43 protein-coding genes are annotated in these 57671 nt (G+C 45.2%); 18 read left to right on the forward strand and 25 right to left on the reverse strand.

The window, feature by feature from the left end:
• From JGK36_RS07540 to JGK36_RS07555, 4 genes are all read right to left on the reverse strand, one after another.
• A partial coding sequence (locus JGK36_RS07540; RefSeq protein ID WP_366516540.1) for a hypothetical protein occupies window positions 1-213 on the reverse strand: 213 nt, incomplete at its 3' end.
• A 374-nt stretch (window positions 214-587) separates the two neighbouring features.
• Complete coding sequence (locus tag JGK36_RS07545; protein ID WP_293190508.1) at window positions 588-1304, reverse strand: heme oxygenase (biliverdin-producing); 717 nt, start codon at window positions 1302-1304, stop codon at window positions 588-590.
• A 269-nt stretch (window positions 1305-1573) separates the two neighbouring features.
• Window positions 1574-4819 (reverse strand): DNA topoisomerase (ATP-hydrolyzing) subunit B, encoded by a 3246-nt coding sequence (gene gyrB, locus JGK36_RS07550; protein ID WP_293184901.1) that lies wholly within the window; start codon window positions 4817-4819, stop codon window positions 1574-1576.
• A gap of 236 nt (window positions 4820-5055) precedes the next feature.
• Complete coding sequence (locus JGK36_RS07555; protein WP_293184900.1) at window positions 5056-6291, reverse strand: ATP-binding protein; 1236 nt, start codon at window positions 6289-6291, stop codon at window positions 5056-5058.
• Between the two features lie 287 nt (window positions 6292-6578).
• On the opposite strand from JGK36_RS07555, the gene miaA reads away from it, so the two are divergent.
• Window positions 6579-7490, forward strand: coding sequence for a tRNA (adenosine(37)-N6)-dimethylallyltransferase MiaA (gene miaA / locus JGK36_RS07560; protein ID WP_293196644.1), 912 nt, complete (start codon window positions 6579-6581; stop codon window positions 7488-7490).
• Between the two features lie 122 nt (window positions 7491-7612).
• Here miaA and JGK36_RS07565 read toward each other — a convergent pair whose 3' ends face one another.
• Entirely contained in the window at window positions 7613-13795 is a 6183-nt protein-coding gene (locus tag JGK36_RS07565; protein ID WP_293196645.1) for an AAA family ATPase, read from the reverse strand.
• Window positions 13796-14074: 279 nt separating this feature from the next.
• Entirely contained in the window at window positions 14075-15058 is a 984-nt protein-coding gene (msrP, locus tag JGK36_RS07570; protein ID WP_293196646.1) for a protein-methionine-sulfoxide reductase catalytic subunit MsrP, read from the reverse strand.
• An 839-nt stretch (window positions 15059-15897) separates the two neighbouring features.
• Between msrP and JGK36_RS07575 the strand changes: the two genes are divergently transcribed.
• The gene (locus JGK36_RS07575; protein ID WP_293184894.1) at window positions 15898-17937 is read left to right on the forward strand and encodes a protein kinase; all 2040 of its coding nucleotides are present in this window, start codon (window positions 15898-15900) and stop codon (window positions 17935-17937) included.
• A gap of 124 nt (window positions 17938-18061) precedes the next feature.
• On the opposite strand, the gene JGK36_RS07580 is transcribed toward JGK36_RS07575, so the two are convergent.
• The gene (locus JGK36_RS07580) at window positions 18062-19045 is read right to left on the reverse strand and encodes an NADPH:quinone reductase (protein WP_293196647.1); all 984 of its coding nucleotides are present in this window, start codon (window positions 19043-19045) and stop codon (window positions 18062-18064) included.
• Between the two features lie 179 nt (window positions 19046-19224).
• Entirely contained in the window at window positions 19225-19965 is a 741-nt protein-coding gene (locus JGK36_RS07585; RefSeq protein WP_293196648.1) for an SDR family oxidoreductase, read from the reverse strand.
• A 278-nt stretch (window positions 19966-20243) separates the two neighbouring features.
• On the opposite strand from JGK36_RS07585, the gene JGK36_RS07590 reads away from it, so the two are divergent.
• Both JGK36_RS07590 and JGK36_RS07595 read left to right on the forward strand, forming a co-directional pair.
• A complete protein-coding gene (locus tag JGK36_RS07590; protein WP_293184891.1) occupies window positions 20244-20792 on the forward strand; it encodes a tetratricopeptide repeat protein in 549 nt (182 codons plus the stop codon).
• A 163-nt stretch (window positions 20793-20955) separates the two neighbouring features.
• Window positions 20956-21249, forward strand: a complete 294-nt coding sequence (locus tag JGK36_RS07595; protein ID WP_293190503.1) for a DUF3288 family protein — start codon at window positions 20956-20958, stop codon at window positions 21247-21249.
• Window positions 21250-21488: 239 nt separating this feature from the next.
• On the opposite strand, the gene secA is transcribed toward JGK36_RS07595, so the two are convergent.
• Both secA and JGK36_RS07605 read right to left on the reverse strand, forming a co-directional pair.
• Entirely contained in the window at window positions 21489-24305 is a 2817-nt protein-coding gene (gene secA, locus JGK36_RS07600; protein ID WP_293184889.1) for a preprotein translocase subunit SecA, read from the reverse strand.
• A gap of 256 nt (window positions 24306-24561) precedes the next feature.
• Complete coding sequence (locus JGK36_RS07605; protein ID WP_293196649.1) at window positions 24562-25092, reverse strand: LuxR C-terminal-related transcriptional regulator; 531 nt, start codon at window positions 25090-25092, stop codon at window positions 24562-24564.
• A gap of 435 nt (window positions 25093-25527) precedes the next feature.
• Here JGK36_RS07605 and JGK36_RS07610 point away from each other — a divergent pair, with 435 nt between their 5' ends.
• The 7 genes from JGK36_RS07610 (at window position 25528) to JGK36_RS07640 (ending at window position 29432) form a co-directional block, all read left to right on the forward strand.
• Complete coding sequence (locus tag JGK36_RS07610) at window positions 25528-25959, forward strand: hypothetical protein (RefSeq protein ID WP_293183354.1); 432 nt, start codon at window positions 25528-25530, stop codon at window positions 25957-25959.
• A gap of 21 nt (window positions 25960-25980) precedes the next feature.
• The gene (locus tag JGK36_RS07615) at window positions 25981-26322 is read left to right on the forward strand and encodes a hypothetical protein (protein ID WP_293183352.1); all 342 of its coding nucleotides are present in this window, start codon (window positions 25981-25983) and stop codon (window positions 26320-26322) included.
• A gap of 18 nt (window positions 26323-26340) precedes the next feature.
• Window positions 26341-26919, forward strand: a complete 579-nt coding sequence (locus JGK36_RS07620; RefSeq protein ID WP_293183350.1) for a hypothetical protein — start codon at window positions 26341-26343, stop codon at window positions 26917-26919.
• Between the two features lie 56 nt (window positions 26920-26975).
• Window positions 26976-27383: a hypothetical protein gene (locus JGK36_RS07625; RefSeq protein WP_293183348.1), complete on the forward strand. Its 408-nt coding sequence runs from the start codon at window positions 26976-26978 to the stop codon at window positions 27381-27383.
• Window positions 27384-27417: 34 nt separating this feature from the next.
• Entirely contained in the window at window positions 27418-28464 is a 1047-nt protein-coding gene (locus JGK36_RS07630; RefSeq protein ID WP_293183346.1) for an ATP-binding protein, read from the forward strand.
• 23 nt (window positions 28465-28487) lie between these two features.
• The gene (locus tag JGK36_RS07635) at window positions 28488-28721 is read left to right on the forward strand and encodes a hypothetical protein (protein ID WP_293183344.1); all 234 of its coding nucleotides are present in this window, start codon (window positions 28488-28490) and stop codon (window positions 28719-28721) included.
• Window positions 28722-28856: 135 nt separating this feature from the next.
• A complete protein-coding gene (locus JGK36_RS07640; RefSeq protein ID WP_293183342.1) occupies window positions 28857-29432 on the forward strand; it encodes a hypothetical protein in 576 nt (191 codons plus the stop codon).
• Window positions 29433-29523: 91 nt separating this feature from the next.
• Here the strand turns inward: JGK36_RS07640 and JGK36_RS07645 are convergent, their stop codons facing one another.
• Window positions 29524-29838, reverse strand: a complete 315-nt coding sequence (locus tag JGK36_RS07645; protein ID WP_293183340.1) for a hypothetical protein — start codon at window positions 29836-29838, stop codon at window positions 29524-29526.
• Window positions 29835-30128 carry a type II toxin-antitoxin system RelE/ParE family toxin gene (locus JGK36_RS07650; protein WP_293183338.1) on the reverse strand — a complete coding sequence of 98 codons (294 nt, stop codon included), beginning with the start codon at window positions 30126-30128 and terminating at the stop codon, window positions 29835-29837. The genes JGK36_RS07645 and JGK36_RS07650 overlap by 4 nt, the downstream gene beginning before the upstream one ends.
• A 74-nt stretch (window positions 30129-30202) precedes the next feature.
• Here JGK36_RS07650 and JGK36_RS07655 point away from each other — a divergent pair, with 74 nt between their 5' ends.
• On the forward strand, window positions 30203-30589 hold the full coding sequence (locus JGK36_RS07655) for a hypothetical protein (protein ID WP_293183336.1): 387 nt from the start codon (window positions 30203-30205) through the stop codon (window positions 30587-30589).
• Between the two features lie 239 nt (window positions 30590-30828).
• Here JGK36_RS07655 and JGK36_RS07660 read toward each other — a convergent pair whose 3' ends face one another.
• Window positions 30829-31767: a ribonuclease Z gene (locus JGK36_RS07660; protein WP_293183334.1), complete on the reverse strand. Its 939-nt coding sequence runs from the start codon at window positions 31765-31767 to the stop codon at window positions 30829-30831.
• Window positions 31768-32164: 397 nt separating this feature from the next.
• Between JGK36_RS07660 and JGK36_RS07665 the strand changes: the two genes are divergently transcribed.
• Window positions 32165-33340 (forward strand): SpoIID/LytB domain-containing protein, encoded by a 1176-nt coding sequence (locus JGK36_RS07665; RefSeq protein ID WP_293196650.1) that lies wholly within the window; start codon window positions 32165-32167, stop codon window positions 33338-33340.
• A gap of 172 nt (window positions 33341-33512) precedes the next feature.
• Window positions 33513-33779, forward strand: coding sequence for a hypothetical protein (locus JGK36_RS07670; protein WP_293183330.1), 267 nt, complete (start codon window positions 33513-33515; stop codon window positions 33777-33779).
• Window positions 33780-34098: 319 nt separating this feature from the next.
• On the opposite strand, the gene JGK36_RS07675 is transcribed toward JGK36_RS07670, so the two are convergent.
• The 4 genes from JGK36_RS07675 to JGK36_RS07690 form a co-directional block, all read right to left on the reverse strand.
• Window positions 34099-35415, reverse strand: a complete 1317-nt coding sequence (locus tag JGK36_RS07675; RefSeq protein ID WP_293183328.1) for a hypothetical protein — start codon at window positions 35413-35415, stop codon at window positions 34099-34101.
• A 124-nt stretch (window positions 35416-35539) separates the two neighbouring features.
• Window positions 35540-35701: a hypothetical protein gene (locus JGK36_RS07680; RefSeq protein ID WP_293183326.1), complete on the reverse strand. Its 162-nt coding sequence runs from the start codon at window positions 35699-35701 to the stop codon at window positions 35540-35542.
• Between the two features lie 177 nt (window positions 35702-35878).
• On the reverse strand, window positions 35879-36568 hold the full coding sequence (locus JGK36_RS07685) for a class I SAM-dependent methyltransferase (RefSeq protein WP_293152513.1): 690 nt from the start codon (window positions 36566-36568) through the stop codon (window positions 35879-35881).
• Between the two features lie 311 nt (window positions 36569-36879).
• On the reverse strand, window positions 36880-37812 hold the full coding sequence (locus JGK36_RS07690) for a glycosyltransferase (protein WP_293183324.1): 933 nt from the start codon (window positions 37810-37812) through the stop codon (window positions 36880-36882).
• Between the two features lie 674 nt (window positions 37813-38486).
• Between JGK36_RS07690 and JGK36_RS07695 the strand changes: the two genes are divergently transcribed.
• Both JGK36_RS07695 and gatC read left to right on the forward strand, forming a co-directional pair.
• Window positions 38487-39008: a photosystem I assembly protein Ycf3 gene (locus tag JGK36_RS07695; RefSeq protein ID WP_293183322.1), complete on the forward strand. Its 522-nt coding sequence runs from the start codon at window positions 38487-38489 to the stop codon at window positions 39006-39008.
• A gap of 229 nt (window positions 39009-39237) precedes the next feature.
• Window positions 39238-39519 carry an Asp-tRNA(Asn)/Glu-tRNA(Gln) amidotransferase subunit GatC gene (gene gatC, locus JGK36_RS07700; protein WP_293128462.1) on the forward strand — a complete coding sequence of 94 codons (282 nt, stop codon included), beginning with the start codon at window positions 39238-39240 and terminating at the stop codon, window positions 39517-39519.
• A 178-nt stretch (window positions 39520-39697) separates the two neighbouring features.
• Here gatC and JGK36_RS07705 read toward each other — a convergent pair whose 3' ends face one another.
• From JGK36_RS07705 to JGK36_RS07735, 7 genes are all read right to left on the reverse strand, one after another.
• Entirely contained in the window at window positions 39698-40978 is a 1281-nt protein-coding gene (locus tag JGK36_RS07705) for a glycosyltransferase family 4 protein (RefSeq protein WP_293183320.1), read from the reverse strand.
• A gap of 128 nt (window positions 40979-41106) precedes the next feature.
• The gene (locus tag JGK36_RS07710; protein WP_293190496.1) at window positions 41107-41832 is read right to left on the reverse strand and encodes a bifunctional 2-polyprenyl-6-hydroxyphenol methylase/3-demethylubiquinol 3-O-methyltransferase UbiG; all 726 of its coding nucleotides are present in this window, start codon (window positions 41830-41832) and stop codon (window positions 41107-41109) included.
• A 278-nt stretch (window positions 41833-42110) separates the two neighbouring features.
• Complete coding sequence (locus JGK36_RS07715; RefSeq protein ID WP_293196654.1) at window positions 42111-47474, reverse strand: glycosyltransferase; 5364 nt, start codon at window positions 47472-47474, stop codon at window positions 42111-42113.
• A gap of 176 nt (window positions 47475-47650) precedes the next feature.
• Complete coding sequence (locus JGK36_RS07720; RefSeq protein ID WP_293196651.1) at window positions 47651-49171, reverse strand: class I SAM-dependent methyltransferase; 1521 nt, start codon at window positions 49169-49171, stop codon at window positions 47651-47653.
• 15 nt (window positions 49172-49186) lie between these two features.
• Window positions 49187-50599: an ABC transporter ATP-binding protein gene (locus JGK36_RS07725; RefSeq protein WP_293183314.1), complete on the reverse strand. Its 1413-nt coding sequence runs from the start codon at window positions 50597-50599 to the stop codon at window positions 49187-49189.
• 308 nt (window positions 50600-50907) lie between these two features.
• A complete protein-coding gene (locus JGK36_RS07730) occupies window positions 50908-51714 on the reverse strand; it encodes an ABC transporter permease (RefSeq protein ID WP_293190518.1) in 807 nt (268 codons plus the stop codon).
• Window positions 51715-52040: 326 nt separating this feature from the next.
• Window positions 52041-52580, reverse strand: a complete 540-nt coding sequence (locus JGK36_RS07735; RefSeq protein ID WP_293183312.1) for a hypothetical protein — start codon at window positions 52578-52580, stop codon at window positions 52041-52043.
• Window positions 52581-52651: 71 nt separating this feature from the next.
• Here JGK36_RS07735 and ruvB point away from each other — a divergent pair, with 71 nt between their 5' ends.
• Window positions 52652-53752 (forward strand): Holliday junction branch migration DNA helicase RuvB, encoded by a 1101-nt coding sequence (ruvB, locus tag JGK36_RS07740; protein ID WP_293196652.1) that lies wholly within the window; start codon window positions 52652-52654, stop codon window positions 53750-53752.
• A gap of 511 nt (window positions 53753-54263) precedes the next feature.
• On the opposite strand, the gene JGK36_RS07745 is transcribed toward ruvB, so the two are convergent.
• Complete coding sequence (locus tag JGK36_RS07745) at window positions 54264-55736, reverse strand: TAXI family TRAP transporter solute-binding subunit (RefSeq protein WP_293183308.1); 1473 nt, start codon at window positions 55734-55736, stop codon at window positions 54264-54266.
• 12 nt (window positions 55737-55748) lie between these two features.
• Between JGK36_RS07745 and recN the strand changes: the two genes are divergently transcribed.
• Window positions 55749-57506, forward strand: a complete 1758-nt coding sequence (gene recN, locus JGK36_RS07750; RefSeq protein ID WP_293196653.1) for a DNA repair protein RecN — start codon at window positions 55749-55751, stop codon at window positions 57504-57506.
• The last annotated feature ends 165 nt before the right edge of the window (window positions 57507-57671 follow it).

Raw genomic sequence — 57671 nt, forward strand, 5'->3', positions numbered from 1 at the left:
TCTATCTTGTAACGTTTTGGCATCTGCTCTCTCCCATGCAGTGTGGTCGATTGCTACTAATATATGTTCCGTTGGGGCTGCTTCTTTCTGTAATTGCTCCAGATAGAGCAGCATCAGTTTTTTTCGGTCTGGTCTACAGTCTTGTAAGGCTTCATAGACGCGCTTGCCATTGACGAAGAGAATAATGGATTTAGTGAAAATTCTGCTAAACACGACGCATTTTTTGTTGTCATCACTGCATCCATCAGCTCGAATGTCACATCTTTTGCTTTCACTAATAAATCGTATGCTGCTTGACGAAAGTCCTTTAATCGTTCACTGTTCATTTAAGGAGTGGATAGGTTTTCTTTTTCACCCTCATTCTCTCCTAGCGCGGTGGCTCTAGTTCTTCTTTTGCCACCGTTCTCATCTTTGGTTAGTCTAAACTACAGTAATTCCGATGCAACCGGAAATGATATGAGTCAAAAAGTCGATCGCCCGCCATGCAAAATCCCGGAGCTTTGGTGACTGTAAAAGCAGCCATCAAACCCCCAGGATTTAATGTTTTCCTCTTAAACGAGGCTCAAATTATTGCCAATGGGTATTGACTAATCAGCAGTAGCCAATTCGGTACTGGCTGCGCCGCGCTTCCGCGTCAGGGTATTGAACAGCATCTGACCGACAGCTTTAATCAAATTGCCTTCTAACTCCATAAACATCTTCATGTTCATGCCAAAAGCTGCATTAGCTTCGTCAACAATGCGCTCTGCTGTAGCTTCGTTAATCGGCAATTCATTCATTGCCTGACGGTAGTTAGCTTTGAACTCTTTTTCATCAGGAATATCCTGGAATTCGTAGAAAGCAGTGCCTTCTCCCTCGGTAAGATTCATGCCGCGCTGAGCAATTCCCTTGAGGATTTGTCCGCCGGACAAGTCGCCTAGGTAGCGAGTGTAAGACTGAGCTACTAACAGTTCTGGTGCGGTAGCCGAGATTTCATGAATCCGCTGCACGTAAGCTTTAGCTGCTGGTGACGGGGATATTTGTTCCCGCCAATTGGCGCCGTAGTAGTAGAATAAATCTTGCTCTAAACTTTGTTTGCGATTTAACTCAGAAAAGTAAATTTTTGAAACAACCGGATGCTGCTTTTGGCGTTCCATTTCCTCTTCCATTGCCGAGTAGACAAAGTACAGGTTTCCTACTAACTTCCGGTAAGAAGTTTTTTCTACAACGCCTTTTAAAAAGCATTTGACAAAACCAACGTTTTCTGCCATTGTGTGAGATTTTTTTGTTCCCTCACGCAATTTTGTTGCTAAATTGATGCTCATGCTATATTGTCCAACCTTCTATTTTTGTGGTAGCTGATGGATGCGCCAAAAATCTAAAATTTACCTAAGCATTTACCTTAAAGCAATTTGATGAGAGATTGTATTAATTTTTATAACAAAAGTTGCAGTTGGCCGGAAAGCAGTAGTCAGTTGACAGGAAAGCAGTTGACAGGAAAGCAGTTGACAGGAAAGCAGTAGTCATCAGCCACTAACTAATGACTAATGACTCATCCTCGCCAGCAACTGTCAACTGTCAACTGTCAACTAACTTAGATGTCCAAGTCGAGGAGGTTGAGTTTGGGGCCGTAGGTTTCGATGAATTCGCGGCGGGGGGCGACCCGATCGCCCATTAAGATGGTAAAGATGCGATCGGCTTCAGCAGCGTCTTCAATCTCCACCCGTTTTAGCGTCCGAGTTTCCGGGTTCATCGTGGTATCCCACAACTGCGTGGGCATCATTTCGCCCAAACCTTTGAACCGCTGGATAGTGTAGTTCGCATTGGCGGGGAATTCGTTGCGGACGAGATTGTTCATTTCGCGATCGCTGTAACAGTAGTAGTGATTGCGTCCCCGTTCCACTTTATACAGAGGAGGACAAGCAATATAGATGTAACCTTGTTCTACAAGTGCGCGCTGGTAGCGGTAGAAGAAAGTCAGCAACAGCGTGCGGATGTGGGCCCCATCTACGTCAGCGTCAGTCATGATCACTATGTGGTGATACCGCAATTGACCGGGGTCGAATTCTTCGCCTTTGATACCCAAACCCAGGGCTGTAATTAACGACTGAATTTCGTTATTTTTGTAGATTTTGGCGTCGTCGGTTTTCTCGATGTTGAGAATTTTACCGCGCAAAGGCAGAATTGCTTGGAATTGTCGATCGCGCCCTTGCTTCGCGCTGTTGTGTACAAAAACTCCCGCACCTAGTGCAAAGTTGTGGCTGTTAGGCACTTCGATGTCATAAACATCGTGCCGTTCCTCTACAGCTTCAATCTTCACAACACGGTGGTTGTAATTACGAACCGCTTGGCGAGCATATAATTCTTCACCATTAAAGTAGCGCTTACAAAAAGTCTCGTACTTCAACAAAGACTTATCATTCTTCAGGCGGCGATAAGAATTGTAATAATCTACATCAATCCAGCCCATTTTCATCTGAACAGTCTTCAATGCTTCCAGAGTTTTGCGGTAATAAGTTTCGTCCAAAGCTGCTTTGCGTTGGCGGCGAAACTCCGGTGTCCACTGTTCCTTAGTTTTCTCCCGTCGCCAGTCCAACAAATCCTGATTTTGCCACTGTTCTTTGGCCAATTGTGAATTAGCCTCCCGCGCTTCAGGATTGTTAGCAAAATGATTGCGAACCCGTTGAGACTGAGCTAAGCGGTTTTCTTCAGAACTCCAATACTCTTGTTGGGCTTGGTTGAGCAATTCATTATTTTGCTCGCGATAAGCTTCATTAGTGTCGTAAAACTCACGCCACTTGCTAGTCATGTAAGCTTTATACTCTTCATCTTCCCACTGAGCCTTTGCCTGTTCTGAGAGAATTTGCCTGGTTTCAGGCTGCTGCATCCGCTCTTTCATCATCGCCCGAAATTCATCAGTCATGTGAGCTTGACGGCTCTTTTCAATGACATCCGGCCTGTGCAATGTTTTCTCAAGGTTGGCGCGGTGTAAAGCCAAGTGTTCCTGAGCAGGTAGTCGCTGAATATTGGTCGGATTGTTGTTGAGTTTGTTGAAATCAACATGGTGGCGGTGATTGCCGTCAGATGCTTGATAAACCTCATGTTTCAGGTTGTAGAAATCCGATAACAAATGACTGTAAATCCACTTGTCACTGCTGGGATTCCAAACCATTTCGTAACCGTTAAGTCCCTGCCCGTTTTGGTTCTTTTTCGACAACTGGCGGTTGAGAGGCATTAAGGAATCGTCCGGTGTCAGCATGGCTGCTGCTTTGTAAGTGCCATCCCGCAACATGAACCGATGATCTGGAGTACAAGTAATTGTCTCCCCATTGTCTAATGTCAATTTGATAACCTCAGCATTTGCTTTAGTCATGCGAGCGTTGGTTATCCGCTCAAACCCGATGTTTCCACTCTCGCGAATGGTGTAGCAAAAGTGTTCTTTACCTTCTGCTTGTTCGTCAACTATCTCTTTGAAGGTTTTTGTTGTGCCATCAGCTAATAATATTTTCTCCGAAGAGAGAAAACAGCCGCCGGCTGAATCGCCCTCGACCAGGTATATCTCAGACAGGGCGGGGTCTCTGGAGCTACAGTCCGCTAATTTTCCGGGCAAAGGAGACGATTCTAGGACGGATTTTCGGCGGACTAAATCGCGGGCACGACGGGCGGCTTCTGCGGCTTTAAATGCCTGAATTGCTTTTTCCAAAATAGCGTCTGCTACTTGGGGCCGAAATTCCAAATATTCGGTTAATACTTCGCCTACGAGGGAATCAACAATTCCTCTGACTTCGGTATTTCCTAGCTTTGTTTTGGTTTGGCCTTCAAATTCTGGGTCTGGAACTTTGACCGAAATCACGGCTGTTAAACCTTCGCGGACGTTTTCGCCGGCGAGGTTGGGCTCGTGTTCTTTGATTTTGTTGCGCTTGCGGGCGATCGAGTTCATCGTCCGCGTCAAAACAGCCTTTAAGCCTTCTAAGTGTGTACCGCCGTCGATCGTCCGAATGTTGTTGGCAAAACCCAGAACGTTGTCGCTAAAAGCATCGACGCACCACTGCAAAGACACTTCTACATACACGTTGTTGCGTTCTCCTTGTACGTAGATCACCTCTTCGTGCAGTGGCTGCTTCTCGCGGTTCATGTACATGACATATTCCTTGATGCCACCTTCGTAACAATAGGTTTCGACGCGCGGTTCGCTACTTTTGAGCAATTCCAAGCGACGATCGCCAAAAGTAATTTTCGCACCCGCATTCAGATAAGCCAACTCTCGCAAACGTCCAGAAACCGTAGCGTAATCAAACTCAATCCCAGTGCTAAATATCTGAGTGTCTGGAAGGAAACTAACTGAAGTACCGGTGCGATTTCCTTTGCAGGGCTTGGCCACAAGTTCGCTGACGGGAAAGCCTCTTTCGTAGCGCTGCAAATGTTCTTTTTGGTCGCGCCAAACAGTAACCTCTACCCACTCGGAAAGCGCGTTAACCACGGAAATACCTACACCGTGCAAACCTCCAGAAACTTTGTAACCGCCACCGCCAAACTTACCGCCGGCGTGCAGTACAGTCATTACTGTTTCGATTCCCGATTTGCCAGTCTTGGCAACGATCCCGGTAGGAATACCGCGGCCGTCATCTGTGACAGTGACTGAACCGTCGGCGTTGAAGTCAACCTCGATGTGAGTGCAGTGGCCAGCCAGCGCCTCATCGATGGAATTGTCCACAACCTCGTAAACTAGATGGTGGAGTCCTCGCGGGCCGGTGGTACCGATGTACATCCCCGGTCGTTTGCGGACTGCTTCGAGACCTTCGAGAACTTGAATCTGGTCGGCGCTGTAGCTGCTGGTCATACAAAAATAGCTCCAATAATGAGGCCTAAAGCCCCAAAAGCTTCTAAAATGGGAAAACTCCTAAAATTATAGCACAAAACCGTTAAGGGCGATGCTAGGGCTTTCTGAAGGGAAATTTATCGGGGGGACGTACCCGGCATAGTAGTTTTACTTGGGGAGCTATTGACATTTGGTTGCGGGGCTGTTAGCCGGAAGGTTGAGAAGCGCGATCGCCCGCGGCAGTCTACTGCAAGTCATTAATATTTTTGTAATTCTTGCTTTCGGCGCAATGCCCGCGCTTTGAGTGTTTCTGCTTCTGCGTCGCGGGCCTCGATCGCCTGTTGCGCGATCGCCCCTGCAACTTCCCGGCGGGCGGTCAAATATTCCATCAACTCTTTTTCCACCAAAGATTTAACGATTTCTTGTACTTCCGGGTTGACCAGCCGAGTTTTTGTTGGGCCTTCAAACTCCGGATTCGGTAGTTTAACGGCAATGACTGCGGTGAAGCCACACTCTAAAACCTCATTCCCCATTAAAACTGGGTCTGTATTTTTGAGTTTGCCCTGTTGGCGGCCGATCGCACTCACCACCCGCCTCACTGCCAATTGAAAGGCGTTAAGATAAGTGCCGCCATCGATATTCCGGACGCAGTTGGCAAAACCTAACAGTCGGCTGTAAGAATTATCTTGATTCAGAAAGTGCCACTGACAGGCTATTTCTACTTGTACGCCATCTCGATCGCCCTGAATGTAAATGATATCTTCGTGCAGCGGTTCCACATTGGAGTTCAGGTAAGCGACATATTCCCGGATGCCACCAGGGAAGCAGTAGGTTTCGATGCAGGGAGAACTGCTGCCGAGTATTTGCAAGCGGTTGTCAGTCAAAATTATTTTCAAACCGGGATTGAGGTAAGCAAGCTGTCGCAGGTGAAGGGCAAAAGTGTCGCGATCGAACTGGATGCCATTCTTGAAAATCTCCGCATCTGGTTTGAAACAAATCGACGTACCCGTAGGGTTTTCGGGACTCGGTTTAGCTGTCAGCGACGTAACCGCGATGCCTTTCTCAAAACGCTGGCTGTAAATTTGCTCCTGGCGCCGAACAGTCACCTGCAACCATTCAGACAAAGCATTGACAACTGCTAGCCCAACTCCGTGGATACCTCCAGAAACCTTGTAGCCGTCGCTGCTTCTGCCAACAAAGCAGAGAACGGTCAAAACTGCTTCCAGGAATGATGTACCAGTTTTGGGATGAATCTTGGTGGGAATTCCCCGGCCGTTGTCTGTAACAGTAACGGAACCGTCAGCGTTGAGGTCAACTTCGATGCGAGTGCAGTAACCTGCCAGCGCTTCGTCGATCGCATTATCCACAATCTCGTAAACTAGATGGTGCAATCCTCGCGGGCTAGTGCTACCGATGTACATCCGCGGTCGTTTGCGGACTGCTTCGAGACCTTGGAGAACTTGAATTTGGTCGGCGCTGTAGGTGTTAGTCATGCCACAATAGCTCCAATAATGAGGCTGAAGACCCCAAAACTTAATAAAATGCAAAAACTCCTAAAATTATAGTACAAAACCGTTAAGGGCGATGCTAGGGCTTTCTAAATGGAAATTTATCGGGGGGACGGAGGGGAATAGTTTTGAGATTGCTTCGCGATTTCCCAGGCCCAGGGCGGTGAATGAGTGGAGCCAGAGAAGGGAAAGTAGGGATGAAGAGAATCTGGGAAAGGATTTGAGGGTTTTTCTTGGGAAATGCAATATGTTTTTTAAGTGTGCGACGGCTTATGTTTAGATTGATTACGATTTGCGGGGCGACGGCGACGGGGAAGTCTGGAGTGGCTGTGTCGGTGGCCGATCGACTGAAATCTTCGATCTTGAGCGCAGACTCCCGTCAAGTGTACCGCGAATTTGACATCGGAACGGCAAAACCGACAAAGAGCGATCGCGCTTCTGTACCGCATCACTTAATTGACATTTGCGAGCCGACAGAAACTCTAACACTCGCAGAATACCAGCAGCAAGCTCAAAAAATAATTGCTGATGTCGATTTTCCCGTTTCTCCTCCGCTGTTGTTGGTGGGAGGGACAGGCTTATATATCAAATCGATTGTCAAGGGTTTGAAAATTCCGAGGGTGGCGCCCATGCCCGAATTGCGATCGCAACTTGCGGATCTGGGGCAATCTCAATGTTATGCGATGTTGCAGCAGGTCGATCGTCCGGCCGCCGAGAAAATTCACCTCAACGATTCATTCAGAACCTTACGGGCACTGGAAGTATTTTATGTCACCGGGCGCTCTATTTCCCAACAGCAAGGCGAAAATCCTCCCAATTATCCGATTCTACAGATTGGGTTGGACTGCGAGATGGATGTTTTGGGCGATCGCATCCAACAGCGCACCGAACAAATGTTAGAACGCGGTTGGCTGGCTGAAGTAGAATATTTGTGCAAAAAATACGGCTGCGACTTACCATTGTTGAACACCCTGGGATATCAGGAAATCAAACGATATTTAGCTGGCGACATTACGCTTGAGGAAGCTAAAGAATTAACAATTTTGCACACGAGGCAATTTGCCAAGAGACAGCGGACATGGTTTAGAGCATATCCTGAAATTGAATGGTTTGATGTTAGCGTACCTGATTTACTGGAACGAGTTTGGCAAAGAATACAAAATTTTCTGGTCAAAGGTTCGTAGTGAGGACTTTAGTCCGCAGAAAAGAAAGGACTGAATTCCGAACGATCGAACCTAATAACAAAGGTTCGTAGTGAGGACTTTAGTCCGCAGAAAAGAAAGGACTGAATTCCGAACGATCAAACCTAATAAGTTTCAATTAAAGAAACTATTTGAATATAATCAAAATCATTTGCCAAAAAAGCTAAAGCCTCAGCCACAGATTCATCAAGCTTGCGGATTTGCTCTATGCAACTATCAACTTTAGCCATATCACTGAGGCTGGAAGCTGCCAATAAATCAGCCAACAATTCAGCAGGCAAATTCGCCAAAGCTGACCGACTCAAAGCAGCTTGGATATCCAGTTTCGTCAAATCCTTGTTGCTAGCAGGTTCCTCATAGATAAAATTCACCCCAATATGTTTTTGAAGCGCATCAAATATATCTGCTTCCCGGAACGGTTTGCGGATAAAATCATCGCATCCTGCCGAAGAAACAACCGCTCTTTCTTCTTCTAAAACACTAGCAGTTACAGCAATAATTGCAGTAGCTTGACCTTTAAGAGTACCTTTGATTTGTTTTGTAGCTTCGTACCCGTCCATCACGGGCATTCTCATATCCATTAAAATTAAATGCGGTTCCCAATCATTCCAAATCTCAACAGCTTCTTGGCCGTTACAAGCTTCTTTTAGTTCAAAACCGAGGGGAGAAAGCAGTTTGAGTAGCAGCAAATTATTGCTGGGTTTGTCATCAACAATCAAAATGCGATACCTAGGTTGATTCGGTGCGAGGCAAATCACTTGTAGCGCCGTCTTTTTGCCTTCTATTTCCCTGGGATCGATCGCACTAATTTTAGTATCGAATACAAAAGTTGTTCCCACTCCCAATTCTGAATAGACACTCATCTTGCCACCCATTAACTCTACAAAATTGCGGCTGATTGGCAGTCCCAAACCAGTTCCTTCTTGGGAGTTTTTACCAGTTTGGGTTTGCACAAAAGCTTCAAAAAGACTATCTAATTCATCGGCGGCGACACCTGGCCCAGTGTCGGAGATTGCAAAAATCAGGAAGTACGAAGATCCAGAATCTAAATCGTTAGGATTTTGTAGTGGGCTAATTTTACTACATTTTTCAAGACTCTGATTTGCTGGAATATTTGAATTTTCGCTATTCTCCACAATATTAACAGTTTTAGCGGGCTTTAGACTGCTTGCTTCTGGTTTGAGATTAACTTTTACTGCAACTCCTCCTTCTTGAGTAAATTTGAGAGCGTTACCGATCAAATTTATTAAAACTTGTCGCAATTTGACTTCATCTGTGCGCACGTATCTGGGAACATCAGGGCTGTATTCTACTACTAATTGCAATTGTTTGTCGTCAGATTTGATATGGAACATATCTTCGAGATCGTCCATAAATTGATACAAATCAAAATTTTTATAGTTGAGAATAGTCCGACCAGCTTCAATCTTTGATAAATCTAAAACCTGGTTGATTAAAGTTAGTAAATGGTCGCCGCTGCGAGTAATAATTGCGACATTATCTTGATGCTCTTTGGGTAGATTTTGGCTGCGGAGCATGATTTGAGAAAAGCCGAGGATGGCGTTGAGGGGAGAGCGCAATTCGTGGCTCATGTTGGCTAAAAAACTGCTCTTCGCTTCGTTGGCTACTTCGGCTTTTTTCTTGGCAAGAGCGAGCTCCGATGTGCGTTCTTCTACTTTTGTTTCTAAGGTGCGGTTGGAATCTGCTAGATTAGTATAAAGTCTGGCATTTTCAATGGAGATGGCTGCCGAAGCCGATAAGACTTTCAGCAGTTCTAATCTGTCTGATGTAAATGCTCCAGCAATCAGGTTGTTTTCTAAGTAAATTATGCCGATAAGTTGACCTTGGTTCAGGAGTGGCGCGCACAATATTGATTTGTTTTGATGCTGTTTGATATAGGGGTCGCTGTTAAAATTTTTGCTGGCAAATGCTTGGCTTAAAACTACTGTTTCTCCTGTACGGGCGACATAATTAACAATCGATACTGGTAGGTTATTCTCTATATGAATTGACTGCAATACTGCAATATTTTCGGAATCGATCGCACCCGCAGCTTCGATTAGCAATTCCCCGGAATTGTTATTGGCAGAATCTGAGGGGGAATGGAAAATTAAATAGCCTCGTTGTGCTCCGGCATTTTCAATCAGTATTTTCATCAAAGAAGCCAGCAACTTATCCAAGAGTATTTCACCAGAAATGGCTTGGCTGGCTTTCACTACCGCAGCCAAATCTAAAGCTGAACTTCCTAAGCCAGGGGTGTTTAATTGGCTGGCTATAGTTACTGTACTGGCATCATGAAATTGAGTTTTTGATGTGAATTTTATTAATAATTCTGGGTGAGTTGCTTCTAACTTTTCTTGTTTGCGTTTGGCGCCCCAAATTACATAATTGTAGTGCGCTTTTTTTAGGTAAATTTCGGCAAATTCTGCTTTACCTTTGCTCAGCCAGAAATTGGCTGCTAATTCTGCGGCTAATGCTTCATTTTGGATAAAATAGCCGTCTCTGGCTGAAGTAATCGATCGATCGTACAAATCGATCGCCTCCATCTCCTTACCCACAATCCGCGCCATCTCCCCAGCTACCAATAAGTATTTATGCTCAAAGGTCTCCGGACAGCTATCAGCCCAGATTTTCATCTGTTTTTGGTTGGCTTTGAGCTTTCTCAGATATTTTTGGCGATCGCCCTTGGAAGCTTGCGGGTAAAGCGCAGTTAAAATTAGAGAATAATAAAAATTATGTTCGGCTACAATAATTGTGCCGATCGCCAAACTCAATTTTTTCTCAGCTTCCACAGCATAGCTGAAAGCTGCTGCATACTCTCCGTACAAATACAAAACCTGGCATTTCAAAATTTGATAGCCGCAGATTGCCAAAAAACTGCCGCGATCGGCACACCGCTCTAAATATTGTCCTTCGCTAATTTCGCCATTAGAAAATACCTCACAATTAGAAGTTTCTCCCAGTAAATTAAACAAAGCTATCTGACAGCCTAGTAAGTAATCAGTAGCAATTTGATTGTTAGTTTTAAAGTTAAATAGCAAAAAGTTCCACACTTCTACACGCAGAGATTCGAGATTTTTGCCCTGGGGGATAGAATACATCAATTTGTAAAGCTGAATGTAACCTGCAAATTGCAATTCGCCGGATTCTAAGCCAGCTTGATAGCCATTATGGCTAATCGAATCCGACAGTTTCAGAGGCTGTATCCAGTGATTTAAATGAGCGACAAGCATTTCCGATGCCTTGCATTTTTGCGTCAAATCGTGAAAGCGATCGCTCAAATTGAGAGCTAACATCCCAAACTCGTATCCCGAGCGATAATCAGCCATCGCAGCCGACAAAACCAAGCCGTAGCAAGCATAGCTGTAAGATGATTCCGGCACCGGGCCGTATTTCAGAGAAAGATTGACAGATTTTGTAACAACTAATTGGTAAAGTATCGGATTGGAAAATAAACTCGCGGGAATAATTTTATCCAGAAGTTTCATCGCGGTTCTTTTTTCCGAAATCTTCATTTCCGGTACGTGCAGCAAAGCACCAATTGCCCGATCGCCCAATTGCGCTGTTGCTTCAGCAAATTCGGCTTTGCAAGCTTGCTGCAACTGCTTTTGGGGCAACTCAACCCCCAACAAACGCAAGCCCTGGCGCCCAAATTTAATAGCTTCCTCGTATTCCCCCAACATGGTATGCAGCGTAATTAGGCGATCGAAAAATTCCGCTTTTTCCACCGCCAATTGCAACTGCGATAGTGCCGAATGAATCAAAAATTGCGATTGCTCGAAATTGCCAATCAGATAATTCAATTCCGCAGCTTCCAGGTACAACTCTCGCGTCAAATTATATTCAGTTTCCCAGCTATCCGCAGCCAAAAGTTCGATCCCAAAACAGACATACTTGACAGCAGCCGCATAAGCTGTAGCAGCTTTGGCTTTTTTCCCAGCCAAAAGATTGAGTTTGGCAATTTTATCTCTTTCCGTGCGATCGATCGCCAAGGGCAGCTCCCCTGCTGTCGCCATTTCTATCGCCCCTATCGCCTTTCCTGCCGCCAGATTTAACTGATCGACAATTTCAAAAAGCTCCTCCGACAAATCTTCACCATCGCTATTATCCAATAACAAGCGACCGATTTGCAAATGAACCGCTTTTTTCTGCCCTTCGTCAATCAAAGCATAAGCAGCTTGTTGGACGCGATCGTGCAAAAACTTGTACTCTTCAAACAACAGTTCAATATCCAACTCAGACACCGGAAAAATCAAACCAGCTTCCAGTGCGGGCTTCAAATCTGAGAACACCAAATCCGGAGATCTTTCACAAATTTTTGATAAAGTAGTTAAGTCAAAAGATGCCCCAGCACAAGCTGCGAAACGCAAAATATTTTGAGTTATTTCCGGCAATATTTTTATTTTTTTTACCATCAAATCAACCACATTATCAGTGATATCCCTTGCTTCAATTTGAGCAATATCCCACTGCCAAAATCCTCCACAACCTCTATTTTTTAGAGCCTTTGGTTCCCGAATCGATAGCTCGGAAGATTCCAGAAAACTAAAATTAATCAATTTCTCAGAATGCAGCATTTTGAGAAATTGATTGACAAAAAACGGATTTCCATTAGTTTTGCATAACACCAAGTCAGCCAAAGATTGCACAGACATAGCATCGCTATGCACAGTGTCAGCTATTAAATTACTAACATCTTGGATGGTTAAATTAGCTAAATAAATAAAATCAATTGTAGCGCCTTCTTTTTGCATTTCATCCACAGTAATCATTAAGGGATGATGGGCGCTAACTTCATTGTCTCGATAGGCTCCAATCAGCAATAAATATTGTGTATCACTATCCACTACCATCAATTGAATTAAATTGAGAGTAGCTGCATCTACCCACTGTAAATCGTCAAGAAAAATTACCAGTGGATGTTCCGCCGAACAAAACACGCGAATAAATTTTTCAAACACAAAATAGAAACGAATTTGCGCTTCATTTGGTCTCAACTCTGCTACCTGGGGCTGTTTGCCGATAATTAATTCTATTTCGGGAATTACCTCAATAATTACTTGACCGTTTGCACCCAATGCAATTAAAAGTTTAGTGCGCCACTCATCGAGTTTTGCGGAACTTTCGGTTAGCAGTTGTCGCGCCAATCCCGAGAAAGCGCTAATAATCCCTGAATAGGGAATATCGCGCTGAAATTGGTCAAATTTGCCGGAAATAAAATAGCCGCGTTTTTCAGTAATTGGTTTGTAAATTTCTTGTACCAGCGATGATTTCCCCATGCCCGAATAACCGGCAACTAGCATCATTTCGCTTCCAGAAAAACTATGTTGTGGGTTCGCAACTCGCTCGAATGCTGCTAGCAAAGCCTGGACTGGCGCCGCCCGCCCGTATAGTTTTTGAGGGATTTGAAATCGATCGGAAATATCTTCTTTAGCTAAAGCAAACTCTAAAATAGTTCCTGTTGTCTGTAATTGACGCAGACATTCTTCTAAGTCTGCTTGAATTCCCCAAACACTTTGGTAACGGTTTTCAGCAGTTTTTTCTAAAAGTTTCATGACTATTGCTGACACAGCCGGAGGAATTTGTGGATTGATTTTGTTGATGGGCAATGGCTGTTTTGCAATGTGACAGTGTACCAATTCCATTGCATCTTTGGTCTCAAAAGGCAATTGGTTGGTTAGCAGTTCGTAAAAAGTAATGCCGAGGGAATAAAAATCTGTACGGTAATCTAGAGAACGGTTCATTCTCCCTGTTTGTTCTGGTGAAATGTAGGCTAAAGTTCCTTCTAAAATATTGGGATTTTTTATGGTAGGAGTTTCGCGGGTTAACAGGGTGGAAATTCCGAAGTCAATAATTTGGATTTTTCCTGTGGCTGGGTTGAGAATAATGTTGCCGGGGTTGATGTCTTTGTGGATGATGTTTGCTGCGTGAATTTGTCCTAATATTGCGGCGGCTTGAATGCCGATATTGAGAAATTCAAACAGGCTAAAGCTTTGCTGTTCCTGCATTTGTTTCAATGAGAAACCGCCAAAATCTTCTAAGATTAGAAGGAGAGTGTTGCGATATTTTTGTAAGTCGTAAGCTTTGATGACTCCTGGCAGGTTGAGGATTTGAAGAATTTTGTATTCCTGTCGGTAGCGGACTATTTCGCCGGGAGTTGGATAGTCTTCGTTGAGCAGTTTGAGAATAATTGGCTGTTGATTTTGTTCTCTAATACCTCGATAAACTGTTGAAATAGAATTTTCGTGTATTTTATTTAATGTTTGAATGCCGGGAATTTCAAGCATTGCATATTTTCCTTTTTTATTAACTGGAAATTAACTTAGAATAAGACCGGGCATAGGGCATAGGGCATAGGGCATGGGGCATATCTCACCATGCTTGAGAACCGCTATAGAATAAGATCGGGCGGTTGAAATCGCGTCTATACAGGCAAAACTCGGATGGTGCGCGGGTTGAAGAGTCGGCGGTTGAAATTAGGTTTTTTCTTCTGTCCGCGCACCATCCGGACATCGTTTGTGTAGACGCGGTTTCAACCATACGTCCTATCTGAGTGTGAAATTTCGCTAACTGTAAAGGCTTGCGACATATTCGCCGTAACCGTTATAGGGCAAAGTTGGGCGAGTTTCCCACGACCAACTGTTACCGGGCCCGACTACCCGTTCGCTGGCTTGCGACCATCTGGGGTGCGGTTTGTCGGGTTCGACATTGGCTTCAAATGCGTATTCGTTGGGGCCGATGGTATTCCAAAAAGTGGCGGGCTGTTTTTCGACAAATTCAATTTTAACGATCGACTTTGCGCCCTTAAAACCGTATTTCCACGGAATCACCTGCCGCAGGGGCGCCCCATTTTGCTTGGGTAGCCGCCGCCCGTACAGCCCTGTGGCAAAAAATGCTAAATCGTTGGCCATTTCCTCGATTCGCATACCTTCGGTGTAAGGCCAGGGATAAAATTGGGACATTAAACCGGGGCCGGGAGTGATTTTGGAATCGTAAAATGAGGTGAAGCGAACAAATTTAGCATTCGATTGCGGTTCGACATCAGCCATGAGTAATTTCATGGGAAATCCGACCCAAGGAACTACCATCGACCAGGCTTCTACGCAGCGAAATCGATAAACTCGTTCTTCGATGGGAAATTTTTTCTGGAGGTCGTCTATATCGTAGGTGCGGGGATTTTTGACTAAACCAGTTACTTCTACTTTCCAGTTTTCGGTTGGTAAAGCTTGGGCGGCTTGCCAAATAGATTTTGTGCCTCCGTATTCGTAAAAGTTGTTATATTTGGTAGCTAGGGCTTCGTCGGTAATTGCCCGATCGACTTTCGCAAAGGTAGGATTCCGGGTCAATCCAGCGTAGGCTTGGGTTGAGCCTTTATCCAGAGCAGTTTTTGAGCCTGTATTGCTTTGACAGCCTGTCAGTGGTAGCAGCGAAGCAGTGACGCCGGCGCCGATTAAATTGGTCATGAAACGGCGGCGGTTGAGAAAGGCTGTTTCTGAGGTAATTTGTGAGTTGGAAATTTCCCAAGGTTTGGGAACGCGAATTAAGGGCATAGTTCAGTTGACAGTTGACAGTTGACAGTTGACAGTTGACAGTTGACAGTTGACCGCTTGAGGGCTACCTCTCCATAAAAGGAAGAGGATTGAAACAGTGAATAATTTTGTTTTATTTCCCCCGTTGAGGAGGAGGCTTTAAACCATTATTCTTCGTAATAGTTAAAAGTTAGTAGTTAGTTTGGCGAAAGTTGCCAAAATTTCAATTTTTCAGTTGATTTGAAATTTGAAATTGACTCCCTTGCCGCAATTACTGGATCTACAATGACAGTATACCGTAATTCGTTGACAGCGAGTCCAGCCGAGCAATCAAGTTCGGTGCGATCGACTTAGGATCGCGAATTAATTTACACATATTTGTGGGATGGGCGGGAGAGCCCGTTCTTGTGGGACGGGCTCCCCCGCCCATCCCACAAGAACAATAAAAATTGTAAGTTATTTAATTCTCATTCCTTATTAAGCCTAAATCGCATAAAAGTCCTACCAATTAGAGATTTTAGACTGCGACGGCTTCCTTTCGCTTGCTTCGGCTAGGCTGACTGACAAGTCGCATCGCGGTCGCCCTTGTTTGCCGAAGTGTCGAACGATTGAAAAATTGGGGATGACTGACTCGATAGTGGTAGGAATTTTTTCTACAGTTGTATTATTTTGGGAAATAGGTCTCAGCAATAATTTACGCGCGATCGCTCGAAGCAATTGTGGCTAAAATCTAGGAAACAATTATCATAAAGCAAAGATTCAAATTATTTAATTTGTCCACAGGAAGCGGCACGCACCGCCCCGCTTTCCTCCCCCACTCCTCCCTTTAAATCGGACGGGGGTCTCCAGCGGCAAGACAAATGAGTTACTGCATAAATCCCAATTGCCAAAATCCCAAAAATCTCGATCGCGCGACAGCCTGCACAAATTGCGAGTCGAACTTGCTGCTCAAAGGGCGCTACCGAGTCTTTCACACCCTCGGTCAAAGTATCGCTTGCCGCACCTTCCTAGCAGCCGATGAAGACCAACCAGCGCAACCCCGCTGCGTCATTCAACAGTTCTGCGGCCCCATGCCGTCAATCGCCGACGGTCAAAACCAGTTCAACCGGACATTTTTGGGTTCTGCCTCAGTTCTCGACAAGTTGGGCAAACACCAGCAAATACCGAAACTGCTGGCATCTTTTGAAGTCGAAGGCTGCCAGTATTTAGTGCAAGAATACATTGAAGGGCGCAATTTAGCCGATCGGCTTTCGGAAAAAGGCGTTTTTAAAGAAATTCACATTTGGTATCTGCTGAGCGAGTTGTTACCAGTGCTGGAATTTGTCCACGAAAATCAACTGATTCACCGAGATATCAAACCGTCCAATATTGTTCACCGCAAATCTTCCCAAACGTCGGCAGCAATAGTCGGGAAAGAGCATCTGGATTCTTGGGAGGAGGAATCCGGGCTAGTTTTAGTCGATTTCGGCTCCGCAATTCCTGCCAACAGCGGGCCCCTGAAAACAGAAACAGTGACGGGTTCTGCCGAATACGCGGCGCCGGAACAAATTAAAGGTGAAGCAATTAAGAGCAGCGACATCTACAGTTTGGGCGTCACCTGCATTCACTTGTTAACGGGAATGTCGCCCTTTGATTTGTTTGACATCAAAGCCGACGCTTGGGCCTGGAGGGATTATTTGAAAGTACCAGTTTCGGCCAGACTCGGCCGCATCCTGGATAAAATGGTGCAGCGAGAACCATCAAAACGCTATCGATCGATCGAAGCAATTCTCACAGACATGAAATACGGCCCGACACCGATAGAGGTGATTGCCAGCAAACCCAAGTGGACTTTAGCTTTGTGGGGGGGAGCCACAGTTGCTCTGATTTCATTGGTGCTCGGTTCTCGCTTGCCATCTCCGGTATCGGAGGCTTTCACTTCCAATGAGCCTGTTTCTAGCATTCCCGACATTCGGTTCGACCCGCCCCCCATGCAGAATTTCAGCAGCGAGCCATCGCTGTCACACCCCGCAGTGCGGACTTTGACAGAGCAAGACAAAAATCCGGTGTGGGCGGTAGCAGTCACTCCCAACGGCCGCGTGATAGTTAGTGGCAACAACGATGGGACAATTCACCTGCTGCACAAGCGTCACGGTAAAGTGCTCAAGGTTTTGGCGGCACATTTGGGGCCCGTGTGGTCAGTGGCAGTGAGTCCCGATGGCAGGACGATCGCCAGCGGTGGCGCTGACGGTACGATTAAACTGTGGAATTTCTATTCTGGCCAGTTAATTCGGACATTGGACGGACACACAGACGGCGTGTTCTCGGTGGTGTTCAGTCCCGACGGCAAAGCCCTCGCCAGTGTAGGCAAAGATAATGCTTTGAAGTTGTGGCAAGTCGAAGGCGGGGCCGAGTTGCAAACACTCAAAGGGATAACCGACGAAGTGCATTCGGTAGCTTTCAGTGCCTATAAAGACACTTTGTTTGCTGGCAAAGGCGACGGTAGGATCGAGATGTGGAATTGGAAAACAGGGGCATTCCAAGCCACTCTGACTGGTCATGTTGATGCTGTTTCGGCGCTTACGATCAGCCCCGACGGTACAATTTTGGGCAGCGGTGGCTGGGACAATACCGTGAGGATTTGGGATATCACCACGGATCACGGGCCCGAACCGTCCGGTGAGGTGACTTTTGCCGGTCATACCGATCGAATTCAGTCTGTAGCTTTCAGTCCCGACGGGGCGACGCTAGCCAGCAGCGATTTGAGCGGAACTATCAAGCTGTGGGCGATGGATGGCGGGGAGCAAGGCACGCTGAAAGGTCATTCTACTTGGGTGGAATTGGCTTTTAATCCTCAGGACAAAACTCTGATCAGCGGCAGTTATGACGACACGATCAAGGTGTGGCAACTGTCTCCTTGATTGTGGCGATCGATTCTCGGTGCGATCGAATTAAATCAAGGTATGTAGTTGCGCTTAAGCGCTCTTTCTTAGCGCTTTTGAACAAATCGAAGAGCGAAGACAGCGCAACTACGTGCCTAAAAATCTACCTCAATAAAACCAAATTGCCGATCGCACTACCGCTTTCCTGCAATTCATGAGCGGCCGCAATCTCGTCTAAACCAAAGCGCCCAGCAATAACGTGTCGCAAAACTCCAGCTTTCAGACAAGTCGTAATATCTGCCGCCGCTTGTTGGTGCGCTGCTTTGTCCATAGCATAAACTAGGACGTAATGAACGGTAAGATTTTTGTAAATTAACGAGTACACAGGAATTTGAGGCGTTGCATTTGAATCAGAAGCATAGGTGGCGATCGTGCCGTTACGGGCGATCGCTTTGAGATTAATTTCCAGATTTCCGGCAAAATCAACTTCAATTATGCGATCGACCCCTTTACCGCCCGCAATTTCCTTAATCCGCGCCACCACATCTTCAGCTTTATAATTAACAATATAATCAGCTCCCGCAGTTTTAGCAATTTCTGCTTTTTCCGCAGAACTTACCGTCGAAATAACCGTCGCGCCACCCCATTTTGCCAATTGGATCGCATAATTACCAACAGCGCCCGCCCCGCCCGCAACCAATACAATTTTCCCAGTAACAGCACCATCTTTAAAAACACAATGGTGTGCAGTCATAGCCGGAACTCCCAAACAAGCACCCGCTGCAAAATCTGTATTTTCCGGTAGAAAAACCGCTTGTTCGCTGGGAACAACAACATACTCCGCCGCCGTACCAAACTGGCGGGGCAAAGTGGCTTCATAAATCCAAACACGTTCCCCAATTCGAGACTGTGGCACGCCTTCTCCTGCTGCTTCAATTATGCCCGCACCGTCGTTGTGGGGAATGACTCGCGGGTGTCGCATTGTGAGTCCGCCCCAACCGCTGCGCTGCTTAACATCGGATGGGTTAATTCCGGATGCGCGTACTTTAACCAGCACATCATTTGCGCCCAATTCTGGAACATCGATTTCGCCAATTTTGAGGACATCTTTCGCGTTGCCGAGTTGTTCGTAGTAAGCAGCTTTCACGGTTTTTTTCTCCTGATGTTTTCAATCTCGATCGCTCCGCCCCGCGTTACTTTATCACAAATAATTGCTTTAAAGCCGGAACCTTTTTTGGAAGAAATAAAAAAAAATATTCATTACTCCAATCCTCTTCCTTCCTTTGTCAAGTGCTGTCAACTGTCAACTGTCAACTGTCAACTGAATCAAGCACTTCCGCCGTTGACGCGGATATTTTGTCCGGTAATCCAGCGGGCTTGTTCGCTACACAAAAAAGCCGTCACATCTGCTATATCTTCAACTTTTCCGAGTCTTCCGAAAGCAGTCATTTGCGTAAATCTTTGAATTTGTTCGGCGGTTTTGCCGACAGTGAAAAGTTCTGTATCCGTGGGGCCCGGAGAAATGACATTGACTGTAATTTGCCGATCGCCCAATTCCTTCGCCAGCGATCGAGTTAGCTGTTCCACCGCGCCTTTTGTCGCCACGTAAGCCCCGTAAGTTGGCATCATTATCGCCGTTGTCGAACTAGAAAAGTTGACAATTCTGCCTCCATCTGCCATGCGTTTAGCAGCTTCTTGACAAGCAAAAAATGTGCCTTTGACGTTAACTGCAAACAGATTGTCAAACTCTGCTTCGGTAACTTCTGCTACAGGTTTGTAAAGAATTACTCCCGCATTGTTGACTAAAATATCGACTTGTGAATAGGTTTCGAGAGTGCGATCGAACAAATTGCCAATTTCTGCGGTTTTGCTGACATCGGCTTGTACGGCTAATGCTGTGCCGCCTGAGAGTGCGATCGCGGATACAACCTCTTGAGCGGCTTCTGTTCCTCTGGCGTAGTTGACGACAACCGATGCGCCTTCTTGGGATAATCGGAGGGCGATCGCGCGTCCAATTCCCCGCGATGCACCAGTCACAATTGCAACCTTTCCTGCTAGTGATGCCATGAGATTTACTCCCCAATTAGCGTTGATGCTGCTTCTAAACAATCATACTATTTTTTTAGGAAGCCGATACAGACTGACCTCAGAAATCGGGTTTCTGCGGAGATTTCTCGTAACTCAATTCAAAATTCGTAGAAACCGGGTTTCTAGCCCCCATGCGTAGTTTCAGATTCAGGTACAGAAACAAATTTAAAATCTCAAACAGTCAGAATATCTGTAGGAATTGCACTTGCTAGCCAACACCTGTGGTAAAGTAAACTCGGCTGTTAAACTAAAAATATATGACCGTAAATTCCGAGTTAACAGAGCAGTATTTGTCAGCGGGCGAGAAACTCCAGCAATCAGGAAAATTTGAGGAGGCGATCGCCCAATACCAAAAAATACTAGCACTCGAACCGGATGTGGCGGTGGCACGCAGCAAGATAGCCGAAGTTTATTATACGCAACAGAGATATGTAGAGGCGATCGCCCAGTGCTACCAAACCCTGCGCCAGCAACCCAATTTCGCCCCCGCCTACAAAACCCTCGGGAATATCCTGCAAGCCCAAGGGAAGACAGACGCAGCGGTGCGGGCGTACTCAAAGGCGATCGAATGCGAGCCTAGATTTGTCGCAGCCTATGTTAACTTAGGCAGTATGTGTTACAAACAAGGCTTGCTGGATGAAGCGATAACATACTACCAAAAGGCGATCGCCATGCAGCCAGACTTAGCAGCCGCTTACTGGAACTTAGGCAAAGTATTAGAACAGCAAGGGCGAACCAATGAAGGTTTAATTTATCAACAAAAAGCTTTAAACTTACAGCCAAATTTAGAAAAACCAGGCACATAAATCAATAGCCAAAAACGAGCAACAAAACAACTTCTAAATCTCTCTTTTCTCTGACTCTGCGCCCTCTGCGCCCTCTGCGGTTAAAAAGCATTCTCTTTATTATAAAAATTATAAAATAAGATTGTTCAAGCAAAATTTCAGTAGATATACCAGGACAAACAATATGGATTTAGACACAAAAAATCAAGACCAACAGCACCCGCAATACAAACGCGATCGAGCCACAGTCGATAATTTATTAGGAAAAGAACCAACCGACCACAATTTATCAGAATTAGCAAGATTAATCATTCGCTATAAAGGATTTCCCGGCGCTAGAGATATCCAAGCAGACTTAAAAAAAGCCCTGCAACAATGGAATCATACCGAAGAAACTCTGTACGAACAAACCCGCAAAATTCACGCTAATGGTGAAGTTTACAGGAAACAAAAAAGCGATCAAGAAGATTGGGCTTAATACAGTCTTCAACCCGCGGAGGCGGGTTTTGTTTGTGTAGACGCGGTTTCAACCGCCGTCTTATCTTAGTCTAGATCCCCCTAAATCCCCCTTAAAAAGGGGGACTTTGAGTGCTTCTTGTCCCCCCCTTAAGAAGGGGGGCTAGGGGGATCGGATCTTAGTCACAAAACAGCAGTTTATGACTGCGTTTGACGTTTGTTTGGCACCAACGAACATTGTTGTGTCCCGACAAAATCCCTCTAAACCATCTCAGCCGAAACAGGCATTGCAGGCTGCGGCTGGAACTGGAACAGCGAATAAACCACGTTGCGGCGGATATCCGTCATCATGTCCAAAAACAGCTCGTAACCTTCAGTTTTGTACTCGATCAGCGGGTCTTTTTGTCCGTAACCGCGCAATCCCACAGACTCGCGCAAAGCATCCATTTGCTGCAAGTGTTCCCGCCACAAAGTATCAATTTGCTGCAAGATAAAGAACCGTTCCGCATCTCGCATTAAATCGGCACGGATCGCATTAACTTCCGCTTCCTTCATGTCGTAAGCATTGCGGACTTGTTCGTGGAGGAAAGTTTTGATTTCCTCAACTGACAAATCTTCTAATTGATCCGGAGTCATGTCAGCTAACAGATAAACAAATTCCTTCACCTTGCTGACAAGTTTGTCGAGTTCCCATTCTTCCGAAGGCAAATCGGGATTGATGTATGCTCCAACGATGTCGTCCATCGTTTGTTCCGCATACTTAATTACCTGTTCCTTCGAGTCCAAACCTTCCAAGACTCGGCGACGTTCCGCATAGATGGCTCGACGCTGATTGTTCATCACTTCGTCGTATTCAAATACCTGCTTGCGGATGTCGTAATAGTAGGTTTCGACTTTTTTCTGAGCGCCTTCGAGCGATCGAGTCAGCATTCCAGATTCGATCGGCATATCTTCCTCAACACCGAACATTTTCATCAAACTCGACACCCGTTCGCCCCCGAAAATCCTGAGCAAATTGTCTTCCAAACTCAAGAAAAACCGCGTAGAACCGGGGTCTCCTTGTCGTCCCGCGCGGCCGCGCAACTGATTGTCAATCCGGCGCGATTCGTGACGTTCAGTACCGATAACGTGCAAGCCACCCAACTGCACAACTTCATCGTGTTCGGTGCTGGTAAAGGCATCGTATTCGCTGCGAGTTAGATTGTAAGCTTCCCGCAATTTTTGAATTACGATGTCTTTGGTGGGCGCTTTTTCCGACGCTACAGCCACGATGTCATCGGCTTGCAATTCCGAGAGCGATCGCTCCCCGTACTCCTTCACCGCCAATTCAACCGACCCTTTCAGCAGTTGCTCGGCCTCTTTCGATAGCTGTGTCGGGAAAATCTGCGCCGAAGCTTTCCAAGACTTGACTTTTTTAGCAGTTTGACCAAAACCTTGAGCTGCGGGGCGGCCGCCCATACCGGGCGCTTGTACCAGGGAAAACCCGTCTTCATCATCGGGGCGCACGATCCGGGGCATCAAATACTCGCGCAACTTCAGGCGTCCCATGTACTCGGAATTACCGCCCAGAATGATGTCGGTACCCCGTCCGGCCATGTTTGTGGCGATCGTCACAGCGCCTTTGCGTCCGGCTTGAGCGATAATTTCCGACTCCCGTTCCACATTTTCCGGTTTCGCATTCAGCAAATTGTGAGGAATCTTGAGTTCCCGAAGCAGCCGCGACAGCAACTCGGATTTTTCCACACTGGTAGTACCCACCAGCACCGGCCTACCAATTTCGTGCATTTCGGCGCATTCTTGGGCGATCGCCTTCCACTTGCCGGCCTCTGCCTTGTAAACCATATCCGAAAGGTCGCCACGGCTGGGAATCCGGTTAGTCGGAATCAGCGTCACTTCCAGACTGTAAATCTTCTCAAATTCCGTTTCCTCAGTCTTCGCCGTCCCAGTCATCCCCGACAGCTTCGGATATAGCAAAAAGAAATTTTGATAAGTAATAGTCGCCAGCGTCTGAGTTTCCGGTTGAATTTCCGCGTGTTCTTTCGCTTCGATGGCTTGGTGCAAACCGTCACTCCAGCGCCGTCCCGGCATCACGCGCCCTGTAAACTCATCGACAATCACCACTTCGCGATCGAGATTGACGATGTAGTTAATATCCTTAATAAACAATTCCTTCGCCTTAATCGCATTAAAAATGTAATGCGCCCAAGGGTCAGCCGGATCGTATAAATCCTTCACTCCCAACAAATCCTCAGCTTCGCCAAACCCTTCATCGGTCAACAGCACATTCCGCGCCTTTTCGTCAACCTCGTAATGTTCCTCATTTTCCTTTCTCAGGGAAGCAGCCACCTCAGCCGCCCGGATGTACTTCTCGCTGGGGCGTTCGACTTGGCCGGAAATAATTAGAGGTGTGCGGGCTTCATCAATCAGCACCGAGTCAACCTCGTCAATTACGCAGAAATTAAAAGGACGCTGCACGACATCTTCCATGACAGTAGCCATGTTGTCGCGGAGGTAGTCAAAGCCGACTTCGCTGTTAGTCGCGTAGGTAATGTCGCAGCTATAATTTTTCTTGCGTTCCACCTGATCCATGCCCTGCTGGATCAGTCCCACAGTCAATCCCAGGAAGCGGTGCACCTGCCCCATCCATTCCGCGTCCCGCCGTGCGAGATAATCGTTGACGGTGATGATGTGCACGCCTTTACCGTTGAGGGCGTTGAGGTAAGCCGGCAGCGTCGCCACCAAAGTTTTGCCTTCACCGGTTTTCATTTCGGCAATTTGGCCTTTGTGCAAGATGATGCCACCGAGGAGTTGGACATCAAAGTGGCGCATTCCCAAAACTCGCTGTCCCGCTTCCCGCACCACTGCAAAAGCTTCGGGCAAGATTTCATCGAGGATTTCTTTCTCTTCGTTGAGAGATTTAGCTTTGGCCAGACGTTCTTTAAACTCCGCTGTTTTGCCTCTGAGGTCGTCGTCTGAGAGGGCGCGTAAGTCTTCTTCCAAGATATTGATATCAGCTACCCAAGGCTGAAATTTTCTCAGTTTGCGAGCGTTGGGGTCGCCGAGTAGATTTTTAAACATGGCAGGAGAGGCAGATTTTTAATAATTTAGCTATTAGCTTTTGGGGTTACGGGCTGTAGTGTTAGCCACAGCGTTTACCTTTCCCGATTGTAGCAAGCATTGGTCTTGCTCAGGAGTCGTTGGGGGCGATCGCTCGATTTTGGATTTGCCGCTGGTGAGGAAAGCGCTGCACTCCTAGCTTCGACTTCAGGTGGCAAAGCTATATTGCATGGCGTTTGAGAATATGAGTGTTGATTCTATTATAGGCGATCGGCTTTTAGTTAGATTGGTTGGTGTCGGGGCGATCTTTTGTATCCATGTCTTCTGTGATGGTTGGCTCTGAAAGCGAAGGTAATGTTAGTTGGAGGTGAATGTCAATTGTTATTGAATGACTTTGATTGTTCAAACTTATGTTAACTATATTTACTAATGGAACTTGGGGTGAATAATTGCTTGAGTTAGATTTAACAGACGGCATAGTTTTATATCCAGCTTCTTCTAGCCAGTTGTGAATATTTCTCCAGTTGCTTACCTTTTCGTTAGGTACATCTGTAATTTTTTTAAAGTATTGATATAAAGTTTTAGATACATAAACCTCAACACCTTTACGACTTTGATGGAGTTGGCTAGCTATTTCCGCAGGACTGTGCCCGCAGAGCAAACCTCGGAGAAACAGCTTTTCCCGTTCTGTCAGTCCCTTTCTGGCACGGGGAGATACTTGCCATTTGGCTTCTGCCATAGCTTTGTAGAGCCTTTCCAAGTCCCAGTTATTCGCAGCTTCAGCAAACATCTCGTCGCTGGATGTCATCGCAGTATGTCTCGCTTAGTTGATAGCTAAAGCCTAACTAAAGTTATAGCTTTGGCTAGTTGTTATCTGAGTACACTTAGTTTATCATTTCAGGAACGGATGTGGCGATCGCTCTGCTTTAAAAAAATAGAGCTGCTTGTCAAGAGCTTAGGGTGCAGATACAGCAGCAGTTAATGGGCTAGTGTAAAGATTTGTAACAATAAGCCAGATTTTGCATAAAATTTGGGATTCAAACCGAATACATATATAGGAGCAAGATGTTGCTTGGTGCGGGGCCGAGTTGGTACTGGATGCTTAGGCGTTGCGGTATTTGTTTGGGGTGCGTGCGATCGGGCAACAGGTATCTTTCTTCGATCTGTTTGGATAAGACATCAACTTCATACGGTTAATGCGGTTCATTCTTATGAATCGATACGTTTCCTGGAGTAAATAGTAATGGTTTGGGATATTTTACTGCAAGCTGCTGCCGGATTCATTCTTGGTGCAGCGGTGGGTTATGGGGTTGGTGCAGTTATTGATGCTCTATCAAGAGTTTTTGCGGAGTTATGGGAGAACTTAGTTGCTGCTACCAGAGAAATTTGGGGATACGTAACAGAAGCTACTCAATATCTTTTGGCAAATATAGCCCAGTTTTTGGACAATACTTGGTCTGAGATTGAGTATTACTTACGCCAAGAATTTGGGTATCGACGTGAGTGGTGGATAGCGGTTTTCAGAGAGGGTAGAGAAGTATTTCTTGGATTTATCGATCCAACATCGTCACAAAATCAATCAGTTATAGGCTCGATCGGAATGTTAGAACCGGGAACTGATGTTCAGTTGCCTACCAAACAGAATCCGATAGTAACTAAGCTGACTCTAGCATAATGTAGTTAAGAGGTAAATTTGATGGGTCTTTTCGCATGGTTAGGTGGTCTATTAGATCAGTTAGTTGAATGGCTAGGAAGGGTTGTTGCTGCTTTTCTCGAAGCCTTAGTTTGGGCATTGCAAAAAATATGGCAAACTGCTGTTGTTAGTGTTTTAATTGCAGCCTTTGGATTTGTCGCCAGTTTGTACGTTATCTTCTATGCCGGAGCAATGCTAGGTGAAACCATAATGGAAATTTGGGACCCTAGATATGCTGATAGCAAACCCTCGCAAGTTTTCAGCATAGAACAAGCTCCTCAGATTTCTCCTCTCCCTAAGTATCGGTCAGAAACAAAAACCATCAAATTGCAGAATTCATACTAATTTAGATGAGAGTGAACTATGTCACGCACACCTAAGCCTGAAAAAATTTTTCTTCACATTGATTTTCGTTCTTCTGAAAGTAATGGTATTTTAAATACCATCGAAATTTTTGGACTTCCTGGTGAAAAACTCAACAACGGTCAATGTGTTGTCATCGAAAAAGTTCAACGATTCTTTGATGATTTGATTGTCAGAAAAATCTTTCGCGAGAGTCGTCGTATCTCTGATTGCAATTTTCAATACATTAAAATATGGCTATACGACACAAATATCAGCGATTCTGAAAGGGGGTACGCAGTTCCAAAGATTGATAAAGGCGATTTAGAAATTCGCTCAAATGTTCTTTCTTCTAAGTTAGAAAGAATCTATGTGCTTGATAACGAGTTAACAGGTCGAGAATACGACCAATGGAAAAAAACGGCGGAAGAGCTATTTACTATGCTATTCATCCAGTTTATTGCTGCACCAGAACTGCCATCTATCTTGGCTGATAACCCCTTTGCCAAGTTTGTAGAAAAAATGACTGATAGCGTAGACAATTATGGCAAAATGAGGCAAAAATTGTTTTTTAATGCTTTAATTATTCAGGTCGATTGACACTGTATAATATAGGACAATATCCATCTTTTATTTCAATACAATAGGTCATTACCATGCCACGAAACGATGCACCGCGCAACAATAAATTAGATGCTTGGTATCCCGATAAAAACAGCGAAATACCTAAGTTTGAAAAAGGTGATGGCTTTGATTTTATGCGTCGCCTTTTTGGGGTATCTCAACCTTATAAAATCTCTTTGGAGAGTGTTTTTGACAAATTAGCCACCATCTGGCCAACCCAGATCGCACCCGTTCTCATCGAACAATTTGGACGCGGAACCACTTTATATGCGATCTTGTACTCTGGAGAATACTCGGATGAAATCATTCTGGAAATTTGGGATCCCAAACATATTGAAAGTAAGCCGTCACAAGTCTTTAAATTCAAGGGAGACAATCAGGATTTCCCTAAAACTAGGTCGAAAGCTGAAGTAAAGTCTTTGACCAATTGGGATAATTGATTTTGAGTTGATGTTCTTATCTAGGTAATAAATCATGCCAAGAATTGATAGATTAGGAGCTTTTCGGGAAGCTGCTGGAGAAAACCCCACCTCTAACAATGGCAAAGGTGGTGTAGTTGATAACTTGATCGACAAAGTTGTGGATAGTCTAGGCGACAAAATACAGAAAGGGAACGAATCTTCAGAATCATCCATAGATTTTAGCCCATACCTCAGAGAACCTAAGTACACTTTAGTTGATGTAGTTATACCCCAGAAAACTAAACGCCAGGTTGATTTAATTTTGGCTGAAATTCAGTATCAAGATTTAATTTTTAATGAGTGGGGCATGAGCGAGAAGCACAAGCTAGACAAAGCTTTATCCATCAACTTTTCTGGACCTCCTGGTACGGGTAAAACGCTGACTGCTGAAGCACTAGCTCATGCGATGAACAAGAAAATTTTAGTTGTACCTTACCAACAACTAGAGTCTAAATATGTTGGCGATACCCCCAAAAATATTGCTAAAGCTTTTGAGTTTGCTAGCGAACAGGATGCAGTTTTATTCTTCGATGAAGCTGATTCTTTCTTGGGAAAGCGTCTTGAAAGTGTTACCCAGTCAACTGACACAGCAGTTAACTTAACCCGCAGTGTAATGATCGTACAACTCTCTTCATACGAAGGAATTGTAATTTTTGCCACGAATTTAATCCGCAACTACGATCCTGCTTTTATAAGTAGAATCCGATGGAAAGTAGAATTTGATTTACCGGATGAAGAAGCGCGGGTAAAAATTTGGCAAGCTCAGATTCCCAGCAAGCTTCCCTTAGAGCGATCGGTAAATTTTGAAGAACTGGCGAAACAGTTCGATCAAATCTCTGGAAGAGACATCAAAAATGCTGTTTTTCAAGGTGTAGTTGCTGCTGCCAAAGAAGATAAACCCAAAGACCAAAAGCAGCTTACACAGTCTCACTTGATTCAGGCAATGACTGAAATAATTGAGGCTAACAAAGCAGCTACAAAGCCAGAATATAAACTGACTCCCGTGGAGGGTAATGTTCCGTTACCACCTCCCTCACAAAATTTAGAAACTAACAATTAAGCTATTCACAGGAGCATGAGCTTATGGCTACTGAATCATTTAAAGTTTTGCAAAAATTTGGATTAGAGAATCTTTACTACAAAATACTGGTTCAGGCTAAGAGTGGTAATCGATACTTTGTGTGGTATTACGATAGTCTGGATGCAGATGTAAGCCAAGAGGTTCTCATAAATTTCGATGACGATTACTGGCGGACAATAAATAATCCAAGAAATGGTAATAAGTCAAACATAGGAAAGGTAAATAAGGTGAATTAGTTTTGAAGAGCGATCCTAACCCACACCCATTCGATCGCTCTTTTCTCCATTAATCTCAAAATTCCAGTACCTACAATTACAATAATTATTTGTTTATTGCAAACACGCACCATATTTTCCTAACAAGTAATCATCATGAACAAGCTTAAGTTACGTAATTTTATGCTAATAGCAATCACTATGTTGCTTTTCGGGGCAGTTTCAAGTTGCAATTCTACTGAATCACGATCGACCACAATCCCTGATACAAGTCTAAGCCCTACTCCAGAATCTCCAAATGTACCTCCTTCAAAACCTCAAACATTTAGCTCTTCATGTCCAATAGATACTTCAGAGGCACTATCTGCCATAGGAAATATTCCTGTAGATGCCTTCAAAGCTACTAGCATGATTTTTCCTCTTGAGAATGCCAAACAAGTTTTGCTACGCATTTCATCTGATGATAGCTGTGTTGCTGAGAAAACTAGACTGGTTCAAAATCTTAAACTCTACTGGCGAACTTACACTATTTTAAGCTATCAACGAGATGTGGTCGTAGCTGAATCCGGAATAAAAATGCTTTGCGGAGCAGGATGTGATATAGGAGACGATAATTATTCTGATTGTAAAATCAAATGTGAACAAAGCTATCAAAGCGATCTTCAAAAAGCACAGGTAGCTCAACAGTCAGAGGTTCAAAAAATGGAGGGATTCTTTGCAAACATCCGTTAATTATAGTAAGGTCGCGCCTCTCCCATCCCCAATCTCAAAGCGCGATCGCCCTTATTGTCCAAATAACCAAAAGTGCGATCGCTCTCTGCATTTAATTCACAGTAGATGGCTCAGCTAAACCTAACTCTGCCATCAATGCCTCATGAGAAACATTGCCACTTCGCTCTTGCTTTGACTCCGATCTCCGAAGCGGTTCGGGAATGTCAGCGAGTGTCAAAACGGGTAACGTCAATGCTTCTTTAAACCACTCAATGTTTTTTGCTAATTCTTCTAAGCTTTTTCCCCAAGGTTCCACAGCATTTTCAGTACATCCTGCGATCGCTCCACCTGCTTCATAAAACACTTCCCGAATGATATAATCGCCGTTATCTTCCACAAACACTCGATAATTCCATTTAATTGTCATACATCCTCCTGCTGTCCGCGAAATAAAAAAGTATTGCCCTCTTTCTCGCCAATACGCTGAATTTCCACAATCTGTACCTGTTCTTCAACATTATAGAAGACTCGAAACTCCGCAATCCGCAATTCCCATTCCGCCATACTATTAGGTCGAGTGCGCTTGCGGTTGCGAGTCTCAACACTCGGTTCATATCGCAATTGCACAGGAATTTCGCTCAAGATTTGTTGTTGCTCGTGCTTCTTGAAGTATTTTATGTCTTGTATTGCTTGCGGAGTGTATTCAATCTGGTACATTTAAGTTAATAAATTAACTATCGTCGTTCTTAATTATCATAACCAAGTTTGTAACATTTTGTGTTCAGAAACTTATGAAAATTCGAGAATCTCAAGGTCAAAGTGTATGGAACAATTCTGAGGGCTGGTGCTGCGAGCCTCTTGACCCCATACCGCCCGGTCATATTGCCCTAGCCGTTGAAGCGATCGATCTTAATCTTGTAGACTGGGATATCGAAGAAATTGGCGAAAAAGCAGGTTTTGATATTCAGTACAAATACACGGGAGTTAATGACCCGAAAGATGAATCTTTAGCTTGCGTTAGTCAGTTTGTTGGCATCTATGAAGACTTCTCAAAGCTCGATCGCGCGATGGAAGCTTTGATTGCAGCAGGCATCCCCTGGCATTTATTCAAAATACTGACTTCCAACGATGATATCGATTTGAAACCTGTAACGCAATACATCCAAGCTGTCTCATAATGCTTTGAGTGTAGCGCAATTGTTTCTTTTTCCGAAAGAGCGATCGCCCTTTTTGTCCGAAAGTGCGATCGCTCTATAATTTTAGCATGGCAACAACTGTCAAATTCAACAGAGCGATCGGTATAATTAAAAAACCCACATCAAATACAGCGAAGTCTTTGGTAGGGTGCGTCGCTATGAGATTGTCGATCTTTTCGAGAATTTTTGATGGCGACGCACCCTACAGATTAACTTTAACCCTACGATTCAACAGGCCTAGGGACTTCGTAAGTCAAAAAGTCATAGGCCATTTTTGTATTCGGAAAAATTGCCTGCGCTTCTTTGAGCAAGTCATCCAGGACGATCGCATTTCCCGGAGCGTAACGCGGGCTAAAATGCGTCATGATCAACTGTTTCGCCCCAGCGAGCAAAGCTACTTGAGCCGCCATCGTCGAAGTTGAATGCAGGCGATCGAACGCCATTTGAGCATCTTGATGGGCAAAAGTCGCTTCATGCACCAACAGATCGGCATCCTTCGCTAAGTCCACCGCGCTGTCACAAAAAACCGTGTCTGTACAGTAAACAAACTTTCGCCCGACTTGATCCGGGCCGCAAAAATCACTACCTTTAAACTGTCGCCCGTCCGATAATTTTACCGTCTTTCCTTGTTTTAATTCACCGTAAACTGGCCCCGACGGAATACCCACAGCCTTCGCTTTTTCTACATCAAAATGTCCCGGACGGTCTTTCTCAGTTACTCGATAACCAAAAGCAGTAACTCGGTGTTTCAAAGGAGCGCAGCTAACAATATATTCGTCATCTTCATAGACAACTCCCTCATGACTTTTGTGCACCTTCACGGGGTAAGAAAAATGAGTTTGAGAATAGCGAACGCCAGCTTGCAAATATTCTTCAAGTCCCGGAGGCCCGTAAAGATCGATGCGCTTGACATTCCCCGCCAAACCGCAGCTAGCCAGCAAACCCATTAAGCCGAAAATGTGGTCGCCGTGCAGGTGAGTGATGAAAATACGGCTCAGTTGGCTGACTTTTAGCTCGCTACGGAGGAATTGGTGCTGGGTTCCTTCGCCGCAGTCAAACAGCCAGAGTTCCGCTCGCTGGGGCAAGCGGAGGGCGATGCTGGATACGTTGCGCGATCGCGTGGGGACGCCGGAGCTAGTTCCGAGAAATGTAATCTGCAAGAGTTAAATCACCTCAATTAAATCTTAAAAAATATGTTACAAATATCCAGAGTGCGGCGAATCCGACATAAAGGAAATATTCGCAGGCAGGAACCGAGATAAATCGCTGTTGCTGCTAGGATCTAGTCGCTCCAATCATTTTTGACGCACAAAGTGCCAAACCCAATTCTGGGTGCATCTGGTTTTTGAAGAGGGCGAAGCATGACCGTATATGAGTTATTAGTTATAATCCCATATTGACTGCGGTCATGCTTCGCCCCTACAGATATATTTGCTTGCATTGAGATGCACCCCCAATTCTAACGTTTTCTTTCTGCCGTTCTCCTTCCTTTTTCCCGAACCTTCCCGAACTCTTAAAAATTCTCAAACTCATACAGCACAGGAGGAAAATTTTAAAATGCAGTCAGGAGTGTTCTTTACTTCCGTTGTTTCGACATTAAAAAAACGCTACTTTTGGATTTCGCTGTTGTTTTGGCTGGTAATGGTAGCCCCAGCACAGGCGGCGCTGATTTTGCGAGTTGCGGTACAAGACGGGACGAGTCAGATCAAAGTCGGCAGTTCTACTAAGGCTGCAATCCGCGACAGCAGCGGGCGCAATTTGGGGGAACTGCCCGCCAACAGTTCTCAGTCTGCTCAATTTCGATCGGGAACTGTGGCAATTGGCCGCTGGGCTGCCAATCAAATTTGGATCGAGCCGACCGGAAACGGTTATGTTTGGATTGGCGATCGATGGTATCGGGGACGCACGCTTCTAGTTCCCGAAAAAGGAGCCTTAACCGCCGTCAACTATGTCGATATCGAACAGTATCTCTACAGCGTTCTCGGTGCCGAAATGAGTGGCAATTGGCCTCAAGAGGCTTTGAAAGCCCAAGCAGTCGCCGCCCGTTCCTACGCTCTCCACAAGCGCCTCAAAAGCGAAACCGACCTTTACGATGTGGATGACACTCAGTCTTCCCAGGTTTACAAAGGATTGCAAACAGAATCTTCGGGTACTTATGCCGCAGTGGATGCCACCGCCGGTCAAGTTCTGACTTACAACGGTCAGATTATTTTAGCCGTTTTCCACTCGGCGTCTGGCGGACATACGGAAAATGTCGAGGATGTTTGGACGGAACCCCTGCCTTATTTGCGGGCTGTTCCTGACTTCGACCAAGGCGCGCCGGTTTACCAGTGGAAAGAAAATTTTTCCCGCGCTCAAATGAGCAGCAAGATTTCTGGTGTGGGTAATGTAATCTCGATGAAGCCAGAACGTACTACCGCTTACGGCAGCGTTTTGTCCATGAAAGTAGTCGGGGATGGCGGTTCTAGGGTGATGACTGGCGCGGATTTGCGTCGGGTTCTAAATTTAAGGAGTACCCGCTTTACTGTGATTCCTCAGTACGGCGGGATTTTTAGCGGCCAAAATAGGGGGAAGCCTCCTACGGGTTTTCAAGTTGCTGGCAAAGGTTTCGGTCACGCTGTGGGCATGAGTCAGTGGGGGGCTTACAATTTGGCTAGGCAGGGATACGGCTACCAGCAGATTTTGTTGCACTATTACCGGGGTGCTGCTTTGGCTAGAATTGCTGTGCAGTAACTGTTGGGAATGGGGGATGGGGCATGGGGCATGGGGCATGGGGCATGGGGCATGGGGCATTGGTAAGAAATAACAAATAACCAATAACAAGTAATAACGAATAACTAACTAACTGTCCACTGCCAACTGCCAACTGCCAACTGACTACTGACTAACTAAATTAAGGATTGCTATGCAAAAGTGGGAGTATTTATTTGTGGATGCGAATATGTATCCTTTTGGAAATAAGCTAATTAGTTTATATGTAAATGGTGAGGAGCTGCGAGATTGGAAACAAGGCTCGCTACATCTATTTGTCAATCAATTGGGGGAGGATGGGTGGGAACTTGTGGCTCTGCGACATGACTCGAAATACGACCAAAATTGTTTGATTTTTAAACGCCCTAAGATTGTTAAAAAGATGAGAAAAACAACAGATTCTAGTATTCAAAATAAATGATTGTGGCGTTGTTTAATCAGGGGATGAAAATGGGTAACTTGAAAATTCAGCTATATTGACTGACTGGTTTGTTTCATTTTTTCACATTTTCACATTGAGTCGTTCATACCGTAAATCAGCAACGCCAATAGAAGGTATGTAGTTGCGCTTGGGCGCTCTTTCCTAATATAAGCTAAGAGCGCTGAAGCGCAACTACGTACCTAAGATCAATTCTCAGAAGACTTCTCGTCTCCGGCGGTTAGAAACCGCGACTACAAAAACAAAGTCCACCTCCGTGGACTAAGAAAAAATCTGTGTGCTGCATTCCTGATTCTTCGGGCTATACATTATCCGATCGCCCAATTCGCCGCTGCCATTCAGCATCTATTTTTGCTGATTGTTCGAGTTCTTGTTGAGTTAATTCGCTTTCTGTGGTATAAGCTAAGTCTTCTCCACTCAGAACGTTTTCGCCTGCAAATTCCTGGGCGTAGGCCAGTTTTTGCTGCAAGTTGGCATCGGGTTGGTTTAATAACATGGCTCGCTGCTGCCGATCGTGATTCCGAGCTTCTATCCTGCTATTTTTCCACTGAATCCAGAAGTACCTGATTAAGGGAATTGTCAGAAATCCGACGCCGTAAATCAGCAGCAGTGGATAAATACCGCTGACGAAGCCGATGAATCCACCTGCGATCGCACTTTTCGTTAATAAATTCCCCAAAACCAGCGCACCGACAAGATTGACGGCTCCTAAACCTGCTGCGAGCATGATTTGGCCGGAGTCGGCGTGACTGAAACGCCACAGCATTTCTCGCAAATAAGTTCCTGTTGGTTGAGGATTTTGCAGGAGGGCTGTGGTTTGCAATTGCGGAAAATGATAGATGATTTGCCCTTCGGGACTGACTTCGGGGCGGCCGTCAAAACGGGCCAGGGCTGGTAACATATATTCTTCGTATTCTCGGGCGTATCCCTGTCCGAGATTGTCGAGATAGGGCGCAATTTGTTCGGCTGCGACTGCGCCTCGGTTGTTGCGAATTGCGGTGGCTATATCGCTCCACTTGCGCTCTTCTAGATTTTTATTGGGATTCCCGTCTCCAAATATAAATGAGAAAACTGCTTCCAGAAAACTCATCTGGGGTTTTTGACCGCGATCGCGCGATCGCTGCTGGTAGTATGGTTCATCATGGTTCCAGTAAAAGATCCAGATTAAGTCGTTCCAGAAGTAGGGAAAAAAGAAAAAGCCTCCGCCGCCACCTCCACTTTCGCCTCCGCTTCCGCCTCCTCCACCGTTATTGTCGCTGTTCATGCTGGAGAGTAAAAGCGTAATAGCAACAACAATTAAAAGGATGGAAGCTACCAGCACTAAGCCAAAAGATATTCTAATCAAGTAAAATAGAACTCGCCAGATTTTTTGCCACCATTCCTGCAACTGCAAGCGCAAGAATTTGTTTCGCAAAATATCTCGAAAGTTGTTGGGAAATATGTAGGCAATGTCGCCGGATTCTGCTACTTGCAGGTTGCCGCCTGCTTCGGAGGCCAGCGTTAACAGTTCTCGCTGGGCAAAATTGACATCTAGTCCAGCTTTTGCCGCCACGTCTCCAACCGTAACGCGGTAGCCAAGTTGCTCGACGGCTTGCATAATCCCGGGATTTGGAGCCATGTGTTTCTCTTTGTGAAAATTACGCGGTTATTTTTAATTATAGGTTGCGGGCATTAAAGCTGGTTTAGACCTGGAGAATTTAGGCTTTTTTTGTGGCTGACCTTGATTTTGGGGCAAAACATTGCTACTTTTGGCATGGTTCAAAAATGGCAGTTTTAAGGTAGCACTGCACGGCAAATTCTGCCATCATTAAAGGTACATCAAAGCTGATAGCGATTGCTGTCAGCTTTGGGTCGAGAATACCGGCGATCGCCAGTAATTCGTCGCGTCGATCAATTGAAAACATCTACTTGATTCTCATTTGTTTCTGAGTGGTATTTGTATTCTTGGATCAGAGTCAAAATTGAACTAGATACAGGGGGTGTCGGAATATAACCACCTGCGACGAATGCCATCTTAATAAAAAATATCAGCTTGCATAATTAAATTAGTGAATAGTGAGTAGTGGATAGTGGATAGTGAATTAGATTGTTTCTAAGAACTCAAACAAATAGTTTTCATCTTTTAAGTTAAGAAAATTTTCTTTACCATTGAGAACATCTTCATAAGTCATTTTATCCAATTCATCTTTGCTCAGGTTGAGATCGATATCAGGCTTTCCTTTCATAACTATGCCTAAGCCAAAATCGCAATCCAACACAAAGACTCGCAAATCTTTGCGATTACTTCTTAGATAACAAATCGTTTTCCAGACATCACCACACCAGTTGCCATCCCATCCAGGTAAATTCATGTCGATCGCAGCTTGCAGAGACTGAGCTGGACAGGCTGCGAGGACATGGGGTGGTTTGCAATCATGCATGACTATTACGCCATTTTCATTGAGGTTGTCCAAGGTATTCAGGACATCTTGCAATGATTGTTCGTAGGTATGCAATCCATCGATAAATGCTACATCAAACCGTTCGATCGGATTGGCACTTGCAAAAAAAGCATCGCTAGTGGCGTCTATATATTCCGCTGTTGCATTACATAGATTTTTACTAGCCCATTCCAATTTACGTTCTTCAGAAAATGCAAAACTAGGATCTACTCCCACCTTTTGAGCGATCTCGATCGGGAAAAAACTATCGCCATTATTTACGCCGATTTCTAAATACCTCAGGGCTTTTTTCTTGTCGATTATTTTTTGAATTACATCGGTTCTGAGCATTTCGGTTTCCTGAGATAATAGACAACAATTTGAAACCTAACTATTTAGGCTGACTGTTTACTATAACATATCTCACGCATTGCCCCACGTATTTTTGTTACTGCTGTTGGGGGAAGGGGGAAGGGGTAAAGAGTACAGGACTTACGCAAAGAATCTATCTGTAGGGTGCGTTACCTCTGGTAACCGATCGCCAACGCTACTAATAGTGTGGGTGCGTACTTTGTCTTTGCCAATATCACGATCGCTATTTTCTGGCGAGCATCAAGCGGTAAACTGGCTGCGACTGATTGGCTCGGACTCATTCTTGTAGATTATACCCAGGTTTTTCCTAAGTTCCCTCTGAAACCATCATAAGTTCCGCGCAGACAAGCCCAAATTTTCAATCTTCTTGATAGGTTTTCTAATAGCAAGATTTTAATAACTAAATTAATCATAATTTTAATTCTATGAATACTAAACATAATCAATAGTTTGTTCTCCATAGCGAGACTAAGTTCGACAAAGGTGTTATTCCTGCATCGGTAGTAGTAACGCAACGGAGAACAATTCAATCGCATTATTTTTATTTTAGGATAAAATAAATTAACTTCTTGAGTCTCTCCAAATCGTTGTTTTAGAACAATATTTCTATTGACAAATATAGAATAATTTTGTTTCTTTAATTTTAGACAATATTCCCAATCAACTGCTTCAATAAATAAATTTTCATTAGGAAAGGGAGTATTGTAAGCGGCTTGAATGGAAATAAGAGAACCTGCTGTAATAACGGCATCACATTTATAAATTTCAGGGATTTGATCGTTTATAAGAAATTGTTTTAGTTGATACTTATCTAAGATCATTCCATTCCATTGTTGTCCTGTGACCCTATCAACAGGAAGTGGAGCAATAATTCCAATTTTTTGATGAGCTTCTTTGAGATTATCATAGGTTTCAATTAATCTTTTTAAAGCATCTGGTGAAGGTTCAGTATCTTGATCGAAAGTCCAAATAAAATCAAATTCATTTTTAATAGACCATTCAATACCCACTCGTAAACCGCCAGAAATGCCGATGTTTTGGGGATAAGATTTGACGATAATAGATTCGTCTAATTCTTCAGGAGACAACAAAACATGAGGCGAGTTATCGACTATTAAGATTTTCTCGATCGAATAAGTTTGACACTTAAGAGAAGCGATACACCGCTCAAGGGCAGTTTTATCTGAATAGGCAGTGATATAAGCAACAATACGATACGACATTACCTAATTAATACTTCCAACTTATTTTTACTACAAATGAATACAATTACCCCGACTGCTTAGTCCTGCTTGAAAAATTAACATTTTTTACGCTGGAATAGTCTGACATTACCATGCTAATTAGCAATTGTCAACAACTGTCTCAAATTGTTGTTGGAGCTGAAAAATATCTCCATGACAAGGAGTATCAGGCAGGACTTCTTTCTGACCTGCTCTCAATCCCGTCCCGACATCAGCAATGGTGAAATCTGGCTGAAACCCCTGCGCCATCGCATCTAGCAAATGCCAACCCCAAGACTGATTGGCTCGGACTCATGCTTTGGGGGGCGAATTAGGACTAAGGCGACAGCCTTCACCTTACACCGATCGCTGGCAAACTGTTACCCTCAATTGAACCGTACCCTACTTTTTTCCCAAAAGCTTTTCAGTGTTGGCTGAACTTTGAAAACTTAATAAAAGTTTAAATATGTAAAAAAAATATGTTTTTTTTGCAAGTCTTGCAATAGTTATCTACAATAGATAGGACTTGCGCGTGTTGTCAAGTTTGTCCTTGTGTCTCACAAGTCTTTTTCGCATCCTCAGCACAACTCTCAACTAAAATTGTTGTGCAAGTATTCATAGGAAAACTTTACCCGCTAATTTTTGAGATTAGCCACTAACGAAAAGAATCGCATATGCCAAGAACTCAACGCAACGATAACTTTATTGACAAAAGTTTCACGGTAATGGCTGATATCATCCTGAAGATTATGCCCGCGAAAAAGAAGGCGAAGGAAGCTTTTGCTTATTATCGGGATGGTATGTCGGCTCAAGCTGATGGCGAATATGCTGAAGCGCTGGACAATTATACTGAAGCGCTGAAGCTGGAAGAAGATCCTTACGATCGCAGTTATGTATTGTACAATATGGGTCTGATCCATACTAGCAACGGCGAACACGATAAAGCTTTGGAGTATTACAGCGAAGCGCTTGAACTGAATCCCAGAATGCCGCAAGCGCTGAACAATATTGCTGTGATTTACCACTATCAAGGGGAAAGGGAAAAGGAAGCTGGCAATGTTGAAGGGGCGGAAGGGCTGTTTGATAAAGCTGCGGATTACTGGAAGGAGGCTATTCGTTTGGCGCCGAACAATTACATTGAGGTGCAGAATTGGCTGAAGACGACAGGGCGATCGCAAATTGATGTGTATTTTTAACTATGATGGGAATGGGGAATAGGGAATGGGGAATAGGGAATGGGGCATCGGGCATAGTTAATAGTTAGTAGTTAATAGTTAGTAGTTTCTCTAATAACAAATAACAAATAACAAATAACACATAACTTGTTTGGCCTCTTTGCCCCATGCCCCATGCCCCATGCCCCATGCCCTATGCCCTATGCCCTATGCCCTATGCCCAATTCCCAATTCCCAATTCCCAATTTTTATGATTGACAAAGAAGAAGTTCGGAAAGTAGCGAATTTAGCCCGATTGGAATTAACGCCGGAAGAAGAAGAGCAGTTTACTGGTCAACTGAACGGTATTTTGGATTATTTTGAGCAGTTGAGCGAACTGGATACGAGTAAGGTAAAACCGACAACTCGGGCGATCGATGTTAGCAATGTTATGCGATCGGACGATTTGCAACCGTTTGCTAACGGCGAGAGTATTTTGGCGGGTGCTCCCGATCGCGATGGGGAGTTTTTTAAAGTGCCTAAGATTATGTAGAATTTCCGCTGTGTACCTGACTCGATCGCCCTAACCCCCCTTAATCAGCAGGGTGGTTTTATTGTCGTCAGACAAATTAGGTACGTAGTTGCGCTTCAGCGCTCTTTATAATATTAGGAAAGAGGGCTGAAGCCCAACAACGTACCTAAGGGTGCTTGTGGCGTACCTTACGATCGCACTAAATTCTCACTCCAAAAGATGCGGCCAATTCCCGTTCTGGCTGCATACCAACTGTCGGCGGCATCGATCGACTTGCAACCTGCTCGATTAGTTGTAATTGCTGCGGTAACATATTAGCTAAACTGTAGCGTTCTAGGGCGGTTTGACGGGCCTTGACCCGAATTTCTGCCATGCGGGTAGGATGGTCTAAAACTTCGTCAATGCGATCGGCTACTTGTTTCGGCGAGAAGTAATCGACGATTAAACCGTTTTCTCCATCGCGGATAACTTCTCTCACCGGGCCCGTATCGGAACCGATTACTAAACATCCTGCCGATAGAGATTCAATCATCGACCAAGATAGCACGAAAGGTCTGGTTAAATAAACGTGTACGTCGGATGCTTGAATTACTTTTAAATACAGTCCGTAAGGTAGCGGCCCGACAAAGTGTACTCGCGACATATCTAGCGGCACTTTTTTGAGCATATGGTCTTTGTAAGACTCGCCATTTGGTAAAGAACGGCCGTAACAAACTCTGTCTGAACCAACAATTACAACGTGACAGTTGGGGCGGCGTTCTTGCACGTAGGCGATCGACTCAATGAACTCTGGAAAACCACGGTAAGGTTCCATTCCCCGCGATACGTAGGTGACAATTTCATCAACGCCGGACAAATCTAAGTTCGGTAAAATTAGTTTAGCACCGGGATCTGGTTTAAAATAATCGGTGTCTACGCCGTCGTGGAGTACGGATAATTTTTGTTGTAATTCTGGCGGAAATTGCGATCGCTGCCAATAAGTCGGCGACAAACCCCAATCGCAAGAATATAAATCGATCAGAATCGGCGCATTTTTGATTCTAATTCTCGCCATATCGTCAACACTTAAAGGTTCCGCCGGATCGAAATCTGCGTCGGAACCAATGGCGTGATAAAACCACTCGAAATAACACAAAAGTGGCGTATTTGGAAAAGCTTCTTTGACAAATAGTGTCGGCCCCCAACCTGAATGTCCGCAGATCACATCGGGTACAAAACCGTCAGCTTTGAGTTGTTCGGCCATTCTAAATACGGCTTGTCCGTAGATGACGGCACTTTCTAAAGGGCGCACGTATTGGTGAGTCTGGGCGTGGGGTTCGCGGCTGGGGGTAAATGCTGCTTTGCGAACTCCGGGAATGTCCCATTCTGGACGCTCGTTTTTAGTGCCGAAAACAATTTGATTTTTGGGATTGGCGCCTAAAGCCGTGATAATGTGGCGGTATTGGGCGGGGAAGTTGGGGTGGAGAAATAATGCTTTCATTTTAGAAGGAAGAAGGAAAAAGGAAGGAAGATGAACAGGATTTACATGATGTTCGATCGATTAGTTATAATTCCAGCAGGTGTGAGACTGCTTTAAAAACATCGCTGTCAACTGTCAACTGTCAACTGTCAACTGTTTAATGGTGCTTTGCAAATCCAGACGCAATCTCGCGGTACTGAAGATGTATTTTTCAGGAGGATTTCATAGTTTAAATGGTTGAGAAATTTTTCCATAATTGTATCTGTCATTATTGAGAATGCAGTGCCATCTCTGCGTCCCAGCAAGTTTTTGTCCCACTCGCCGGCGAATTTTTGCCACCCTAATTCGCTGAGAATATTGCCGTGGTGGAAGACGCAAATGCGATCGCCCCGCAGCAGTTTTGGAATGCGAGTTAGGTAGTTGAATATGTCTACGGCTTCTACGTGTACCATGGTATCGTAGCAAAAGCAGACATCGGCTGCACCCTCGGCGATGCCGTCTAATGTTAAACCGTCGAGTTTGACGTAGGAAACGCGATCGACTCCCAAGCGCGATCGCGCGGCTTGCAGCATTTGACTGGAAATATCGGCGCAAATTAGGCGATCGCAATATTTCAGCAACAGCGAACCAGTTTTTCCGCCACCGATACCAATTTCTAAAACCGTATGTTCTTTTTTGATGTACGGTGCAACAAATTCCTGTTCTATCAGTGCTTCGTATTCGGCTAAGGAGTTGGCCGCACCAGCAGCTTTACCTATCCATTCGTCCCCAATATGGGAAAGTTCGGGATTAGTTTCTTCCCACTGTTGGGCGTAACTGTCCCAGGCTGTTTCATAATCTACTCTTGGGCGATCGGTCATTTTTTCATCGTTCATTTTTGATTATTTTATAGTATAGATGTCTGGATTTTGAATATGTTCCGCAAGTCTTCGTTTCTCCTTGCCCTGTGCTACCAATTATATCAAATCCGGTCTTCATTGGAATGATTCATCTCTCCATTCTCTTCCTCTGTGTCCTCTGTGTTCTCTGCGGTTTAATAATTCCGGTACAGCCAGATTTGATATTACCAATTACCTGTTCTACCAATGCCCTGTTTGCCCAATGACCTGTTTGGCCAATGACCTGTTTGGCCAATGACCTGTTTGGCCCATGATTAATGACTGCTGAAATATGCTTCGCAGAAAATGTCTGCATAAGCTTGAGTCATCTCCTCAAAAGTATTGAGTGAATCCAAGACATATTTAGCATTTCCAGCTAACTGCTGGCGCAAAGATTTATCCTCCAACAAACTAATCAAAGCTGCAAGTAATTGATCCGGACGATCCGGCGTATAAAACAAACCGTTAATTCCCGGCCTCACTTGTTCCTTAATTCCAAAGACTGGCGATGTAATAATTGGTAAATCGCAGGCCATCGCTTCCAAAATCACTCGCGGAAAACTTTCGACACGAGAAGTGCAAACAAAAATATCCGCCGCTTTGTAATATTTTCCTGGTTCCCCGGTTTCCGGGACTACTGTCACCCTTTGTCGCAACTCTTCCGGCAATGCGTTCACCATATCGGCTAATTTATTGCTGTAAATACTCGGCCGATCGCCCACAATGAAACACCTAATCTTATTGTGCCATTTTTCAGGCAAAAGTGAAAGTGCTTGAACTAAATCTTGCTGGCCTTTACGTTCGCAGACGGTTCCCAGCAGCAACAATACCACATCTTCCGCTGCCACACCTAAAGTGTTTCTAGCGTCTTCAGAATTCTCGGAATTTTCCAGTTTGCTCAAATCTAAGCCGTTGTGAATCACTGTAAAATTGTGGTGGCTGTTGAGAGGCAAATACCTGTCACGCGTTGCATCCGCCACAAAAATCACCTTGTAAGGAAAGCGGAAACACTCCAAAGCTCTCGCCGCAATCTCCGAGCCAAACCTGTTAAAATAAGTTTGCCAAGGTTCGCTTTCGTGCACGTTCCACACCGCCGGAACTCCGATTTCTCGCGCCGCATCAACTACAAAGAAGTTTTCTAAAGTATTGGCATAAATTGCATCTACTTTTAAACTTTCAATTTCCTTACTAAAACTCCGGATAGCTTCATCGTAAGCATCGCGCTGGTAGATGTGTTCGAGGGGATTGTCGCGTACAATGACTTCAATTCCCTGTTGTTCGTAAGCTTGGCGCAGGGGGCCGTCTGTCGTGCAAAGTACGATCGGCAAAATCACACCCTCAGCCGCCAATTTCACCGCAATTTCGTACTGATGCAGCGGTGCCCCCGTAAAATCCAGCGAATTGCTGCACATCAAAACCTTAAGAGGATGAATAGAATTGTTTGTATTGGCTACCAACAAACCAGAATCCGAAACTTCCAATGTATAACCCTCTTCCTTTTTCCCTCTTTCTTCTTCCTTCTTCCCTCTTCCTTCTTCCTTCTTCTTTCCCTCTCCTTTCATAAAAACCCGTCGGGGTTGAATATGAAAATACTCATCTTCTAAAGACAAATGAGGACTGTAAAAGCTGTCATTTTTCCCCGCATACTTGCGCCGAAAAGCCGCAACTTCTTGAGGATTGTCAGTAAAACCTCTCGAAGTTCCCTCCTTGTGCAACAACTCCGCATCGGGACAATACACGCACCGATAACCCCGTTCTAACAATCGATATCCGTAATCGACATCATTGTAAGCAACAGCAAAATCATCCTCATCAAAGCCGCCCAATTCTAAGAACAATTGACGGGGAGTAATCGTGCAAGCAGCAGTTACTGCCGAGTAATTTCGCGTTACCATCGCTTGAGAAAGATAGCCTCGATTCTCCTTATCCATCAGCTTAAAAGCGTGACCGGCCAAACCGTGATGGAGGCCGTGAATTACTCCCGCGTGCTGAATTCTACCGTCGGGATATAACAGTCGCGCGCCGACTGCACCAACGCCGCGAATTTGAGCGTATCCCACCATTTGACTCAGCCAGCGCGGGTTGATTGCTTCAGTATCGTTGTTCAAAAACAATACATATTCGCTGTCAACTTTCTCGACGGCGCGGTTGTTGATTGCTGCAAAACTAAACTTGCCACCAGGATTTTTGATTCGCAAAACTTGGCAAGTTAATTGCTTTAAATATTCTAGAGTTTTCGGATCGTCGCTTTCATTATCTATGACAGCAATTTGAAAGTTTTTGTAGGTTGTAGTTTCCAGAGAATCTAGACAGGCTTTCAGCAATTTCACCTGATTTTTAGTAGGAATAATTACCGTTACTGACGGGCCGTCATCCGGGAAATCTTGGGCAAAGATGCCCAAATTTTCTTTGGTAGCCCAGGCGTGCTGAGCGACATTGCCATTAATTTGTCGGCGGTTTAGTGCATCTTGGATTGCTTTTTGACCTGCGCCAAAACTGGCGGGTTTTGCGGCCCCAGATATGGCTGTAGAACCGGGTGCAGTTCGCCAATGATACAGCACTAAAGGCAGGTGCGCGACGTGGCGACAAATTTCGGTTGCTCTTAAGGCAAAATCGTAATCTTGCGAGCCTTCAAAACCGAGGCGCAAGCCACCTATTTCTTCAAAAATCTGTTTTCTGACGGCGCACAAATGACCGAGATACATATAGGAAAGCAGCAGTTCTGGCGACCATTGCGGTTTGAATTGTGGGGCGAAACGGCGACCTTTGGTGTCGATTTTGTCGTCGTCTGAGTAGAGAAAATCGGTGGTTGGATGGGTGGCAAAATATAGCGCTACTTCGCCTAGGGCGTCGGGAGTTAGTTCGTCGTCGTTGTCTAAAAATAGGATGATGTCGCCTGTGGCGAGGGCGGCTGCGCTGTTAGTTGCGGCGCTGATGTTGCCGTTTTCTGTGCGAAATTGTATGCAGATACGATCGTCCTTTTCGGCCCAATTTTTCAAGGTGTCAGCAACTGTGGCGTCGGTACTGCGATCGTCAGCGATGCAGAGTTCCCAGTTTTGATAGACTTGATTGATTACACTGTCGATCGCACTTTCGAGAAAATCTATCTGCGGATTGTACACTGGCATGACCACCGAAATCTTGGGCAGCGCTTCCCCACAGGATTTTAACCGAGAAATCAAGTAATCGCGCGATCGACTATTCCACTGATTCACCTCCAACCAAGCGTCATACCTATCAATCGGTTTCGGCACCACAAAACCCGCAGGCGGTAGCAAATCCCCCGGCGCAGTCAACTGTTTTTGCTGTTGGTAAATCTTCCCCAACTGGCGCATCACCTTGACAATTTCCCAAGGCATCGGCACAATTCTGCCCAGACGCTGTTTTCTCTCCCTAGCCCGCTGCCGGATTGCCTCTACAAAACTCGAAAACTCCTCAAATTTATCAGCACTTCGCTGCCAAATATGGTAGCGCCGCACAGTCAATATTTGTGGCGCTTGAAAATACAAAATTTCCTCGGTATCTAACTCAGCTTGCAGCGAAACTTGCCATTCCCCTGGCGGCAAATCGACAAGTGCCTCAAAGCCACTTTCCGAACTGTTAACCCAGTCGGGAAACACTTCGCCGACATCTTTTCTCCGCAAACCGTAGGCGCATTCTACAGAAATATCTCCGCACACAAAGCTTAATTTAGCAATTTTGCGATCGTGGTGACAGCACCAACCTGCGAACAAAATTTGACCCTGACGCTGTTCCCACACCACGGGTACATCTAACGATGCTTGAATTGTTGAAACCAACAGCGGATAAGTTGCCAAGAGATGCCAATTTCCGCCTGCTTCTTGGGCTTCTAGTACCACTTCGTGCCGTCCGGCAGGCGCTTGCAATTCAATAGTAAAACCCGCTTTCCTCGCAGCCGGAATATTAGAATGTGCTATCGCTATATCGCTTCTTTCTATGCCGTAAACGCCCGAAAATATTTTGTCATCAATTCGGGCGCGCACTGCTTTAATCTCAATTTTTGTGTTAAATACCCAGCCCACAATTAGTAGATTGGAATCGCTAATTTGCCAAGTAGTGGGTTGGTCTAACGAAAAAATATATTTCGGGAAGAGGTCACGGATTCGGCGCCTAAAACCCCACAAATTTTCTCGGATTTGCCACCAGTCAGAAGACTTGATTGCCTCAATTTCTGCCCGCACTCTTTCTGTTTCCTGGCGCGATTTTTCTAAGTCTTCCCGACTTTCATTTAATTTTTCCTGAGTTTGACTCTGTATTGTTTCCAACCACAGTAACTCAGCTAACTTTTGCTCCAATTTGAATTCTTTTTCTTCGTATTTTACCTGACTCTTCCCTAATTCTGCTTCTAATTCCAAGACTTTTGCTAAAGCTGTTTGAAATTGCGATTCTTTGCCGGCAAGCTGTACCTGAGTTTGTCCTAATTCTGCTTCTAATTCCAAGACTTTTGCTAAAGCTGTTTGAAATTGTGATTCTTTGCCTGCAAGTTGTACCTGAGTTTGTCCTAATTCTGTTTCTAACTTCAGGACTTTTGCTAAAGCTTCTTGAAATTGCGATTCTTGACCGGCAAGCTGTGCCTGAGTTTGTCCTAATTCTGTTTCTAATCCGAGCAGTTTTGCTAAAGCTTCTTGAAAATTTGATTCTTTGCCTGCAAGTTGTACTTGAGTTTCTCCTAATTCTGCCTCCAATCCCAACACTTTCGCCTGGGCTTGGTGAAATTCTTCTTGCCACTGTTTGATTTCGGAATTGCTGGTTTTTTGCTGTTTTTCCAGCAAGCGGATTTTTAGCCAATCTTCAAAAGGCCCGACAGAAGATGCTGGAAAATGAATAATTTTATCGCTGGCAGAATTCGATTCGCTGCCCAGATTGCCAGCTTGGGTTTCCAAAACTTGATATAGTTCTAAGGCTTCGGGAAAATATTGTTCTATTAAACTTGGTCTGTGACTTTTGACAATATCGTTGACTAATAAAGATTCTTCAAAATTGTCGGCAGGTATCGCCCCTAAATTAACGTTAAATTTGTCGTTGACTCGATCGATAAAAAATTCCGGAGTGTTGCCGATCGGGTAAACGTTGGCCAACAGACAGCGATCGGGAAAACGTTCGGACAATTCTAAGACTTTTTGGTTGTAGTGAATCCACATTTTTACTGCCATTTCGGGGTTTTGCAGCAAGCTGACATCGGTTCCGCGGCGGTACAGCGAATCCACGACTTCCCAGGGCGATCGATAAACGCAGATGAAATTGGCTGTGGGAAGCAAATTTAGCCAAAAATCCCAAAACAGGGCGGTTCGCGGGTCTTTCCAGCCCCAATGGTTGTCAGTTTGTTGGTTTTGCGCGATCGCCCGTTTGGCAATTTCCACATATTCCGCTGCTACCGGAATCGTTTGTTCAAACGTACAGCCGAGTTCATCTATGCCGTGCGATCGTAAAACACTCTTGTGAAACTCAACAAAATCAACATTCTCGAAATGACCTTTCACATTTCCCACCGCCGGGCCCACCAACTGTTTGCCAATATCAACTCCGACTTTCTGAAACAAAGAAGCCGTTAAAGATGTACCGGAACGGTGCATTCCAGTAACAATAAAAACCGACGGTTTGCTGTCATTCATATTCACAATTTCTCTCCCTCGCCCTAATTCCCACACCATTTTTACTCGCTACACGATTTAGCCCAAAATGCAACTTATAGGTAATATCCCAACACTTAGTCCCTCATCTCTCCCAATCTCCAATCTCCAATCCACAATCTAAAATCCAAAATCCAAAATCCAAAATCTAAAATGGTCTTGTCTTATTCTCCCGCTAAACCGAGCGCTCGCCTGACTTGAAACCACGTGCTTCTCAGCTTCCAGAACTTGCTACTTTCCATCGCCACAACTCGACATTGCGATTTCTCTAGTTCTTGCTTGACATTCATCAACTGATTTTCAGTCTTCTCCAACTGCATTTGCAGAGACACTAACTGACTTTGAGTTTGTTCCAACTGCGAGTGAACTGAAATTAATTGATTTTGAGTTTCTTCCAACTTAGTATGAGATTCTTCTAACTGAGTTTCAGTAATCATTAACTTACTTTGACTTTGCTCCCATTCTATCTTAGCCCCAGCTAGCTGAGTTTCAACCAATTGAAGTTTGAGTTGAGTAGACCCCAACAAAGACCGCGATTGCTTTTGCCTTACCAGCGATTGCACAGTGCAAGTTTCCAAAATCCATGTCAAACCGTAGTTATTGATTGCTTTAACGGTTAACACATCCTGCGGCGCCACAGAGTTTTTCGGTAAATAACAGTTCCAACCCGACTGCAAAGCCACATCAGTTTCAAAGTGTCCGGCCACATCCGGGCGATCGTAAAAAGGCTCGCACCTCTGCACAAACTCACCGTTTACCAGCACTTGCAAATCCTCAATTTTACCGCCGCCATTCAGATCTGCCGCCCATCCTTCCAGATACAAATTCTCCTTATTTGTAAAAGCAGCAACATCAACATATCCTTCCGGGTGCTGATTGAATTTCAACTCCGAAAAATCTCTAGATAGTTGATTTGTGACAACATACAAATCCTGAAACCTGCATATACCTTTTTCGATGCGGTGAACAAAAGCCTTACCTGCGCTAACTTTATCGACAACTTCTCTGACAAACTTTTCAGTTACATAAGTTGTGCCGTATTCCTCCTTATCTAAAGACTGACTTTCGCTGAGGGCGCTGAACAGAATACCATTAGCAGGCATTTCTACATTAGGAGCACGCAAACACTCATCGTGAACGCTGAACATCAAAATACCGTTAGGAGTCAACAAATCGTACAAATTTTGCAACCAACTTGTAAAAGTTCTTTCCGGCATATGGCTGAAAAAAGAATTAGCCAGAATGCAGTCAAATTTGCGATCGATTAAATAATTTTCTGGTTTGCCAGTCGAAACAATACCGCTAACGCCGAAGTATTCAGCTTGAAACTTAACCGCATTAGCATAAATATCAGAAACCCAAACTTGTTCCGGCGGCATTTCCTGAATCAAAAACCGTGTAAATCTACCGTAACCGCAGGCAAAATCTAGAAAAGATGGTACATTTTCAAAACTGCCAAAATGCCAATCCACAACCTGTTTAACCGTATCCAGGATGCGGCGCCCCAGCGAATAATAGCGCACCAAAGCCCGATCGCGATCGTCCTTGACATTGCTCAACGCAAACAAATACATTTCATCGTTTTCGCAGATATTTAGTTTAAAATCTTCGGGAAACTTAGTTTGCTCTCGAATAAATGCTTCGATTACCGGATTTTGGACTAAATCTAAATTGCTCTCGCTCATTGTTTTCACAGAATTTTAGATGACTTCGGTTGACGCCTTTTTCACCAGAGAATCAGAATTAACAACAGTTAAACACGGTTCGATCAGCAAGTCAACGATGCCGTTACCGCAGGACTCAGTACAAGACTGAACTCTAAACATCGCCACATCAACGCAGCGATCCAGATAAGTTAAATCCTCATCTACCGTTCCCACAACCCCCGCATTCAAAAAATAAACCCCAGGATTTAGCAAACATTTAAACTGAAACTTCACGACAATTGTCGTTCCCGCTTCCACATACCTAACGGACTGACTGGAAGCCTTTAAAGAAGCACCAGCTAACTCAAAACCGCTAATCGTTTTAATCAACATTCCAAACCTCACCTTGGAAGTTGACCGCGAGAAAGTGACAGAGTAAGTGTAAACATAATCTTGACGACCAATCAAGTGATTTACCACAGTTCCCGACCGAGTCTCGATGTGGGGGTTGATAATTTCCGCTCCGCGAGACGGATACCTCACCGTATTCGACGGTATCATCCCCGGATCGTAAAATTCATCATAATGTTCCTGGGATTTCGAGTGATATTGCTCGGGTTTCACCTCCGTCTTTGTGCTTTCTAAATTAGCATCCTGAAGATTGTTGTCACTTTCTTGCTTTGTGAGTTGATTTAGCGATCGAATATCTGACTTCAGCCCCAATACTTTATCTGGATCTGCATAGATCAACTTTTGATACTTAGAAATTACCACCTTCGGCGTGTGAGCGAGCAGCAATTCTCCGCTATCCATTAAAATTGCTGACGTACAAAGTTGCACCACCGAAGTAGCAGCGTGAGAGACAAATAAAATCGTGCCGCCACCTTCTTGAATGCTTTGCAAGCGGGCAAAACACTTGCGCTGAAAAGCTTCGTCGCCTACCGAAAGTGCTTCGTCAACCACCAAAATATCCGGTTCGACGCTAGTCGCAACAGCAAAAGCCAGCCTGACAAACATACCGCTGGAATAAGTTTTGACTGGCTGTTCGATGAAATCTCCAATATCAGCAAAAGCAGCTATTTCGTCAAACTTTGCTTCAGTTTCTTTTTGACTGAATCCCAGTATTTGAGCGTTGAAGAATACATTTTGCCGCCCGGTAAATTCCGGGTTAAATCCGCTTCCAAGTTCCAACAAAGCGGAAATTCGTCCTTTCACATCCACGCTGCCGGTGGTGGGCGTCAAAGTCCCCACAATTATTTGCAAAAGAGTGCTTTTTCCCGAACCGTTGCGGCCGACAATTCCTAGAGTTTGTCCTTGAGGAATTTCCAGATTGATGTCGTGGAGAGCCCAAAATTCGTCAGCGAGTTTTTTGCTGGGGTAAATAATTTCTTTTAAGCGGTCTCCTGGACGATCGTATCGCTTAAAGCATTTAGAAACATTTTTTAGTGAAATTACATTTTCTGTCATCCGATTTTAGATTTTAGATTTTAGATTTTAGATTGATATTATGTCCGATCTCACTAAAAATAGGTTTGTAGTGAGGACTTTAGTCCTCAGATTTTTATGAGGAATGCGAGTCCTCACTACAAACCTTTATTGGAATTTTAGATTTTAGATTGACTTGCGATCTCAAATAAGTTTACCAGGAGAAATTGGTTTAAAGCCGGAACCCTTGTAGGGAGAAATCAAAAAAAGACGATTCATTACTCGAATCCTCGGACTTCCAGGTAGAGGTCGCCCTCAACTGTCAACTGTCAACTGTCAACTGTCAACTGTCAAAGCACGTCAGCAAAAGCGGGGCGCAAACGGCGGTAAACTGCAAAACCTGCACAAAATATAGCAGCAGAAATCAGGGTGGCGACACCCCATTCACCCCAATGCTTGACTTCTCCAAGCAGTATCAGATCTCGGTAAATCTCGGAGATGGCGGCCATTGGATTGAGCCAAAATATCCACGCTCGCCATTCTTCGGGGATGATTGATGCTGGATAGACGATCGGCGTCAAATAAAACCAAAAATTTAGAATAACACCTAATGTCTGAGGAATGTCTCGCAAAAACACTGTCAAGCCCGCTGTCAAATATCCCAAGCCCGCTGTTAGCAGCAACTGAGGCGCCCAAACCAGTGGCAGCAAGCATAAAGTAGCGTTGAGCTTTTGCGTGGACACTGCTACGATCAGAATCAAAGCTGCTAAACCGAGAGAACTTTCAATAAAAGCGGTCAAAATCGGCACTAGCGGCAGCAAACCGAGGGGAAATACCACTTTTTTGACTAAATTTGGCTGCCCAACCACGGATACTCCCGATTTAATCAAACCGCTGGTGAAGGCACTCCAAGGCAATAAACCTGCAAACAGCCAGACTCCAAAGGTAATGTCACTGTTTTCGGGGAACCCTGCAAGTTGGAGCTTGACCTTGAGGACGATCGAGAATACATAAGTGTAAATCACCAATTGCGATAGCTGATTCAGCAGCGGCCACAAATTGCCCAGAATCGAACCTTTGTATTGAGCTTCCAAGTCCCGGCGCACCAATGTTGTCAGTAGATGCAGCTTCGTCCACCGTTGGCTGCTTGCGGGCATCCTGCCGCGAGCCGATCGGGCTTTTTGGGCAACTCCTTTCACCGTTCTCAGCAATTTTTTCGCCCTCGTTCACTAACCTTCACACCTAAATCAACTCCAGCTACGATTGTGCAGCTTTTGCTAAACCGCAATTATTCCACAGCCCCGCCGCTTTGATCAAGCATCTGCTGGCAAAGATCGGACTCGGCGGTTGAAACCGCGTCTAGACAAACGAAGTCTGCCTCCGCAGACTGAAGAAAATAAGAGACAAAATTGCAAAAGTCCTTTTAATCAATTTTTTGAGCGGGACTGTAGCCCATCCTAGCTATTTTTGCTAGAGGTCTACTTTACCCGATCGCCTGACTCACTGCTGAACGTATCGCCAGTTTTTGCTCGTCGTCGTAGCCCCACCGTTCAAAAAATTCCTCGTACTCGCCGCTAGCATTCTGCAAACTTTCCAGCATTTCGGACGCTACAGCTTTACAGGCGGGCATTTGCAGGATTTGAATCAAATTGTGCGATCGCCCCTGCACTCTAGCAGAACCCGCGGCTCTTTCCTCGCTTTGATGGCGCGAATGATAGACAACCATCGCCGACGACATCGCTAAATTTTTCACCAGCAGTTCTGCTACGATCTCAGGAGCCGATCGCAGCGCCTCGATAACTCCGGGTGAAGGCCGGTCTGCCACCTGTCCCTCGTCCGTCAGATAAGTAACAAAAAAACCCCGAGCACCGTTCTTAGTTTTCACCAGAGAGGCCACTGCTTGCTCGATCTGGGCCTCTGAAAGTCGTGAACCCTCAATTTGGGGCAATAAAGATTGAGTCAGCTCGATCGCCCCCTCAAAAGTTATGCTTTCCGACGCTAATAAAGAAGATGGAATACTCATAGCGAACTCAATACTGGTAATGATTCCGCTCACAATTGTAAACAATTCCCATTGCCCGATCGCAAATAACTATGGCAATTATCTCCTCCAAACAACAACCACCCGACCCAAATCTACCCGAAGACATAGCCCCGGCACCCCGGAAAAAAGCCGCCAAACCCGAGACGGAATCGCTACTAGAATCGCAAGAACTACCCGACGAAATCAACAGCAAACAAGAAGACAAAATCCGGCCCCAGCGGTTAGCTGAATATATCGGGCAAAAAGACTTGAGAGAAGTTTTGGCGATCGCAATTGCAGCAGCCAAATCCCGCGGCGAACCGATGGATCACCTGTTACTCTACGGCCCGCCGGGATTGGGCAAAACCACAATGTCGCTAATTTTAGCAGCAGAAATGGAAGTAGAATGCAAAATCACCACAGCCCCAGCCCTAGAAAAACCGCGAGATATTGTCGGATTGCTAATCAACCTGAAAGCAGGCGACGTGCTGTTTATCGACGAAATTCACCGATTATCGAAAGTTACAGAAGAAATCCTGTATCCGGCGATGGAAGACTGCCGCTTAGATATTACGATCGGTCAAGGAAAAAGCGCCAAAATCCGCAGCATTCCGCTGAAACCCTTTACCTTAGTAGGCGCCACCACCAAAGTTGGGTCGCTGACATCTCCATTGCGCGATCGCTTCGGCTTGATCCAAAGACTGCGATATTACGAAATAGACGAACTTAGTCTAATTGTCCAAAGAACCGCCCAAGTTCTTGACACTCAAATCACCCCAGAAGGAGCCGAAGAAATTGCCCGCCGCGCTCGCGGAACACCCCGGATTGCCAACCGTTTGCTGCGCCGAGTCAGAGACTACAGCGAAGTCAAAAATTTAAAGCCAATCAACGCCGAAGTTGCCTCCGTCGCCCTCGAATTGTTCAACGTCGATCCGCTAGGTTTGGATTGGACAGATCGGTCTCTTTTGACAGCAATGATCGAAAACTTTAACGGCGGCCCCGTGGGTTTAGAAACCCTCGCAGCTTCTACAGGAGAAGACACTCAAACAATTGAGGATGTGTACGAACCTTATTTAATGCAAATCGGATTTTTGCAGCGAACAAGTCGGGGTAGAATTGCCACAGCCGCTGCTTGGAAACACCTAGGTTTTGTCTCACCTAAATTATTGTAGGGTGCGTTAGATGGAGCGTGCTTAAATAATTGCGATGGAACAGTCGTAGGGTGCGTCGCCCTCGAAAATTCCCAAAGAAATATCGATAATCTTACAGCGACGCACCTGACAAACAGCGCTACAGTGCATCAGGAAAGGCAATTCTCAATCATCACTGAAAATTCTATCACAAAGCCCTGCACGAAACTCGTCATGTTGTTGATTGATACATTATATCGTTTCCGGTTGCATCGGTATTCTTTAAACCGTAAACAATTAACAGTCAACAGTTAACATTCAACATCACCTGACAGTACAACCGAAATTGATATAACTTGCTATCTAACAAATTTTAAGAGGGCTCGCATCCCAACAACATACCTTTCTTGGTACGTAGTTGCGATGCAAGCGCTCTTGGGGCTCGCATCCCAACAACATACCTTTCTTGGTACGTAGTCAAGCGCTCTTGGGGCTCGCATCCCAACAACATACCTCATCTTTTTGGTAAAGGCTATATGTCTATCACAATCAATTACACACTATCCGAAGCCAGACGCAACTCCCGCAACATCTTTTCTCGCTCGCGCGCAATTCTTATAGCAGTTTCCCAAGTAAAAGTAAAAGATTGAAAAGAATCAGAATCAATCCGATCTTCGTCCAAATCTACAATCACCTGGTTAAAAATCTCAAATAACTCTTCTTGCAAGAAATGAATTTCATGCGAAGTTTTCGCTTGACGAATTTTTTGAATCAAACTTAAAATCGCCAAATTAAACTGATCGGCTTGATTTTTTTGTTTTTCTACAAAGCGCGAGCGCAACTGCCAAACCCAAGAGGCGAAAAGCGTTCCGATAGATAAATATAAAGCCATAAGATCGGAATTAGCAGCCCAAAAATCCGGCTTTTCGCGATCGTAATAAGCCTGAGCGCCCTCATGTAGGGGCAAAGCCAAACCCCCATTTCCTCCAGGCTGACTAATCATTGCCGCCAGCGAATTAGCAGCTACCAAATTGCGGCGGTACTCGAACACAATCCGCGTAATTTCCCGCACGATCTCCGGATCGACATCCTTCCGGGCCAACAGAGTAGCCTGCACTCCCACGGTCGCCAAATCTGCATCGGGAACAGCCGGATCGGCTTTGTAAGTACCCTTAGGAATCATATCGGCTTCCAAATAAGGCAACTTTATTTTCATGGCAGATCCTTGGTCGATCTGTACTAGCTTTCCCTGCGTATTTTGCAGCAAGTTTCTAACCAGATCGCTGCCGGGAGGCAGTACCCTGAAAATAGCATCAACCTCGCCATTACTAAATAATTTACTAGCCTCTGTCCAAGAATTTGGAGTAAACATAAAATCGGTTTCTTTTAAACCATAATGTTCGCTCATCAACCAAAAAGAACTGTAAGAACCACTGCCTCTTGCCATCAGTGCAATATGTTTGCCTTTTAAATCCGAAATACTTTTAATTCCCGACTGTTCGGAAACAATTAAATGAAAAACTTCCTTAAACAACGAAGCTATTACCCGAGCAGAAGGTACCGCAGCCGTATCGTTTTGTACGATCGCTAACTGAGCCTCATTCGACTCAAGCTTCCGCATATTTTCCTCAGCACCTTGAGTTTCAATAACTTGAATGCGGATGCGCGGATTGTGTTTCACGACGACATCAGCAAGTGCCTGTCCGAAAGGGTAATAATTCCCAGTTTTTGTTCCCGTGGCCAGTGTTAATTGATAGACTCGCTCCTTGTCTTGGTGAAGCTTCCAGCCAAAAGCTCCAATCAGGACAAAGCTTAAGAGAGCAACGGGCAGCAGTAATTTACTTTGCATTGATGTTGAGACTCGATCGATAATGGCAAAATTACAAGTATTGTAGTTGAAAATCAAAAGAAGACTCGGGAAATTCGACGCGCCCGATAGGGGAGGAGTCAATGCCCTGCGCGGGCCCCATTCCCAATGCCCCATTCCCCATTCCCTATGCCCAATTCCCCATTCCCAATTCCCCATTCCCAATTCCCCATGTTACTATCCCTCAGAATAGAAAACTTTGCCCTAATTGACCGCCTGGATCTAGACTTTGGCCCGAGTTTGAACGTATTTACAGGGGAAACCGGGGCTGGAAAATCGATTATCTTAGATGCGATCGATGTAGTTTTGGGCGGGAAAGTCGATCGCCGATCGATTCGCACCGGAGCAACGCGGGCAATATTGGAAGCTACCTTTGAATTAGACTCATCCGCCGCCAAGTGGCTCTTCGAGCAAGAAATCGAACCCATAGATGGCAATTTAGCCGTTTGCAGCCGGGAAATTAACGTATCTAGCGGTGCTTTGCGGAGTCGATCGCGTTTGAACGGAATTCTCGTCAACCGCCAGTTAATGGAGCAACTGCGCGATCGGCTTGTGGAAATTACGGCCCAAGGCCAAACCGTCCACCTCGGCCAAGAAACTCTCCAGCGAGAATGGCTGGATTTGTACGGTGGTAAAAAACTCACTCAAGCGCGATCGACAACCAGCACCGCGTGGCTGGGGGCTGCCAGCGCCAAAACAGCCCTCAACCGCAGGCGTCAGTCGGAACAACAGCGGCTGCAAAGACTGGATTTATTAGAATACCAAGTCCGAGAACTTAGCGAAGCCCACATCGAAGACGGCGGGGAACTCGAACAGCTAGAACAAGAATCAATCCGCCTCGGCCACGTCGTCGAATTGCAGCAGCAGAGTTACCGAGTTCACCAGGCCCTTTACCAAAACGACGGCGATAGCGCCTCAGCCGCCGACTTGTTGAGCAAAGCCGAGGAAATTTTAAACGACATGGTAGTCTACGATGTCCAGTTGCAACCAATTTTAGAAATGGTCAGCGACGCCCTAGCTCAAGCCACAGAAGCCAGCAGCCAAATTAGCAGCTACGGCGAACAATTAGAAGCAGATCCCGAAAGACTCGAAGAAGTAGAAGATCGGATTCGCGAACTCAAACAAATTTGCCGCAAATACGGGCAGCTCTCAGAAGCGATCGCCTACTACCACAGCATCCAAAACGAACTAAACGAACTTTTAGAAGGAGGCGAGTCAATGGAAGCCTTAGAACTCGCATATCAGACTGCTCTAGAGCAATTAAAAGACGCTTGCAGCCACCTCACCATCCTGCGGCGCTCCGCAGCCCTGAAACTCGAAACCCACCTCGTGGGAGAACTTAAGCCCTTAGCTATGGAAAAAGTCCAATTTCAAGTCGAGATCTCGCCCTGTAGCCCAACCGCCACCGGTGCTGACCAAATTGCCTTTTGTTTCAGCCCCAACCCGGGGGAACCGCTGCAACCTTTAGGGGCGATCGCCTCCGGGGGAGAAATGAGCCGCTTTCTACTCGCCATCAAAGCCTGTTTTTCCCAAATTGAAAGCGCCGGAACCCTAATTTTTGACGAAATCGATGCCGGAGTCTCCGGGAGAGTCGCCGGTGCGATCGCCAAAAAGCTCTATCAACTCTCCGACAAACACCAAGTTTTGTGCGTCACCCACCAGCCGCTAATCGCCGCGATGGCTGATTGTCATTTTCGCGTCAACAAACAGACGATCGCAGCAGAATCAAGTATCGGCGAAGCAGCCAACACCGAACCGGGCGAACGAACTGTAGTCAGAGTTGCAGTCCTCAACAGCCAGCAGCGCCGGGAAGAGCTCGCCCAACTCGCCAGCGGTCGATCGGCCCATGAGGCGATCGCCTTTGCCGAATCACTACTCGTCGAAGCCGCCGGATTGCGCCAAAGTCAGTCGGCAAAACCCTCAAAGTAGCAGCATTGCTCCCGAATCGCCAATCAAAAATAGTCTTGTCAGTAAATCCACCTAAACTTAACGTAAAATATGAATCGCGATCGAGCTTGCTGTGTATGTCTTCTGACTTCATCGCGATAGATAACGAAAGTCTTCTTGCTCTTCTTTTACTCACCGTTCCGAGTC

The sequence above is a fragment of the Microcoleus sp. PH2017_35_SFW_U_B genome (assembly GCF_020737865.1).
Lineage (GTDB): Bacteria > Cyanobacteriota > Cyanobacteriia > Cyanobacteriales > Microcoleaceae > Microcoleus.

Coding starts and splice junctions, on each gene's coding strand:
- JGK36_RS07545 (WP_293190508.1), bottom strand. CDS start 1,304: ATGAGCATCAATTTAGCAACAAAATTGCGTGAGGGAACAAAAAAATCT.
- gyrB (WP_293184901.1), bottom strand. CDS start 4,819: ATGACCAGCAGCTACAGCGCCGACCAGATTCAAGTTCTCGAAGGTCTC.
- JGK36_RS07555 (WP_293184900.1), bottom strand. CDS start 6,291: ATGACTAACACCTACAGCGCCGACCAAATTCAAGTTCTCCAAGGTCTC.
- miaA (WP_293196644.1), top strand. CDS start 6,579: ATGTTTAGATTGATTACGATTTGCGGGGCGACGGCGACGGGGAAGTCT.
- JGK36_RS07565 (WP_293196645.1), bottom strand. CDS start 13,795: ATGCTTGAAATTCCCGGCATTCAAACATTAAATAAAATACACGAAAAT.
- msrP (WP_293196646.1), bottom strand. CDS start 15,058: ATGCCCTTAATTCGCGTTCCCAAACCTTGGGAAATTTCCAACTCACAA.
- JGK36_RS07575 (WP_293184894.1), top strand. CDS start 15,898: ATGAGTTACTGCATAAATCCCAATTGCCAAAATCCCAAAAATCTCGAT.
- JGK36_RS07585 (WP_293196648.1), bottom strand. CDS start 19,965: ATGGCATCACTAGCAGGAAAGGTTGCAATTGTGACTGGTGCATCGCGG.
- JGK36_RS07590 (WP_293184891.1), top strand. CDS start 20,244: ATGACCGTAAATTCCGAGTTAACAGAGCAGTATTTGTCAGCGGGCGAG.
- JGK36_RS07595 (WP_293190503.1), top strand. CDS start 20,956: ATGGATTTAGACACAAAAAATCAAGACCAACAGCACCCGCAATACAAA.
- secA (WP_293184889.1), bottom strand. CDS start 24,305: ATGTTTAAAAATCTACTCGGCGACCCCAACGCTCGCAAACTGAGAAAA.
- JGK36_RS07605 (WP_293196649.1), bottom strand. CDS start 25,092: ATGACATCCAGCGACGAGATGTTTGCTGAAGCTGCGAATAACTGGGAC.
- JGK36_RS07610 (WP_293183354.1), top strand. CDS start 25,528: ATGGTTTGGGATATTTTACTGCAAGCTGCTGCCGGATTCATTCTTGGT.
- JGK36_RS07615 (WP_293183352.1), top strand. CDS start 25,981: ATGGGTCTTTTCGCATGGTTAGGTGGTCTATTAGATCAGTTAGTTGAA.
- JGK36_RS07620 (WP_293183350.1), top strand. CDS start 26,341: ATGTCACGCACACCTAAGCCTGAAAAAATTTTTCTTCACATTGATTTT.
- JGK36_RS07625 (WP_293183348.1), top strand. CDS start 26,976: ATGCCACGAAACGATGCACCGCGCAACAATAAATTAGATGCTTGGTAT.
- JGK36_RS07630 (WP_293183346.1), top strand. CDS start 27,418: ATGCCAAGAATTGATAGATTAGGAGCTTTTCGGGAAGCTGCTGGAGAA.
- JGK36_RS07635 (WP_293183344.1), top strand. CDS start 28,488: ATGGCTACTGAATCATTTAAAGTTTTGCAAAAATTTGGATTAGAGAAT.
- JGK36_RS07640 (WP_293183342.1), top strand. CDS start 28,857: ATGAACAAGCTTAAGTTACGTAATTTTATGCTAATAGCAATCACTATG.
- JGK36_RS07645 (WP_293183340.1), bottom strand. CDS start 29,838: ATGACAATTAAATGGAATTATCGAGTGTTTGTGGAAGATAACGGCGAT.
- JGK36_RS07650 (WP_293183338.1), bottom strand. CDS start 30,128: ATGTACCAGATTGAATACACTCCGCAAGCAATACAAGACATAAAATAC.
- JGK36_RS07655 (WP_293183336.1), top strand. CDS start 30,203: ATGAAAATTCGAGAATCTCAAGGTCAAAGTGTATGGAACAATTCTGAG.
- JGK36_RS07665 (WP_293196650.1), top strand. CDS start 32,165: ATGCAGTCAGGAGTGTTCTTTACTTCCGTTGTTTCGACATTAAAAAAA.
- JGK36_RS07670 (WP_293183330.1), top strand. CDS start 33,513: ATGCAAAAGTGGGAGTATTTATTTGTGGATGCGAATATGTATCCTTTT.
- JGK36_RS07675 (WP_293183328.1), bottom strand. CDS start 35,415: ATGGCTCCAAATCCCGGGATTATGCAAGCCGTCGAGCAACTTGGCTAC.
- JGK36_RS07680 (WP_293183326.1), bottom strand. CDS start 35,701: ATGTTTTCAATTGATCGACGCGACGAATTACTGGCGATCGCCGGTATT.
- JGK36_RS07685 (WP_293152513.1), bottom strand. CDS start 36,568: ATGCTCAGAACCGATGTAATTCAAAAAATAATCGACAAGAAAAAAGCC.
- JGK36_RS07690 (WP_293183324.1), bottom strand. CDS start 37,812: ATGTCGTATCGTATTGTTGCTTATATCACTGCCTATTCAGATAAAACT.
- JGK36_RS07695 (WP_293183322.1), top strand. CDS start 38,487: ATGCCAAGAACTCAACGCAACGATAACTTTATTGACAAAAGTTTCACG.
- gatC (WP_293128462.1), top strand. CDS start 39,238: ATGATTGACAAAGAAGAAGTTCGGAAAGTAGCGAATTTAGCCCGATTG.
- JGK36_RS07705 (WP_293183320.1), bottom strand. CDS start 40,978: ATGAAAGCATTATTTCTCCACCCCAACTTCCCCGCCCAATACCGCCAC.
- JGK36_RS07710 (WP_293190496.1), bottom strand. CDS start 41,832: ATGAACGATGAAAAAATGACCGATCGCCCAAGAGTAGATTATGAAACA.
- JGK36_RS07720 (WP_293196651.1), bottom strand. CDS start 49,171: ATGAGCGAGAGCAATTTAGATTTAGTCCAAAATCCGGTAATCGAAGCA.
- JGK36_RS07725 (WP_293183314.1), bottom strand. CDS start 50,599: ATGACAGAAAATGTAATTTCACTAAAAAATGTTTCTAAATGCTTTAAG.
- JGK36_RS07730 (WP_293190518.1), bottom strand. CDS start 51,714: ATGCCCGCAAGCAGCCAACGGTGGACGAAGCTGCATCTACTGACAACA.
- JGK36_RS07735 (WP_293183312.1), bottom strand. CDS start 52,580: ATGAGTATTCCATCTTCTTTATTAGCGTCGGAAAGCATAACTTTTGAG.
- ruvB (WP_293196652.1), top strand. CDS start 52,652: ATGGCAATTATCTCCTCCAAACAACAACCACCCGACCCAAATCTACCC.
- JGK36_RS07745 (WP_293183308.1), bottom strand. CDS start 55,736: ATGGGGAATTGGGAATGGGGAATTGGGCATAGGGAATGGGGAATGGGG.
- recN (WP_293196653.1), top strand. CDS start 55,749: ATGTTACTATCCCTCAGAATAGAAAACTTTGCCCTAATTGACCGCCTG.